At 65.2% G+C, this 57,671-nt stretch carries 45 protein-coding genes (2 of these 45 cut by a window edge); 16 read left to right on the plus strand and 29 right to left on the minus strand.

The features are described from left to right. The 3 genes in view from nrfD to QY325_11185 are tightly spaced (at most 18 nt apart) and all read right to left on the minus strand, a layout consistent with a single transcriptional unit that may run on beyond the window. On the minus strand, positions 1-1,382 hold the 5' portion of the coding sequence (gene nrfD / locus QY325_11175) for a polysulfide reductase NrfD (protein WKZ65323.1). Its footprint begins 7 nt before the window's first position; the window shows 1,382 of its 1,389 coding nt (coding positions 1-1,382); it begins with the start codon at positions 1,380-1,382; its stop codon lies off the left edge, out of view. 18 nt (positions 1,383-1,400) lie between these two features. Then, positions 1,401-4,610: a TAT-variant-translocated molybdopterin oxidoreductase gene (locus tag QY325_11180; GenBank protein WKZ65324.1), complete on the minus strand. Its 3,210-nt coding sequence runs from the start codon at positions 4,608-4,610 to the stop codon at positions 1,401-1,403. Positions 4,611-4,624: 14 nt separating this feature from the next. Next, a complete protein-coding gene (locus QY325_11185; protein WKZ65325.1) occupies positions 4,625-5,968 on the minus strand; it encodes a c-type cytochrome in 1,344 nt (447 codons plus the stop codon). A 240-nt stretch (positions 5,969-6,208) separates the two neighbouring features. On the opposite strand from QY325_11185, the gene QY325_11190 reads away from it, so the two are divergent. Further along, complete coding sequence (locus QY325_11190; protein ID WKZ65326.1) at positions 6,209-6,667, plus strand: SPOR domain-containing protein; 459 nt, start codon at positions 6,209-6,211, stop codon at positions 6,665-6,667. 81 nt (positions 6,668-6,748) lie between these two features. Here the strand turns inward: QY325_11190 and infB are convergent, their stop codons facing one another. From infB to QY325_11210, 4 genes are all read right to left on the minus strand, one after another. Continuing rightward, positions 6,749-9,451 carry a translation initiation factor IF-2 gene (gene infB / locus QY325_11195; GenBank protein ID WKZ65327.1) on the minus strand — a complete coding sequence of 901 codons (2,703 nt, stop codon included), beginning with the start codon at positions 9,449-9,451 and terminating at the stop codon, positions 6,749-6,751. Between the two features lie 34 nt (positions 9,452-9,485). Next, positions 9,486-10,724 carry a transcription termination factor NusA gene (gene nusA, locus QY325_11200; GenBank protein ID WKZ65328.1) on the minus strand — a complete coding sequence of 413 codons (1,239 nt, stop codon included), beginning with the start codon at positions 10,722-10,724 and terminating at the stop codon, positions 9,486-9,488. Positions 10,725-10,732: 8 nt separating this feature from the next. Next, positions 10,733-11,197: a hypothetical protein gene (locus QY325_11205; protein ID WKZ65329.1), complete on the minus strand. Its 465-nt coding sequence runs from the start codon at positions 11,195-11,197 to the stop codon at positions 10,733-10,735. Between the two features lie 122 nt (positions 11,198-11,319). Continuing rightward, positions 11,320-12,972, minus strand: a complete 1,653-nt coding sequence (locus tag QY325_11210) for a hypothetical protein (protein WKZ65330.1) — start codon at positions 12,970-12,972, stop codon at positions 11,320-11,322. Between the two features lie 167 nt (positions 12,973-13,139). Here QY325_11210 and QY325_11215 point away from each other — a divergent pair, with 167 nt between their 5' ends. From QY325_11215 to QY325_11230, 4 genes are read left to right on the plus strand one after another with little or no spacing between them, the layout of a single operon-like run. Next, entirely contained in the window at positions 13,140-15,077 is a 1,938-nt protein-coding gene (locus QY325_11215; GenBank protein WKZ65331.1) for a hypothetical protein, read from the plus strand. After that, positions 15,074-15,862, plus strand: a complete 789-nt coding sequence (locus QY325_11220; protein WKZ65332.1) for an MOSC domain-containing protein — start codon at positions 15,074-15,076, stop codon at positions 15,860-15,862. Before QY325_11215 ends, QY325_11220 begins: the two co-directional genes overlap by 4 nt. After that, positions 15,859-16,644 carry a queuosine precursor transporter gene (locus tag QY325_11225; GenBank protein ID WKZ65333.1) on the plus strand — a complete coding sequence of 262 codons (786 nt, stop codon included), beginning with the start codon at positions 15,859-15,861 and terminating at the stop codon, positions 16,642-16,644. The genes QY325_11220 and QY325_11225 overlap by 4 nt, the downstream gene beginning before the upstream one ends. Beyond that, positions 16,641-17,165 (plus strand): GNAT family protein, encoded by a 525-nt coding sequence (locus QY325_11230; GenBank protein ID WKZ65334.1) that lies wholly within the window; start codon positions 16,641-16,643, stop codon positions 17,163-17,165. Before QY325_11225 ends, QY325_11230 begins: the two co-directional genes overlap by 4 nt. A 1-nt stretch (position 17,166) precedes the next feature. Here the strand turns inward: QY325_11230 and QY325_11235 are convergent, their stop codons facing one another. Continuing rightward, positions 17,167-18,159 carry a c-type cytochrome gene (locus QY325_11235; GenBank protein ID WKZ65335.1) on the minus strand — a complete coding sequence of 331 codons (993 nt, stop codon included), beginning with the start codon at positions 18,157-18,159 and terminating at the stop codon, positions 17,167-17,169. Positions 18,160-18,231: 72 nt separating this feature from the next. Here QY325_11235 and QY325_11240 point away from each other — a divergent pair, with 72 nt between their 5' ends. The 4 genes from QY325_11240 to QY325_11255 all read left to right on the plus strand — a co-directional run bounded on the left by QY325_11240 (position 18,232) and on the right by QY325_11255 (position 24,339). Continuing rightward, complete coding sequence (locus QY325_11240) at positions 18,232-18,411, plus strand: hypothetical protein (protein WKZ65336.1); 180 nt, start codon at positions 18,232-18,234, stop codon at positions 18,409-18,411. Between the two features lie 624 nt (positions 18,412-19,035). After that, entirely contained in the window at positions 19,036-21,198 is a 2,163-nt protein-coding gene (locus QY325_11245; GenBank protein WKZ65337.1) for a hypothetical protein, read from the plus strand. A gap of 3 nt (positions 21,199-21,201) precedes the next feature. Continuing rightward, complete coding sequence (locus QY325_11250; GenBank protein WKZ65338.1) at positions 21,202-22,611, plus strand: T9SS type A sorting domain-containing protein; 1,410 nt, start codon at positions 21,202-21,204, stop codon at positions 22,609-22,611. Positions 22,612-22,629: 18 nt separating this feature from the next. After that, the gene (locus QY325_11255; protein ID WKZ65339.1) at positions 22,630-24,339 is read left to right on the plus strand and encodes an NADH-ubiquinone oxidoreductase-F iron-sulfur binding region domain-containing protein; all 1,710 of its coding nucleotides are present in this window, start codon (positions 22,630-22,632) and stop codon (positions 24,337-24,339) included. 16 nt (positions 24,340-24,355) lie between these two features. Here QY325_11255 and QY325_11260 read toward each other — a convergent pair whose 3' ends face one another. The 4 genes from QY325_11260 to QY325_11275 form a co-directional block, all read right to left on the minus strand. Further along, positions 24,356-25,321 carry a T9SS type A sorting domain-containing protein gene (locus QY325_11260; GenBank protein WKZ65340.1) on the minus strand — a complete coding sequence of 322 codons (966 nt, stop codon included), beginning with the start codon at positions 25,319-25,321 and terminating at the stop codon, positions 24,356-24,358. Positions 25,322-25,385: 64 nt separating this feature from the next. Then, positions 25,386-26,633: a 2-oxoglutarate dehydrogenase complex dihydrolipoyllysine-residue succinyltransferase gene (gene odhB / locus QY325_11265; protein ID WKZ65341.1), complete on the minus strand. Its 1,248-nt coding sequence runs from the start codon at positions 26,631-26,633 to the stop codon at positions 25,386-25,388. 32 nt (positions 26,634-26,665) lie between these two features. Beyond that, positions 26,666-29,452 (minus strand): 2-oxoglutarate dehydrogenase E1 component, encoded by a 2,787-nt coding sequence (locus QY325_11270; GenBank protein ID WKZ65342.1) that lies wholly within the window; start codon positions 29,450-29,452, stop codon positions 26,666-26,668. 110 nt (positions 29,453-29,562) lie between these two features. Next, the gene (locus tag QY325_11275; protein WKZ65343.1) at positions 29,563-29,892 is read right to left on the minus strand and encodes a hypothetical protein; all 330 of its coding nucleotides are present in this window, start codon (positions 29,890-29,892) and stop codon (positions 29,563-29,565) included. 127 nt (positions 29,893-30,019) lie between these two features. Between QY325_11275 and QY325_11280 the strand changes: the two genes are divergently transcribed. From QY325_11280 to QY325_11290, 3 genes are all read left to right on the plus strand, one after another. Then, positions 30,020-30,895: a hypothetical protein gene (locus tag QY325_11280; protein WKZ65344.1), complete on the plus strand. Its 876-nt coding sequence runs from the start codon at positions 30,020-30,022 to the stop codon at positions 30,893-30,895. Positions 30,896-31,067: 172 nt separating this feature from the next. Then, on the plus strand, positions 31,068-33,128 hold the full coding sequence (locus QY325_11285; protein WKZ65345.1) for a hypothetical protein: 2,061 nt from the start codon (positions 31,068-31,070) through the stop codon (positions 33,126-33,128). A gap of 64 nt (positions 33,129-33,192) precedes the next feature. Beyond that, entirely contained in the window at positions 33,193-34,098 is a 906-nt protein-coding gene (locus tag QY325_11290) for a TIGR01777 family oxidoreductase (GenBank protein ID WKZ65346.1), read from the plus strand. A gap of 3 nt (positions 34,099-34,101) precedes the next feature. On the opposite strand, the gene QY325_11295 is transcribed toward QY325_11290, so the two are convergent. From QY325_11295 to QY325_11310, 4 genes are all read right to left on the minus strand, one after another. After that, entirely contained in the window at positions 34,102-35,049 is a 948-nt protein-coding gene (locus QY325_11295; protein WKZ65347.1) for a polyprenyl synthetase family protein, read from the minus strand. Between the two features lie 9 nt (positions 35,050-35,058). Continuing rightward, on the minus strand, positions 35,059-35,922 hold the full coding sequence (rfbA, locus tag QY325_11300; GenBank protein WKZ65348.1) for a glucose-1-phosphate thymidylyltransferase RfbA: 864 nt from the start codon (positions 35,920-35,922) through the stop codon (positions 35,059-35,061). 1 nt (position 35,923) lies between these two features. Continuing rightward, positions 35,924-38,428, minus strand: coding sequence for an MMPL family transporter (locus QY325_11305; GenBank protein ID WKZ65349.1), 2,505 nt, complete (start codon positions 38,426-38,428; stop codon positions 35,924-35,926). Between the two features lie 66 nt (positions 38,429-38,494). Next, the gene (locus tag QY325_11310; GenBank protein WKZ65350.1) at positions 38,495-40,909 is read right to left on the minus strand and encodes a DUF5686 family protein; all 2,415 of its coding nucleotides are present in this window, start codon (positions 40,907-40,909) and stop codon (positions 38,495-38,497) included. 101 nt (positions 40,910-41,010) lie between these two features. Here QY325_11310 and QY325_11315 point away from each other — a divergent pair, with 101 nt between their 5' ends. After that, a complete protein-coding gene (locus tag QY325_11315) occupies positions 41,011-42,033 on the plus strand; it encodes an SPASM domain-containing protein (GenBank protein ID WKZ65351.1) in 1,023 nt (340 codons plus the stop codon). Between the two features lie 42 nt (positions 42,034-42,075). Here the strand turns inward: QY325_11315 and frr are convergent, their stop codons facing one another. Continuing rightward, positions 42,076-42,636 carry a ribosome recycling factor gene (frr, locus tag QY325_11320; protein ID WKZ65352.1) on the minus strand — a complete coding sequence of 187 codons (561 nt, stop codon included), beginning with the start codon at positions 42,634-42,636 and terminating at the stop codon, positions 42,076-42,078. Positions 42,637-42,716: 80 nt separating this feature from the next. On the opposite strand from frr, the gene QY325_11325 reads away from it, so the two are divergent. Then, positions 42,717-43,466: an FkbM family methyltransferase gene (locus QY325_11325; GenBank protein WKZ65353.1), complete on the plus strand. Its 750-nt coding sequence runs from the start codon at positions 42,717-42,719 to the stop codon at positions 43,464-43,466. Between the two features lie 162 nt (positions 43,467-43,628). Here QY325_11325 and pyrH read toward each other — a convergent pair whose 3' ends face one another. From pyrH to kbl, 8 genes are all read right to left on the minus strand, one after another. Then, complete coding sequence (pyrH, locus tag QY325_11330; GenBank protein WKZ65354.1) at positions 43,629-44,339, minus strand: UMP kinase; 711 nt, start codon at positions 44,337-44,339, stop codon at positions 43,629-43,631. Between the two features lie 73 nt (positions 44,340-44,412). Further along, entirely contained in the window at positions 44,413-45,243 is an 831-nt protein-coding gene (gene tsf, locus QY325_11335) for a translation elongation factor Ts (protein WKZ67977.1), read from the minus strand. 35 nt (positions 45,244-45,278) lie between these two features. Next, entirely contained in the window at positions 45,279-46,061 is a 783-nt protein-coding gene (gene rpsB, locus QY325_11340) for a 30S ribosomal protein S2 (GenBank protein ID WKZ65355.1), read from the minus strand. Positions 46,062-46,175: 114 nt separating this feature from the next. Then, positions 46,176-46,562 carry a 30S ribosomal protein S9 gene (rpsI, locus tag QY325_11345; GenBank protein ID WKZ65356.1) on the minus strand — a complete coding sequence of 129 codons (387 nt, stop codon included), beginning with the start codon at positions 46,560-46,562 and terminating at the stop codon, positions 46,176-46,178. Between the two features lies 1 nt (position 46,563). Further along, on the minus strand, positions 46,564-47,019 hold the full coding sequence (gene rplM / locus QY325_11350; protein WKZ65357.1) for a 50S ribosomal protein L13: 456 nt from the start codon (positions 47,017-47,019) through the stop codon (positions 46,564-46,566). 161 nt (positions 47,020-47,180) lie between these two features. Further along, positions 47,181-48,179 (minus strand): CsgG/HfaB family protein, encoded by a 999-nt coding sequence (locus QY325_11355; GenBank protein ID WKZ65358.1) that lies wholly within the window; start codon positions 48,177-48,179, stop codon positions 47,181-47,183. Between the two features lie 96 nt (positions 48,180-48,275). Continuing rightward, the gene (locus QY325_11360; GenBank protein WKZ65359.1) at positions 48,276-48,902 is read right to left on the minus strand and encodes a hypothetical protein; all 627 of its coding nucleotides are present in this window, start codon (positions 48,900-48,902) and stop codon (positions 48,276-48,278) included. A gap of 139 nt (positions 48,903-49,041) precedes the next feature. Next, complete coding sequence (kbl, locus tag QY325_11365; GenBank protein WKZ65360.1) at positions 49,042-50,235, minus strand: glycine C-acetyltransferase; 1,194 nt, start codon at positions 50,233-50,235, stop codon at positions 49,042-49,044. A 122-nt stretch (positions 50,236-50,357) separates the two neighbouring features. On the opposite strand from kbl, the gene QY325_11370 reads away from it, so the two are divergent. Next, a complete protein-coding gene (locus QY325_11370; protein ID WKZ65361.1) occupies positions 50,358-51,269 on the plus strand; it encodes a hypothetical protein in 912 nt (303 codons plus the stop codon). Between the two features lie 153 nt (positions 51,270-51,422). Here the strand turns inward: QY325_11370 and gatC are convergent, their stop codons facing one another. Continuing rightward, positions 51,423-51,719 carry an Asp-tRNA(Asn)/Glu-tRNA(Gln) amidotransferase subunit GatC gene (gatC, locus tag QY325_11375; protein ID WKZ65362.1) on the minus strand — a complete coding sequence of 99 codons (297 nt, stop codon included), beginning with the start codon at positions 51,717-51,719 and terminating at the stop codon, positions 51,423-51,425. Further along, on the minus strand, positions 51,716-52,549 hold the full coding sequence (locus tag QY325_11380) for a lysophospholipid acyltransferase family protein (protein ID WKZ65363.1): 834 nt from the start codon (positions 52,547-52,549) through the stop codon (positions 51,716-51,718). Before QY325_11380 ends, gatC begins: the two co-directional genes overlap by 4 nt. A gap of 77 nt (positions 52,550-52,626) precedes the next feature. On the opposite strand from QY325_11380, the gene trpS reads away from it, so the two are divergent. After that, the gene (gene trpS, locus QY325_11385; GenBank protein ID WKZ65364.1) at positions 52,627-53,595 is read left to right on the plus strand and encodes a tryptophan--tRNA ligase; all 969 of its coding nucleotides are present in this window, start codon (positions 52,627-52,629) and stop codon (positions 53,593-53,595) included. Here trpS and QY325_11390 read toward each other — a convergent pair. Then, positions 53,589-54,905 carry an amidohydrolase family protein gene (locus QY325_11390; GenBank protein ID WKZ65365.1) on the minus strand — a complete coding sequence of 439 codons (1,317 nt, stop codon included), beginning with the start codon at positions 54,903-54,905 and terminating at the stop codon, positions 53,589-53,591. The genes trpS and QY325_11390 overlap by 7 nt on opposite strands. Then, on the minus strand, positions 54,892-57,671 hold the 3' portion of the coding sequence (locus QY325_11395; protein WKZ65366.1) for an amidohydrolase family protein. Its footprint extends 271 nt past the window's final position; 2,780 of the gene's 3,051 nt are visible here — the last part of the coding sequence; its start codon lies beyond the right edge, outside the window; it ends in the stop codon at positions 54,892-54,894. Before QY325_11395 ends, QY325_11390 begins: the two co-directional genes overlap by 14 nt.

Raw genomic sequence — 57,671 nt, forward strand, 5'->3', positions numbered from 1 at the left:
TGGTGGTGTTGGGCGGCCTGCTGCTTGTAGCTCTCGCCGCTGACCTTCAGGATGGACTTCACCTCGTTCAGCGCCAGCACGGGGAAGTAGCGCGCAAAGAGCAGGTAGAGCGTGGAGAAGATGCCGATGGTGCCCAGGAACACGCCCACGTCCACCCAGGTGGGGTGGAACATGGTCCACGCGCTGGGCATGTAGTCGCGGTGCAGCGAGGTGACGATGATCACGAAGCGCTCGAACCACATGCCGATGTTCACGATGATGCTCATGAAGAAGGTGAAGGCCAGATTGGTGCGCAGCTTCTTGAACCAGAAGAGCTGCGGGCTGATCACGTTGCAGCTCATCATGGCCCAGTAGCTCCACCAGTAGGGGCCCGTGGCGCGGTTGATGAAGGCGTAGCTCTCGTACTCCACGCCGCTGTACCAGCTGATGAAGAGCTCCGTGATGTACGCCACGCCCACGATGGAGCCGGTGACGATGATCACGATGTTCATGTACTCGATGTGCTTCTTCGTGATGTAGGCCTCCAGGTGCATCACCTTGCGCATGATCAGCAGCAGGGTCTGCACCATGGCGAAGCCGCTGAACACGGCGCCGCTCACGAAGTAGGGCGGGAAGATGGTGGTGTGCCAGCCGGGAATCACCGAGGTGGCGAAGTCGAAGCTCACCACCGAGTGCACCGAGAACACCAGCGGGGTGGCGATGCCGGCGAGCACAAGGCTCACTTCCTCGAAGCGGGTCCAGGCCTTGGCGTTGCCCGTCCAGCCGAAGCTGAGGATGCCGTACACCTTCTTCATCATCGGCTTGCTCACCTTGTCGCGGATGGTGGCGAAGTCAGGGATGAGGCCGATGTACCAGAAGACGAGCGATACGCTGAAGTAGGTGCTGATCGCGAACACGTCCCACAGGAGTGGCGAGTTGAAGTTCACCCACAGGCTGCCGAACTGGTTGGGCAGGGGCAGCACCCAGTAGCTCATCCAGATCCTTCCCATGTGGATGCCGGGGAAGGTGGCGGCCATGATCACGGCGAAGATGGTCATGGCCTCAGCCGAGCGGTTGATGGCCATGCGCCACTTCTGACGGAAGAGCAGCAGCACGGCGCTGATGAGGGTTCCGGCGTGGCCGATGCCCACCCACCACACGAAGTTGGTGATGTCCCAGGCCCAGTCCACCGTCTTGTTCAGGCCCCAGACGCCGATCCCCTTGCTGATGAGGTACAGGATGCAGCCGGTGCCGTAGGCGGCCACCAGGCTGGCGAGCGTCATGAGCACATACCAGCCGCGGGGGGCTTTGTTCTCGATGGGCCCCACGATATCGTTGGTGATATCGGCGTAGGTCTTGTGACCCAGGATGAGCGGTTCACGGATCGCTGCTTCGGAGTGCATGGTTCCTGGTCGTTTCGCTTAGGCGTGATGAGCGGCCTCTTCCGAGTTGCGCACCTTCACGAGGTAGTTCACATTGGGCTTCACGCCGACCTCCTCGAGCATGTGGTAGCTGCGGTCGCTGTCGGCCTTCCCGCGCACCATGCTCCGCTTGTCGTTGAGGTCGCCGAACACGATGGCTCCGGTGCCGCAGGCAGCGCTGCAGGCCGTCTCGATGTCGCCGTCCTTCACGGGACGGCCCTCCTTCTTGGCCTTGAGCTTGCCGGCCTGGATGCTCTGCACGCACAGGCTGCACTTCTCGATCACCCCGCGGGCGCGCACGGTCACGTCCGGGTTCAGCACCATGCGGCCCAGGTCGTCCCATGCGGGATTCACCTCGGCGAACTGCTCGGTGACATAGTTGAACCAGTTGAAGCGCCGCACCTTGTAAGGGCAGTTGTTGGCGCAGTAGCGTGTGCCGATGCACCGATTGTAGGCCATCTGGTTGAGGCCCTCATTGCTGTGCGTGGTGGCGGCCACCGGGCACACGGTTTCGCACGGCGCGTGGTTGCAGTGCTGGCACATCACCGGCATGAAGAACACGCTCGGGCGCTCGCTGGGCTCCTCCATCCTGGTGTAGAGGGAGATCTTGCTCTCGCCCGCCTCACGGCCCTCCGCCCACTTGGTATCGCTGCTGTAGTAGCGGTCCAGTCGCAGCCAGTGCATCTCGCGGCTGCGGCGCACCTCGTCCTTGCCCACCACCGGGATGTTGTTCTCGCTGTTGCAGGCGGTGATGCAGGCCCCGCAGCCGATGCAGCTGTTGAGGTCGATGCTCAGGCCCCAGCGGTGGCCCACGCCCTCCACGGGATGCTCATCCCAGAGGTCGAACTCGGCAACCGGCTTGCGGTCGCGCGCGTCAATCGTCCCGTCGCCGTTCACATCCTCGTGCACGGCCAGGGTGTGGGCGTGGTTGAAGGCGTCCTTGTCACCGGCCTTGTACACCGCGAGGGAGGTCTCCTTCACGATGCTGTGGCGGTCCATGTGCGTGAGGTGTGTCTGCGTGATGGCGATCGGGTAGGTCTCGCCCGTGGCACTCACCTCCACGCTCACCGCATCATAGCTCACCGTACCGTTCCGCAGGGATGTGAACGGGTAGGCATTGCGCCCCACCGGCGACAGCACGCCCTCGTGATCGGTGGTCACCGCGGCCTTGCCCACCTTCTCGCCATTGGCGCCGCGGCCGTAGCCGAGCGCGATGGCGATGGTGCCGGGCTTCTGGCCGGGGCTGGGCACCACCGGCAGCTTCACCTCGGCAGCGCCCAACTTCACGCTCACCACGCCGGCGGGCGATTGCTCGCCGAGATAGTCCGGGAGGCCGAGGTTGCGCACATCGGCGAAGCTCATGCAGACATAGTTGTCCCACGTCACCTTGGCCAAGGGGTCGGGCATTTCCTGCAGCCAGGGGTTGTTGGCATGCTGGCCGTCGCCGATGGCTTCGGTGGTATAGAGGCTGAGCTCCCACTGACCGGCCCCGGAAGCGGCCTGCTTGGCGGCGGCGCCGGCGGCGGCGATGTCGCCCATGAATGCGACCGGAGTGGCCGGCAGCGCTGGCGACGACAGCACGCCATCATGGAGGCTCTGATGCCAGACCGCGGTGAAATCCATGCCAGCGCCATGCACCGCGAGGTTCGCCTGCCAGGTCTGGCGGATGAAGTCGTTCCATTTGGCCGGGCTGCCGCTCCAGCGCACCAGGTTGCCCGGCCAGCTGCGGGTGTCGAACAGCCGTGCGATGGCGGGCTGCGCCAGGGCATACTGCCCCACCTTCGGCATGAAATCGTTCCAGCTCTCCAGGTAGTGGTTGTCCGGCAGGATCCAACCGCAGAGGCTGGCGGTCTCATCCGCGTAGCGGCTGAAACTCACGGTCAGCGCCACCTTCTCCAGGGCCGCCTTGAACTCGGCGGCATTGGGCAGGCTGTAAGCCGGATTGACGCCGGCCATGAGGACCGCGCCCACCGTGCCGGCATTCATATCCTTCACCAACTGGGCCACCGCTGCATCATCGCCCTGGAAGAACCAGGTATGGTTATCGAGGTCGATGGTGCTGCCGTAGCTCCCGAGCAGGTTGTTGATGCCGTTCACCAGCACCTGCACACCTTCATCGTTGCTGCCGCAGACCACCAGCGCCTTGCCGCGCGCGGCCCACAGGGCATCGGCGGCGTGCTTGAGCTCATCGATCTGCAGCCCGCCGCCCACGGTGGCGGCCCCGGCCTTGCCGGCGATGGCATCATGCAGGGCGACCACGGCCAGCGGAAGCTCGCTCACCTTCACCGGGATGCGGACGTCGGCGTTCGCGCCGGTGATGCTCATGCGCGCCTCCACCTGCCAGTGGCGGTTCATGGCGCCATCGGGGTTGCGGCGACTGGCGTACTGCCAGGCGTATTCGGTGGTGCTGCCCCAGCTGCTGAGGAAATCGGCGTCCACGCTCACCACCACATCGGCCTTGGTGAAGTCGTAGCTGGGGAACACCCGCTTACCGAAGCTCTTGAGATTGGCATTCGTGACACCGCTGTAGCTGATGGTGTCGTATTGCACATGCTCCACCGTCGCATGCTTGGCCTTGAGCGCGGCCACGGCCGCCTTGGTGCTGGGACTGATGATGGTGTTGGTGAGCACCACGATGCGCTTGCCCGCCGCGCTGGCGGCGGTGAGCCCCGCATCAATCGCCTTGTCGGCATCGGCCCAGGTCGTCCCCTGGAGCTTGCCCTCCACGCGCTGGCGCGGACCTTTCAGGCGCTCGCCGTCATAGAGCGAGAGCACCGAGCTGTTGATCCGTGCATTCACCACGCCCTTGTCAAGCCCGGGATTCCGGTTGATGCCGAAGCGGGGGTTGCCTTTGATGTGGATGGGGCGGCCCTCGCGGGTCTTCACCAGGATGCTGGCGAAGTCCTGGCCGTCGTAGAACGTGCTGGCATACCAGTTGGCCACGCCCGGGGTGATGTCCTCGGGCTTGTTCACGTAAGGGATGCTCTTGATCACCGGGGTCTCGCAGGCCGCCAAGGAGGCGGCGCCCAAGGAGAAGCCCAGGAACTTGAGGAAGTCGCGGCGGCCGGTGCTGGCGCCTTGGAACCGGGCGTCGCCCAGCACCTGGTCGATGGCGAGGTCCTGCGGGAACTCATTGGCCCGGGCCTTGATCGCTTCGGGGTCCTGACGCAGGTCCGCCGCGTCCATCCAGTATCGCTTCGTGCTCGACATTGTCCGCGCGTGTCTTAGTAGTGGCACTTGGCGCACTCCCAGCCGCCAAGCTCCTTCACCGTGATCTTGCCGTCCTCGAGGTACTGCTTCAGCTCGCGATGGCCCAGCTTCTCGTCCTCGTGCAGGCGGGCCATCACCTCGTCGTAGTAGCCGTTGCCGGCCATCTTCACCTCCCGTTCGTTGTGGCATTGGATGCACCAGCCCATGGTGAGCGGCGCCCACTGCTCGGCCACGTCCATCTTCTCATCGATGGGCCCGTGGCACTCCTGGCACTCCAGCTTGCCCACGGCCACGTGCTGGGCGTGGTTGAAGTAGGCGTGGTCGGGCAGGTTGTGCACCTTCACCCAGCGCACGGGCTCCTCCTTCCCGGTGTATTCGCCCTTGTCGGGGTCCCAGCCCACTGCCGCGTAGATCTTGGCGATCTCCTTGGTGCCGGCCTCGCTGCGCCCCTGCGCTACCGCCGTGTGGCAATTCATGCACACGTTGGCGCTGGGTATGCCGGCGTGCTTGCTCTTCTCGGCGCTGCTGTGGCAATACTGGCAATTGATACCGAGATTGCCCTTGTCCACCTTCCCGGCGTGCAGGGTGTGGTTGAAGAGAATGGGCTGCTCGGGCTTGTAGTGCTCCACCTCATCGCCGCCGTATACACCCACCACCCACAGGGCATCCCAGGCCTGCAGCACCAGCCACACCGTGACGAACAGGCCGACGAAGCTCATGAATACCTTGTGCTCCCAGGCCCACGCGCGGAAGCGCTGCATGCGCGTGGTCTCCGGCAGCGGACCCCTGCCCTCGGCCTCGTTCACGGCGTTGGCCAGGCTGCGCTTGACGCCGCTCAGCGAAAGGCCCACTACGAGGAAGAGCAGGGCCAGCACCAGCAGCCATACCCAGTTGTTCTCGCCTCTCTCTGGCGCAGCGCCGCCTCCGGCCGCGGTTTCACCGCCGGGGGGCGTGGGTGGCTTGGGGGCCTGGTAGTTGTCTGCGTAGTAGAGAATCGCGTCGATCTCGGCATCCGTCAGCGCCTGTGCCGGCATGGGCACCTTCTTCCAGTCTTCGAAGAGCTTGGTGGCGTAAGCGTTACCCGTCTTCAGGTAGGCGGCGCTGTTCTTGATCCAGGCGTAGATGTCGCCTTGGCCCTCCCAGCGCGCACGGGCGCCTTGAATGGCCGGACCGGTCATCTTGGCGTCCACCTTGTGGCAGCTGGCGCAATTCCCCTTGAAGAGCTTCTCCCCTTGGGCATACAGCGCGGCGTCGGCCGGCTGCGCGTGGGCGGCGGTGAAGCTGAGTGAAAGGAAGAGCGCGAAAGCTGTACGGATGGACCCGATGGAACGTCGTGAAATACAGGCTGGAAGCGGCATTCCGAGGGGTTTAAGCGGGAAGAGGTCCCTGAAGTCCGGCGGCAAAAATAAACGGGGAACCTTACGGCAGGGGACAAGTGGTGCAAGGCGTCAGGGACGTGTCTTTATTTAGAGTCAGTCTAAACAACGGGCACTGGGCAAAGCGCCGGTCCGTCATGGCCGAGCGCTCACGCCCCGAGCGCCCCAGCGGTGAGTCGCGGCATACTTTTGGGCGGACGAGAACGCATGCATCCTTCACTCTTGCTGATCGCCATCGTGGCCCTACCGATATCGGCGATGGCCCAATCGGAATCGGGGCCCGGGTATTTCCGGCCCTATCAGGAAGGTGCGACCGCTGTGGACACCCCGGTCACCGCGCATCAAGGAATCGAGGGCATGGTGGTGGTGAAGGCCGACCCCAAGGTGGAGCGGCTCATGGAGCAGTTCGCGGCGCAGAAGCATCCGCAGCCGGGTTACCGGGTCCAGGTCTTCCTGGGCGACCGCAAGACCGCCGAGGAGACCAAGCGCTTGTTCCTCCAGAAGAATCCTGACACGCCGGCCTACCTGAGCTGGCTGGCACCCAACTGGCGCCTGCGGGTGGGCGACCTGCGCACGCGCCTGGAAGCGGAGCGCCTGCTGCGCGACCTGAGGGCCGCCTATCCGGGAAGCTACATCGTGCCCGACGAGATCGAGATGCCGGCGCTCCCGCCAGGGCATTGAGGTGCGTGCCCAAGAGGCCATGGCCGGAATGCGGAAGGCCGGGGAGACCCCGGCCTTCATGGCATGCCTGGCTTCGCGGGCTCACTCGCCCAGCGTCCGCTTCACCTCCTCGATGGTGAAGGCCTCCACCACGTCGCCGACCTTGATATCGTTGAAGTTCTTGATGGAGAGGCCGCACTCGTAGCCGTGGGTCACCTCCTTCACCTCGTCCTTGAAGCGCTTGAGGGCATCGAGGTCGCCGGTGTACACCACGATGCCGTCGCGGATGAGGCGCACCTTGTTCTTGCGCTCGATCTTGCCGTCGAGCACATAGCAGCCGGCCACGGTGCCCACCTTGCTGATCTTGAAGGTCTCGCGCACCTCGGCGGTGCCCACCACCTTCTCCACCTCCTTCGGAGCGAGCATGCCCTCCATGGCCTGCCGGATCTCCTCGATGGCGTTGTAGATGATGGAGTACATGCGGATGTCGATCTCCTCGGTCTCGGCCAGCTTGCGCGCGCCCGGTGTGGGCCGCACCTGGAAGCCGACGATGATCGCGTTGGAGGCGGTGGCCAGCAGCACGTCGCTCTCGGCGATGGGGCCCACGGCCTTGTGGATCACGTTCACCTTGATCTGCTCGGTGCTGAGCTTGAGCAGGGAGTCCGTGAGGGCCTCCACGGAGCCGTCCACATCGCCCTTGACGATGAGGTTGAGCTCCTTGAAGTCACCGATGGCGAGGCGTCGGCCGATCTCATCGAGCGTGATGTGCTTATGGGTGCGGATGCCCTGCTCGCGCTGCAGCTGCTGCCGGCGCGTGGCGATTGTGCGGGCGTCGCGCTCGTCCTCGAAGACCTGGAAGGTGTCGCCGGCGTTGGGCGCGCCATCGAGGCCGAGGATGGAGACGGGCGTTGACGGCGGCGCCTCCTGGACCTGCTGCCCCCGCTCGTTGAACATGTTCCTGACCCGGCCGCTGAATTGCCCGGCGAGGATGATGTCGCCCTTGCGCAGTGTGCCGGCGTCGACGAGGAGGGTGGTCACATAGCCGCGGCCCTGCTCCAGCGTGCTCTCGATCACCACGCCGTGGGCGCGCTTGCCGGGGTCGGCCTTCAGGTCGAGCAGCTCGGCCTCCAACAGCACCTTCTCGAGCAGCTGCTCCACACCGGTGCCCTTCTTGGCACTGATCTCCTGCGTCTGGAACTTGCCGCCCCACTCCTCCACCAGGATGTTCATCTGGCTCAGCTCCTCGCGGATCTTGTCCGCGTTGGCCTGGGGCTTGTCGATCTTGTTGAAGGCGAAGACCATGGGTACGCCGGCGGCCTGCGCGTGGTTGATGGCCTCGCGGGTCTGCGGCATCACGCTGTCGTCCGCCGCGATCACGATGATGGCGATATCGGTGATCTGCGCACCGCGGGCGCGCATGGCGGTGAAGGCCTCGTGGCCCGGGGTATCGAGGAAGGTGATCTGCTTCCCGCTCGTCAGCTTCACGCTGTAGGCGCCGATGTGCTGGGTGATGCCACCGGCCTCGCCGGCCACCACATTGGCGTTGCGCACGTAATCGAGCAGCGAGGTCTTTCCGTGGTCCACGTGGCCCATCACGGTGACGATGGGCGGGCGCGCGGTGATGCGCTCGGTGACATCCTCCTCCAAGGGGATATCCTGCTGCACATCGGCGCCGACGAACTCCACCTTGAAGCCGTACTCCTCGGCGATCACGGCGAGGGTCTCGGCGTCGAGGCGCTGGTTGATGCTCACCATCATGCCCAGCGAGAAGCAGGCCTTGATGATGTCCGTGACGGGCACGTTCATCATGCTGGCGAGTTCGCTGGCGGTGACGAACTCGGTCACCTTCAACGTCTGGCCGGCCAGCTCGCGCGCGGCCTGCTCCTCCTCGAAGCGCTGGAAGCGGGCATCGCGCTTCTCGCGGCGCAGCTTGGCTCCCTTGCTCTTGCCTCCGGTGAGGCGCGCGAGGGTCTCGCTCACCTTCTTCTTCACGGCGTTCTCGTCCAGCTCTCCAGGGCGGGCGGCGGCGGTGCGCTGCTCGGCCTGCACGGCGCGGTCCACATTCACAGGGCCGGGCTTCACCAGGCGCTTGCGCTTGCCGCGCTCGGCATCGGGCCGCTCGGCGGGCTTGCGCTCCTTCTCCACGGGCAGCTCGATCTTGCCCAGCTGCTTCACGCCGGCGAGCTTCTGCACGGACACGCGGATGGTCTCGGGCTCGGCGGGCGCCGTGGGCGCCGCAGGAGCGGCAGGAGCTTCGGGCGTAGGGGCGGCCGCTGCGGGAGCGGGAGGCGCTTCAGCGGCAGGCTCAGATGCCGGTTCGGCCTTCTTGGCCGCTCCCCGCTTGGGCGCATCCAGGTCGATCTTGCCGAGGGTCTTAGGGCCGGCAGCCTTCTCCACCTTGGCCTTGATCACATCGGGCTCGGCCTCGGGGACCGGCGCTGCGGCTGCGGGCTTGGTTGGCTCGGCCGGCGGCGGGGGGGGCGGGGGCGGCACATTGTGGATGAGCACCTCGGGCTCCTCCTTGGCCTTGGCCTTGGGTTCGGGCTTGGCCGCTCCGGCGGCCAGGGTGATGGTCTCGCGCTCCTGGCGCTGCTGCACGGCCTGCTGCGCCTTGGCCTTGATCTCCTTGTCCGCGCCGAATTCGGCCAGCAGCAGGTCGTACAGCCCCGCCTCGATCTTCGAGTTGGGGTTGCTCTCCACCTGGTGGCCCTTCTTGGCGAGGAAGTCCACGACGGTGCTCACGGCCAGGTTGAACTCCTTGGCCACCTTGCTCAATCGTATGCTCTTCTCCGTCGCTTCGCTCATGCGGTTGTATTAACGCTGCTGGTCCGTTCCGTCCTCAGGCCTCGAGTTCGGCCTTGAGGATGCGCAGCACCTCGTTGATGGTCTCCTCCTCCAGGTCGGTGCGCTTCACCAGCTCATCGGCCGGGATGTCCAGCACGCTGCGCGCGGTATCGCAACCGATGTTCTTCAGCTCATCGATGATCCACTGATCGATCTCATCGGCGAACTCGTCCAGGCTCACATCGTCGCTCACCTCGTCGGTGTCGCGGTACACGTCGATGTCGTAGCCCGTGAGGCGGCCGGCCAGCTTGATGTTGTGGCCGCCCTTGCCGATGGCGAGCGCCACCTGGTCGGGCTTCATGTACACCTCGGCGCGCTTGTGCTCGGCGTCGAGCTTGATGTCGCCGATCTTGGCAGGGCTGAGCGCGCGCTGGATGAGCAGCTGCTCGTTGGCCGTCCAGTTGATCACATCGATGTTCTCGTTGCGCAGCTCGCGCACGATCCCGTGGATGCGGCTGCCCTTCATCCCCACGCACGCGCCCACCGGATCGATGCGGTCGTCGTAGCTCTCCACCGCCACCTTGGCGCGCTCGCCCGGCTCGCGTACGATGCGCTTGATGGTGATGAGGCCGTCGGCCACCTCGGGCACCTCCTGCTCGAACAGCTTGGCCAGGAACTCCGGCGCTGTGCGGCTCAGGATCACCTTCGGGCTGTTGTTGACCATCTCGACTTTCCACACGACGGCGCGCACGGTATCGCCCTTCTTGAAGAAGTCGGTCTTGATCTGCTGGTCCTTGGGCATGATCAGCTCATTGCCCTCGTCGTCGAGGATGAGCGTCTCGCGCTTCCACACCTGGTATACCTCGCCGGTGATGATCTCGCCCACCCGCTCCTTGTACTTGTTGTAGAGGTGGTCCTTCTCCAGCTCCATGATGCGGCCCTGGAGGTTCTGCTTGAGCGCAAGGATGTTCCTGCGGCCGAAGTCCTCGATCTTCACCTCCTGGGTCACCTCCTCGCCCACCTCGAAGTCGGGATCGATCTTGCGCGCCTCGCTGAGCTCGATGTCGAGGTTGTCGTCCTCGCTGAAGCCATCCTCCACGATCACGCGGTTCAGGTAGATCTCCAGGTCGCCCTTGTCGGGGTTGATGATGATGTCCACCTTGGCTTCCTCCCCGAAGCGCTTCTTCACCACTCCGCGGAAGACGTCCTCCATGATGCCCATCATGGTGACGCGGTCGATGTTCTTGAGGTCCTTGAATTCGCCGAAGGACTCGATGAGGTTCACGGTGGCCATGGCCCGATCTAATTGAACGTGATGGTTGCTTTGGTGCTCTTGATGTCGGTGAGGTGCACGGTGGTGACCTCCTCGTCCAGCTTGGGCAGGCGCCCCTTCACCTTGCTGGGGTGCTGGATGCGCAGGCCCACGGTGGCCTCCGCGATGGCGGCGAGCTGCCCGTGCAGCGTGCGGCCGTCGTTGAGGGTGATGTCGACGATGCGGCCCATATGCTTGTGGTACTGGCGCATCACCTTGAAAGGGCGGCCCATGCCGGGGCTGCTGAACTGCATTTCGTAGTCGTCGGCCTCCGGACCGAGCTCCTCGCGCACGGCTTTATTGAGGGCGGCCAGCTCGTTGAGGGTGATGGCGCGGTCGTCGTCGACCTCCACCACCAGCTTGTTGCCGGGGCGCAGCTCCACAGCCACCAGGAAGTGCGTGGTGCCCTCCAAGTGCTTCTCTACCGTCCGCTTCACGTCCGCCTCGGTGATCATTTCCGGCTGATGCTCAATGGTCTGCAACAAAAAAGAGGGGCGGCCCCCTCTTCCTCATCCGCCATCTGTCGGCGCAAATGTAGGGTTTGCCAGCGAAATCCCGGCATCCGGAGGGACCGGCATCACCGCCTCCCTCCAGGCACCCCGCCCCCCCGCGGCGCTTGGGACGGGGCTGCCGGCGCGCTCTTCTTGACCTGCCCCTCCTCATACTCCATGCTCTTGGTCACCTTGCCGTTGCGGTCGTAGAAGTTCATGGTGCCATGCAGGCGGCCGTTGCGGTAGTGCATATCCTGCACCACGCGGCCACGCTGGTCGTACACTTTGCAGGGTCCGTGCGGGTCGCCATTGATGAGCTCCTGCTCGCGCATCTTCACGCCGGCATCGTCGAAGTAGACCCACTTGCCGGTAGGCGCCCCCATGCTGTACTGCCCCTCGCTAATGGGCGTGCCGTTCACGCTGTAGGCGACCCACCGGCCGCTCTTCTTGCCTTGGTCGTAGCTGCCCTCCTCGCGCACCCGGCCGCCGGGCACTTTGCCCTCACCGGGGTCGAAATAGAGCTTCCACGCGCCGTGCTTCAGGTCGTCCTTGAACCAACCCTCATAGTCCGGGCTTCCGTCCGGGAAGAAGCCCTTCCACAGGCCGTTCATCCGGCCCTGCGTGAAGCCGCCCTCGGTCTTCAGCCTTCCATTCTCGAACCAGCTCTGCCATTGGCCATCCTCCTGCCCCATCAGGTAGGGACCCTCTTGGAGCTTCTGCCCATTCTCGTAGCGCGTGGTCCAGATGCCGGACTTCAGGCCATCGGCGAAGGCGCCCTTCTTCCAGAACTGGCCCCCTTCGTAGTAATACACCCATTCGCCCTGCTCCTTATCGGCCTTGAACGCACCCGTGCTCTGCAATTGGCCGTTGGTGTGCCAGTGCTTCCATACGCCCTCGCGCAGGCCCTCCTTGAACGGGCCGCTCATCTCCGGCCGGCCTTTCTCGTTGTACCAGGTCCAGAGGCTGTCCTTCTGGTCGGCCTTGTGCCAGCCGGTCACATCCACGGATCCGTCGGCGCGGTACACGGTATAGGCCCCATGCAGCTTGCCCGCCACGTAAGCGGCCTCCTTCTCCGGCTTGCCGTTGCTGCCGAACCATTTCCACAGGCCGTTGCGCTGCCCGCCGGTGCACGGGCCCTGGGACTTGATGTTGCCGGCGGGCCAGTACTCGGTCTGCTCACCGTCGGGAACGCCGGCCCGGTAGTGCTTCAGCTCGCTCACGGTGCCGCTGGGGAAGTAGGCGCGCGTGAAGCCATCGCCCTTCGTCACAGTCTGCTCCCCGTCGCGGTCCCAGGCATCGGTGACGATGGCGATGCCCGTGCTCCAGCGCTCCTTGAGCATCGGCTTGCCATCGGGGTAGAAGTACTCCCAGGCCCCCTCCTTCACGCCCTTGCGGTAGGCGCCGCGCTCCATGACCTGCCCGCTGGCGTAGTAGCTGGTGATGGTGCTGTCCTGCACGCCCCGGCGCATGAAGCCATCATGCTGCAGCTGCTGGCCGCCAGGGTAGTAGATGCGCACGTGCCCATCGCGTTCGCCAGACTTGAACTCGCTCTGCTCGATCAAGCGACCCTCGCGGTCGTAGAAGCGCCACTCGCCCCACTCGCGCCCGTTCACCATGAGGCCTTCACTGCGTTTGATGGTCTTCTTCGCGTCCCAATGGTCCACGAAGGGTTCGGCGCCCTGCCCGTGGGCGGCGAGGACCGCGAGCAGGAGAACCGATAGCAGCAGCAGGCGTGGCATGCGGCGAAGTTAGAGCCCCCCGGAGGCGAGGCAGGGGACTCGTGGAACGATGTTCCAACACCATGCAGGTGATGCATGAGCCGTCAGCGCGGCAGGCGTCCCATTCCGGTGCGCGATCAGCGCTGATGCGCAAGCGGCCATCGGCTACCTTGCACCGCTACTGCAGGATGCGGAGGACGACCCTGGTGATCGGAGCTGCGCTCGCGTTGGTCCTCGTGCTCTCGGGCTGGGACGCGGCCATGCGTCCCGTGCATGGGCCGCACGGTGCGCTGGAACTCGCGCTCTTCCGCACGGCCGACAGCCTTCCGGTGAGGATCAGCACCTACTTCACCTCGGCCGGGCGCTGTGCCGGCTGCCACGGGCGCGACCTGCTGGGCGTGGCCAGCGTGGATGCGCAGGGGCGCGATGTGAACGTGGTGGATGACTGGCGCAGCACCCTGATGGCCAACAGCGCCCGCGACCCCTTCTTCCTTGCCAAGGCCCGGCACGAGTCACTGGTGAACCCTGCGCATGCGGAAGCCATCGAGAACAAATGCCTCAGCTGCCACGCGCCGCTTGGGATGCACGAGGAGCGCCTACTGGGCCATGCACCCTTCGCCCTGGCGCACCTCGACACCAGCATCCTGGGCCAGGACGGCGTGAGCTGCCTGAGCTGCCACATGCAGAGCGAGGCGACCGCAGGCACCTACTTCAGCGGGGAGCTCGAATTCGATTCGGCACGCGTATACGGCCCCTACAGCGACGACCAGATCAACCCGGCCATCATGGAGTCGTTCGTGCGCTTCAGGCCGGGCTTCGGCGCGCACATCGTGAACAGCAAGGTCTGCGCGGGTTGCCATACGCTGATCACCGAGACCATCGACCTGGATGGCAACCTCACGGGCGACCGCTTCGTGGAGCAGGCCACCTATCATGAGTGGCTCAACAGCGTATACAGCGCCAACGGCACGCAGTGCAACACCTGCCACATGCCACGCATCAACGACGGCATCCTGCTGGCGGCCGAGTACCCCTTCCTCAATGCGCAGTCGCCCTTCGGGCTCCACCACCTGGTGGGCGGCAACGAGCACATGGTGCGGCTGCTGAAGCAGAACAAGGAAGCCCTCGGCATCCCGGCCACCGATGTGCAGTTCGACAGTACCCTGGCCCGCACGCGACGCATGCTGGCCCACCACACCCTCGATGCGCACCTCAGCCTGATCGACCGCACGGCGGACAGCGCCTTCTTCGAGGTGCGCCTGGAGAACAAGGCCGGGCACCGCTTCCCCAGCGGCTACCCCTCGCGCCGCGCCTTCATCGAATTCACGGTGCTCACCACCGAGGGCGACACGGTCTTCAAGAGCGGGCTGCTGAACGGCGCCGACGAGGTGGAAGGCCATGATGCGGGGTACGAGCCGCACCACGATGTCATCGTCAGCGGTGACCAGGTGCAGATCTACGAACTGGTGATGGGTGACGTGAACGGCGATGTCACCACGGTGCTCGAGCGCGCCAAGGACCCGATCAAGGACAACCGCCTGGCACCCGTGGGCTTCACGAGCAGCCACTCGGCGTACGACACCACACGCGTGGCCGGCGTACCCGCCAGCGACCTCGACTTCAACCGCAACGCCTTCGGGGAGGAGGGCACCGGCGCCGATGCGGTGCGCTACCATGTGCCGCTCAACGGCGCCACCGAGGGCCTGCGCGCCTTCGCCCGCGTGTGGTACCAGCCCGTGCCGCCAGCCTGGAATGCGGAAATGTTCAGCCACGGCCATCCAGACATCGACACCTTCCGCGACATGCTGGAAGCGAGTGACCGCTCCCCCTCGCTGGTGGCGGCGGATTCGCTCTTCCTAGGACCGGCGGGCCTGGCCGATCGCCCGGCGGAACTCGTGCGCGCGCACCCGGTGCCCTCGAGCGACGGCTGGGTGAGCATCGGTGCCAAGTCCGGCGTGCAGCTGGAATTGCTGGATGTGCTGGATGCACGCGGCGCACGCATCCAGGCCTTGCGGGAACGGGATGGTTCCCTTCTTCGTGTCCGGCTGCCGGAGGCGCGGGGCACCTACCTGCTGCTGCTGCGCGTGAATGGCGCCGAGGCGATCACCCGCGTGGTCCGCGAATGAGCCTCACGCTGGCCTCGATCCACATCCACCCGATCAAGTCGCTCGGTGGCTTCACGGTGCGCGAGGCACGCCTCACCGACCGCGGACTGGAGCACGACCGCCGCTGGATGCTCGCCGACCTGGCGGGTCGCTTCCTCACCCAGCGCGAACTGCCGTCGATGGCCTGCCTCCATTGCGCGCCGCAGGGCGACGGGTTCCGTGTGACGGACCTGCGCGATGGCGCCCACCTGGACCTGCCCTGGGCGCTGGAGCAAGCGGCCACCGTGCGCGGCGAGGTCTGGAGCGACCGCGTCCGCCTTGCGTCCTCACCGGCGGCGTGGGATGCCTGGTTCAGCGAGCGGCTGGGGCGCAGCGCACGGCTCCTGCATATGCCTGCGGAAAGCCATCGGCGAATCGATGGACGCTATGCGGAGGGGCTCACCTCCCTCAGCGACGGCTTCCCCTATCTCCTCCTCTCCCAAGCCTCCCTGGATGAGCTGAACGCACGGCTGGCAACACCGGTGCCGATGGACCGCTTCAGGCCCAACCTGGTGATCGCCGGCGGCAACCCCTGCCAGGAGGACGGCTGGAGCGAGCTGCGCATCGGCACGGCGCGCTTCCGCGTTGTGAAGGCGTGCATGCGCTGCGCCATCACCACCACCGACCAGCGCACCGGCACGCGCAGTCATGAGCCGCTGCGCACCCTTGCCGCCTACCGCGCCCGAGCGAACAAGGTGCCCTTCGGCATGTATGCCGTGGGCGATGCGGAGGGTGTGGTGCGGGTGGGCGATCTTGCGGTCCCGTGATCCACTCCATCCTGGCCGACAAGGCCACGCGCCTCTACCTCGTGCTCGGCGGCTTCTTCGCGGCCAATGCGCTGCTGGCGGAGATGATCGGCGTGAAGCTCTTCCAACTGGAGGGCGTCTTCGGCCTGGAGAAGTCCGATTTCGCCCTGCTCGGCGAGGAGGGGCTCAGCTTCGTGCTCAGTGTGGGCGTGCTGCCCTGGCCCATCGTCTTCATCCTCACCGATGTGGTGAACGACTACTATGGGGTGCGCGGCGTGCGCTTCCTCACCCTGCTTACCGCAGGGCTCATCGCCTTCGCCTTCGTGGTGATGGGATTGGCCATCGGCATGCCCCCCGCCGACTTCTGGGTGGGCATGAACGCCGCGCAGGGCGTGCCCGACATGCAGGCTGCGTTCGCGGGCATCTTCGGCCAGGGCATGAACATCATCGTGGGCTCGCTCAGCGCCTTCGTCGTGGGACAGCTCGTGGATGCCTTCAGCTTCCGCGCCATCAAACGACTGACTGGCGACCGCCGCATATGGCTGCGGGCAACCGGCAGCACGCTCATCAGCCAGCTCATCGACAGCGTGGTGGTCACCTACATGGCTTTCTGGGTGCTGCGGAGCGATTTCTCATTCGCGCGCTGCACCGCGCTGGTGATGACGGCCTACGCCTATAAGCTGCTGGTGGCCATCGTGAGCACGCCGCTGGTCTACCTGGTCCACGCCGGGGTTGAGCGCTACCTTGGCGCCGAACGGGCGGCTGCCATGCGTGCAGCGGCCCTGAGCAAGGCGGCAGGATGAGCGATTCCGTCATCATCGAACCCATCACGAAGGACGATCACCACGGCCTCTTCCATCTGGTGGATTCCGACCGCAAGCGGCTGCTCCCATACTTCCCGGTGACCTGCGCCCATTGCAGCGACCCGCGCAGTACGCGATCCTACATCAAGGACATGCTGGCCCTGTCGAAACGCCGCGAGTTCTTCTGCTTCGCCCTCCGCGACTACGAGGGCGGCGCCCCCATCGGACTGGTCTTCCTGAAGGAATTCGACTGGACGGTGCCGAAGTGCGAGACGGCCTATTTCATCAGCTCGGTGTACGAGGGCAAGGGCATCACGACCATGGGCCTGCTCTGGGCGGTGGACTACGCCTTCACAGAGCTCGGCATGGAGAAGGTCTTCGCCCGTGTGGACCCCGTGAACGTGGGCAGCTGCAAGGTGCTGGAGCATTGCGGCTTCGAGCGCGAAGGCCTGCTGCGCCGCGACTACCGGACAGCGGACGGCCGCCTGCTGGATCTGGTGATGTACAGCGTGCTGCGCTGAGCTAGGACCCGCTGCCCGGCGGCGTCCACTTCTCCGGCCTGCCGGCCACCGGCGGCAGCTTGCTCAGGTAATCGAAGATGGCACCGAGGTCCTCCTCGGTCATGGTAGCGTACATGGTCCACGGCATCACCGTCTGGAAATCACCGGCCTGCCAGTCGACCCGCGGCGGCACATAACCGCTGTCCGCGTACTGCTTGAACCGGGCGATGAATGTGGCCCTGTCCCAGCCGCCGATGCCATCTGTGGGATGCGGCGTGATGTTGGCCGATCGGAGCACGGCTCCGTTGGGCATGGTGAAGGCGAAGCCCCCCGCGAAGGGCGCGCCTACCCTTTCCCCCTTCTCCGTCCGCGTGTGGCATTCGATGCAGGCGGCGGCGTTCACCATGTACTCGCCATAGGCAGGGTCTGTGGGCTCCGGGCGACTCATCGGGTGGGGTGCCTCAGGCACCGTGCGCATGATCAGGTTCACTGGGAAGTCGATCACGCTCGCCGGGTATGGCGGCGTCTCGATCGGCTCCAGCGATCGCAGGTAGGCGATGATGCTGTGCACGTCCTCGGTGGCCAGTCGGTTGTAGTTCGGGTAGGGCATCACCGGGAAGAACGGATGCCCATCCTTGCTCACCCCGCTGGTGATGGCCCGGTAGAGCTCGCCATCGGTCCAGTCCTTGAGCGCGAAGGGCGTGATGTTCCGGGCGTAGAACTCGCCGGGGAACTGCATGGTGCGATCGAACCGGTCACCGCCTGCACCCTGCGTCCCCGGCTTGGGCGGCGCCGACAGGAGGTCCCAGTCGCGCTGCGCATGACAGTCCATGCACACGCATACGCTGTTGGCCAGGTACCGGCCGCGCTCGATCCGCTCCGGGGTCAGCTCCACGCTGAGCTCCGCCGGCGCCTCCACATCGGGAAGGGCCTGCGTGATGTAGGCATAGCCGGCGAGCGCCGAGAGGGCCACGATGAGGAGCACGATGCCGAGGGCTTTCATGATGCGTTTCATCGCGAAGGGGGTTGCAATCAAAAGCAAACTAACCAGAATGCCCGGATCGGCAAACCGGCCGACCTTTGAACCATGGCCAAGCGCAAGCGACCGGCTCGCCAGGAACTCGACGCCATCGAGCGCGCGGCCAAGCGCGAGGCGCAGAAGGCCGCGGGCGCACTGGATGGCCGCTACCGGCCGCGCGTAGTGAAGAGCCGCAAGGCCTACACGCGCAAGCCCAAGCACCGGGGCGGCGAAAGCAACGGCGCCTGAACGCCGGACGTCACCCACGGGCCATCATCCGGCCCCGCCACCAGCGTCAGGCCCCTTGCACCAGAAAGACGGAGCGGGCGCCCAGAGCCATTGGGAAAGGCCCCCTGAGAAATCGATGCGCCAAAGGCACCAGCCGCAGCCACGAGGTGAAGTGGGCATTGCTTCCGACGCGCCCAGCGCTAATTTCAACCCGCGAGCTAGGGATACTGAGCTGCATTCGATAACCCAACAAACGTTTTCGTCATGAAGCATGCGTTCGTCGTCCTGGTGCTTGCCCTTGGCTTCACCCCCCCCCCCATTTGCGGGCACAGATACTCCCTGACCTATACGGGGAGGATTGCAAAGGCTCGATCGGCTATTGGGCCAACGAGGGCCAGATCCACGACCAATCGTACCAGCGCGTGCCATTCGTGCGCTATTACTCGCAAGGCGGTTACCCGCAAGCGTACCTGCAAGAGAAGAGCACCTTCAGCCTGGTGGTGAAGGAGCCCACGCTGCCGCCGAGCGATCAGGTGTTCAGCCATCGGATCGATGTGCGGCCCTACCAATGCAGCGATGTGGACCCCGTTGGGAACACGCCGAAGACGCACTACCAGAACTTCTACCTGCCCTGGACGGCACCTAATGGCGACACAGGTCTATGGCTACGATCGCGTGGTTTACGAAGACATCTATCCGGAGATCGACATGGTCTTTTACAGCGGCAGCGCGGGCCAGAAGCTGGCCTTCTACTGCTGGCCGGGCAGCGACCCCACCAAACTCGCGCTCCAGTTCTTCGGACAGGACAGCCTGAAGGTGCAACCCGATGGCGACCTCAAGGTCTGGCTCAGCGGCCGCTGGGTGAAGCTGCGCGAGGCCGCGGCTTACCAGGTAGGCCAAGGCGGCGATGTGATCCCGCTGAACTGGGCGGCCACCTACGAGGAGATGAACGGCGATGATGTGGTGAACTTCGTGTTCGACACCTACGACCCTAGCCTGCCCATCGTGCTGCAGATTGGGGCGCTGCCCTTGGCCATGAACACCGATACCGAAGGACTCTGCTGGAGCAGCTACTTCGGGGGGAGTGGTTATGACGAGATCTGGGCCAGCACCACCGATGTGAATGGCAACTACTACGTGACTGGGAAAGCCGTGAGTGACTTCTTGAGCTTCCAGAATGCCTTAGGCACCGATTTGCTCGGAGTGCCGAACGCTGTAACGCTCGCCAAGTTCCGGCCCAATTACGAGTTGGATTGGATGGTTTTCTACGGCGGCACCGACAACAACTTCGGCTTAGGCACGCAAGCGGGTTTTGCCGTGGTCACTCGTCAGACCGGCGGCCAAACCACGGACATATTCATTGGTGGGGTCACTGAGTCGAACGACCTCTATCAGCAGCCGCTTGCGGGTGCATACAATCAACCGACCGGCACCACCGTCAACGGCAAAGGTTTCCTTGCACGATTCTCGCCAGAGGGCTTCATCGAATGGAGCACATACTTCGGCAACGACGGCGGTGAAATGGTCACTGGTCTCGATGTGGATGCCGCTGGACAGTTGTGCGTGGTGGGTTCGTGCGACAGCACATTCCCGCTGCAAACGCTTTCGGGGGCATACAACGGTGCGTACGGAGGAGGCCCACGGGATGTGATGTTGGCGCGTTTCAACGCCAATTGCTCCTTGCAATGGTGTACATCCATTGGAGGTAGCGGGTCGGACGAAGGCGCTGATATCGTCCGCCATGCCAACGGCTTTTACGTGAGTGGCAGCACGTTCAGCAGTGACTTCCCGGTAATCGGTGGCGGCGCTAACCATAACGCAGATCGGGATGTGGTGCTCATGGACTTCAACACCCAGGCCGATACCGTGTGGAGCAGCCATCACGGCGGGAGCGGCATGGATCGTCCGGGCCGCAACAGCCTGGCGCGAGACGAAGCCAATAACCTGATCGTGGTGGGTGAGACCCAGAGCGCCGATATGGATACGGTGAGTGCTGGCTACTTCTATATGCCCACCAACACGGGCACGGCAGGCTTCATTGCGCGCTACGCCAATGGCAGCCATGTGCTGAATTGGAGCACCTACGTGAGCGGCGCTGGCTACAATGCGCTGGAAAGCGCAAGCTTCTCCAGCGGCAAACTGACCGTGGCGGGCGCCACAGGCGACCCCGGCCTTCCCATCGTGCCCAACGCTGCCTACTACAATCAGGGCACCATCAGCTCGAGCTTCGGTGTTCCGACAATCTCCGGCGTGGAGGGGGTCCTCATGGTCTACAACGCCACCACCGAGCTCAGCTACAGCACCTTCTTCGGTGGTGTGGAAGGCCCGTCTGGAGATCAGATCTTCACCACCGCCTTCAGCAACGGCAATCTCTTCCTGGCCGGTCGCACCTCTAAGCCCATTCAGAACCTGAACGCCTACTTCCCGCATGACGATGCTGGTGGCCCACCGGCCTATTTCGACGAGAGCTTCGATCCGGCCCCCCTGAACTACTCGGACGGTTTCGTCGCGGCCATTTGCCTGGAGATGAACGTAGGCACACTAGAAGATGCTCCTCTAGCCAGCACCACCTTCGAACTGCGCCTCATCGGATATGGCACTTGGTCCGTGCTGGGCTTGCCGATAGGCGCGCAGCGTCTGGAGGTCTTCGATAGCAAGGGCGCAACGGTCCACCAGACCATGCTTGTTATCGATGCCGAAGGCCAGGGAACCTTGCACCTGCGAGACCTGGCCCCAGGCATCTATACGTGCCGGGCCAGCAGCCCAAGCACGTTGCGCTCAGCGAAGCTATTCATACAAACACGCTGAGCCATGCGCTCCATGCTTGACTTGAGCGTCGTGCTCAGCGTTGCCGCGTTGATCTTGACAGCATCACCGGCATCCGCCCAAGGCAATTGGGTGGATGCTGATATGCCGGGCCGCACCCCGGGCAGCTTGCGATTGCGCGTGGACCCAGAGTTGGGCCTCATGTGCATCGGCAACATCACGGAGACGAACAACTTCGCGGCACCGATAATTCCCTGCTACCAAAATGGCGCTTGGAGTATTCTCCGCGGATTCCGAGGCACTGTGACGGATGCGCTCCGCTTCAGTGACACCTTGTTCGTTTGCGGATATTTCTATGCGGTGGTCGAAAGCGATGGCGACTCAATTCCGGTCAACAACCTCGCGGCGTACTATGATAATGGCTGGCATGCCATTGAAGGCTTCGAGTACGGCAACGGTGCAATACGCCGGCTGAAGGTGCTTGATAACGAGTTGTACGCCCTCGGACCTTTCCTCGAGGCCGATGGGCAGTTGTGCCACGGCGTGGCCAAGCGCGTGGGTAGGCAATGGGTGCCGGTAGGGCTGCTGCCGCTTACTTTCCCGTTCAATGCGCCGGATATCAGGGACGCCATCATCTACCAAGGCAGTCTCTACGTGTGCGGAACTCTTGACCTCGCACCCAACAGCGCTGATGGCATTGCACGGTTCAATGGTCAGGATTGGGAAGCTCCAGGTGGCGGGTTATTGGGTGGCGGCCACGGCATTGCCATGGCCGTTTACCAGGACGAGTTGTATTTGGGCGGCAGCTTCAGTCTGGGCCCGGGCAATGCCGGCCACGCAATCCAGAAATGGAACGGATCCACATGGAGCGCGGTTGGGGGGCATTTGCGCGATGCGAACAATACCACATCAGGAGCGGCGTCCTGCTATTCTCTCTTCGAGCACGAAGGCAAGCTGCTTGCCGCTGGTGGCTTCCAGTATGCTGGCGGCGTGCCTGCTCAGACTTTCGGCTACTGGGATGGCACGCACTGGTGCGGCACCGGCGATGTCATTAGCAATGGGTCCCACAGCATCGCGCTCTACAATGACACCATCTTCCTCGCCAGTGGAAGATGGGTGAACGGCGACAGCACCAATACCGTGGTGAAATGGGTGAGCGGAGCAATGCAGGGCAGCGTGTGCAGCGAGCCGGTGGGGATGGAGGAAGCCAGCCATCCTTCCGAGTTCATCATCTCGCCTAATCCAGCATCCAGCTCGCTCACCTTGAACTGGAGCGGCACCACTGCGCTGCGATATCTCATCACGGATGGGCTGGGCAGAACCGTGCGAACGGGCCAATTGCCGCCACGGTCCATGGGAGCGATCAATGTCGGTGATCTTGCAGCAGGGCTCTACCACATTCGGGAGGCTGACCAAGACAATGGCATGCGAACTGCGCGGTTTCTGAAGGAGTAGCCCGCATACCTTCGGCGCATGTCGAAGAACATCTCCTCCCTCTCCGGCCGCGACGGCAAGGAGCTCGAAGATCCCCTCTGGGAGCGCCTGCAGCAGGCCGCATCGGCCACCGGCACGCCCGAGGACCGCGCGCTCTCCCAGATCGCCGACGACTTCCTCATCGGCGAGGCCATCACCTACGGCACCAGCTCGTTCTATGACTTCCTGAAGAAGGGGAATCAGGGCAAGAAGGCCTACGTGTGCAACGGCAGCGCCTGCCTGGTGGCCGGCACGCAGGACAAAGTGCATCACGAACTGGCGAAGCACTTCAAGCCGGAGGAGATCGGTCACATGTGCTGCTTGGGCCGCTGCCACGAGAACGGCGCCTTCAACGTGGGCGGGCTGAATTACAGCGGCGATGCCATTGATCGGCTGGCCGAGATCATGGTTGGAACCGGTGCAGTGTCGACCCACCGGGTCGACCACACCGGTTTCAAGCACATGGACGCCTACCACGTGGGCACCAGCATGGCCGCGCCCATCCTCACCGCGCCGATGCCTCCGCTGAGCGAGTTCTACGCCGTTTGGGAGCAGGTGCTGAGGAGCGACAGCGCCGACGTATTGAACGAGATCAAGACGGCCACCATCCGCGGGCGCGGCGGCGCGGGCTTCCCCATGGGCTTCAAGCTGGAGGCCTGCCGCAACGCGCAAGACCTTACTTGCAACGGCAGGCCGCGCAAGTACATCGTGTGCAACGCGGATGAAGGCGATCCCGCTGCGTTCAGCGACCGCTACCTGCTGGAGCAGCGCCCGCACCGCGTGCTGCTAGGCATGATGATCGCCGGCTATTGCGTGGGGGCCGATACGGGCGTGCTCTACATCCGCGCCGAGTACCCCGAAGCGGTGGAGATCGTGAAGCAGGCCGTGCGCGACCTGGAGGCGCGGGGCTGGATCGGACAGGACATCAAGAGCAGCGGCTTCAATTGGCGCTTCAAGGTGATCAAGGCCGCCGGTGCCTACGTGTGCGGCGAGGAGACGGCGCTGCTCAACAGCATCGAAGGGAAGCGCGGCGAGGTGCGCACCCGGCCGCCCTACCCCGCGCAGCAAGGGCTCTTCAACCGCCCCACGGTGGTGAACAACGTGGAGACCCTGGCCTGCGTGCCCTGGGTGATCCAGCACGGCGGCGCGGCCTTTGCGAAGCTGGGCAGCGAGAAGAGCAACGGCAGCAAGCTCGTGTGCCTCGATAGCGGCTTCATGCGCCCGGGCCTCTATGAGGTGGAGTGCGGCACCCCGCTATCGAAGGTGATCGATGACCTCGGCCGCGGATTCGCGCGGCCCACCAAGGCCCTGCACATCGGCGGGCCGCTCGGCGGCATCGTGCCCTTGCACAAGATCAACGCGCTCAGCATCGACTTCGAGAGCTTCCAGCGCGAGGGCTTCCTGCTGGGCCATGCCAGCGTGCTCAGCATCCCGCAGGACTTCCCCATGGTGAAGTACCTCGAGCACCTCTTCGCGTTCACGGCGATGGAAAGCTGCGGCAAGTGCTTCCCGTGCCGCATCGGCAGCACGCGCGGCCAGGAGCTGATTGCGGGCGCGCAGGCCGGCAAGAAGATCGACCGGGCGCTCTTCAACGACCTCATCGAGACCATGGAGATCGGCTCGCTCTGCGCGCTGGGCGGCGGACTCCCCTTGGGGGTGCGGAATGCGATGCAGTATTTCCGGGAGGAGCTGGACGGCTACTTCCGCTGAAGCCCCTTGGATACCCTCACTGAATCACCAGCCGGGCCGTGCGGACCAGCCCATCCAGGCTACTGAGGCGGACCTGGTAGACGCCGGTGGGCAGTGGGCCGGCATCCGCATCCGTGTGCAGTACCGGCGCGCGGCTCACCACCATGCCGGATGCAGCGATCACCTCCAAAGAGCCGCCCACGGCATCAGCCGGCACACGGAAACGTCCGTCCGTCGATGGATTCGGCACTGGCGCCCATCCCTCGTCGCGCCCGAGGCGCACCGGCACAACCTGAGAGAACTGCACCGTTCCGTCCAGGTCGGTCTGCCGCAGGCGGTAGTAGGAAACACCCGGCAACGGACGCTCATCCACCGCGGCATAATGCATCATCGATTGACTGGATCCCGCAGCAGCCACCCTTGCCGCCTCCTCGAAGGCTTGGGCATCCGGCGAGCGCTCAACGGCGAAATGGCCGCTGTTGCGCTCGCTCGCGGTGGCCCATTCCAGCCGCACCTGCATCCCATCCGTCTCCGCCGAGAAGGCGATGAGCTCAACGGGCAGGGGCGAGAAGCCGCAGGGCACCGTCTGCGCCGGGATTCCCGGCCCATTGATATCGACCTCCACGGCGAAGCAGCCCAGGTCGTTCGGGGTGACCGTGGCGCAGTTGGTCATGGCCGTCCAGGAATTGGAGGTGACCACAGTGCCGCTTCCGCCCTCATTGGGCAGGTCGAAGTAGATGCCGGCGCCGCCGCAGGCCACTCGTCCCTGCAAGGTCCATAGGCTGGCGGGCGCGTTGCTGCCCGAGAATGCGATGTCATAGCGCATCCGCACCCTGTAATTGTATCCCCACGGGCAATCGTCCGTGGACGGCTCCACGGCTTCGGGATAGACCCGCATGTTCACCGAATAGCCGCTGCTGCTGGCAACCGTGCATTGGGCGCGAGCCGCACACGCCGGGACCATCGACAGCGCCGCGCAGGCAATCTTGAGAAAATGCTTCATGGGTGGGCCTTCAACGGCCCGCCCGCGCATGGGTTACGGCATCGTCCGGGATGCCTGGCGGCAATCACAGCCCCAGCAGCACCTCCCCCGGCTCCTTGTTCCCGAATACCATCTTGTCCGGGTTCTCGATCATCTGCTTCACGGCCATCAGGAAGCTCACGCTCTCCTTGCCGTCGATGATGCGGTGGTCATAGCTCAGCGCCACGTACATGATGGGGCGGATGACGACCTGCCCGTTCACGGCCACGGGGCGCTCCACGATGTTGTGCATGCCCAGGATGGCGCTCTGCGGCGGGTTGATGATGGGCGTGCTGAGCATGCTGCCGAACACGCCGCCGTTGGTGATGGTGAAGGTGCCGCCGGTCATCTCGTCGATGCTCAGCTTGCCATCGCGCGCCTTCACGGCCAGCGCCTTGATGCCCGCCTCGATCTCCGCGAGGCTCATCTTCTCCGCATTGCGCAGCACCGGCACCATGAGGCCCTTGGGCGAGCTCACCGCGATGCCGATGTCGGCGTAATCGAAGGTGACGATCTCGTCGCCGTTGATCTGGCCGTTCACCGCCGGGAAGAGGCGCAGCGCCTCGGTCACGGCCTTGGTGAAGAAGCTCATGAAGCCCAGGTTCACGCCGTGCGCTTCCTTGAACCTGTCCTTGTACCTGTCGCGCAGGGCCATCACCGCGCTCATGTCCACCTCGTTGAAGGTGGTGAGCATGGCGGTCTGGTTCTTCACGCTCACCAGGCGCTCGGCCACCTTCTTGCGGAGGGTGGTCATCTTCTGGCGGCTCTCGTTGCGCGTTCCGCCCCAACCGTTCAGGGCGATCGCATCGGCCTTCACGCCGCCGGCCACGTAAGCCGCCACGTCACTCTTGGTGATGCGGCCGTTGGGTCCGCTGCCCTTCACGTTCTCCGCGCTCAATCCTTTCTCCTCCAGCATCGCCTTCGCGACGGGAGTCGCACTTGCTGAAGAAGCTTGTGGTGCGATGGCCGCGGGCTGCGGGCTGCGGGCCTCGGGCTTGGAGGCGTGCGTGTCCGCAGCCCGTGGCCCGGAGCCCGGGGCCTTGGGTTCGGGCTTCACGCTCGTATCGATCGTCACCACCACATCACCCACTTTCACTTCGGCATCTGCCTCAGCCAACAGCTTCACCTTCCCGGCCTCCTCGGCGATCACCTCCAGGGTGGCCTTGTCGCTGTCGATCTCGCCCAGCACCTGGTCCTTGTTCACCACGTCGCCATCCTTCACGTTCCAACGCGCGATGCGCACTTCGCTGATGCTCTCTCCGGGCGAGGGGACTTTGATCTCGACGATGGCCATGGACTCGGTTGTCAGTTGTTCGTTCTCGTTCCTCAGGCTTTTGCGGGCGCGGCCTTCTTCGGCTTGGCGGCGATGGGCGCAAAGGCCCTGGAGATGATCTCGGCCTGCTGCTTGGCGCTGCGCTTGCTGCTGCCGGTGGCGGGGGCGCCGCTGGCCGGCCGAGCGATGACCTCCCAAGGCACTTCCGAGAAGTTGAGGGCCATGTACGACCATGCGCCCATGTTCTTCGGTTCCTCCTGCACCCATAGGTAGCGCTCGGCCTTCGCGTACTTCTTGATCACGGCGCGCATCTGCTCGGCCGGCAGCGGGTGCAGCTGCTCGATGCGCACGAGCGCGGTGTCCGTGATGCCCTTGTCCTCGCGGTGGGCAGCCAGCTCGTAGTGGATCTTGCCTTGCGTGAAGATCACCGTGCGCACCTCCTTCGCATCGGCGGCGGCATCGTCGATCAGCTCCTGGAAGCCGCCCTTCGTCAGGTCCTCCAGCTTGCTCACGCACTTCGGGTGACGCAGCAGGCTCTTGGGGCTGAAGACCACCAGCGGCTTGCGGAAGCTCCACTTCAGCTGGCGGCGCAGCACGTGGAAGAAGTTGGCAGGCGTGGTGCAGTTCACCACCACCATGTTCTCGTCGGCGCAGGCCTGCAGGAAACGCTCGATGCGCGCGCTGCTGTGCTCGGCACCCTGGCCCTCGTAGCCGTGCGGCAGCAGGAGCACCACGCCGTTCTGCGTGTTCCATTTCTCCTCGGCGCAGCACAGGTACTGGTCGAGCACGATCTGTGCGCCGTTCACGAAATCGCCGAACTGCGCCTCCCAGATGGTGAGCGCGTTGGGCGATGCCAGCGCGTAGCCGAACTCGAAGCCGAGCACGGCGTACTCGCTCAGGAGTGAATTGTAGATCTGCAGCAGGGCCTGCCCCTCGCGGATGTGCTTCAGGTGGATGTACTCCTCCTCGCTGTCCTCCACCTTCACCACGGCGTGGCGATGGCTGAAGGTGCCGCGCTCCACGTCCTGGCCGGTCATGCGCACGGGATGGCCTTCGAGCAGAAGCGATCCGTAGGCGAGCAGCTCGCCCATGCTCCAGTCGATCACGCCGGCCTCCATCATCTTCCTGCGGTCGGCGAGGATCTTCTCCAGCTTGCTGAAGAACTTCTTGCCGTCGGGGTGCAGCACGCTGAGCTTCTCGCCGATGAGCTGCAGCGTCTCCATGGGCACGCCGGTGTCGGGCGAGCGCAGGAAATCCTTCGCACCGGCGCGCGTGAAGCCCTTCCAGCGCTCCTCGAGGAAGTTGGTGATCCTGCCCACGCGCACCTGCTTCGCTTCATCGAGCCGCGCATTGAGCATGGCGGTGAAGGAGGCCTCCATCTCGGCGGCGAGCTCCTCGGCCTCGTGCACGCCGCTGCTCTTGAGCTTCTCCACGTAGATGGCGCGGGGGTCGGGGTGCACTGCGATCGCCTTGTAGAGCACCGGCTGCGTGAACTTGGGCTCATCGCCCTCGTTGTGGCCGTGCTTGCGGTAGCAGAGGATGTCCACCCAGATGTCGGTGCCGTACTTCTGGCGGTAGTCCATCGCCAGCTTCATGGTGTAGGCCACGGCCTCAGCGTCGTCGCCGTTCACGTGGAAGATCGGGCACTGCGTCACCTTGGCCACATCGGTGCAATAGGTGCTGGTGCGCGCATCGATGTAGTTGGTGGTGAAGCCCACCTGGTTGTTCACCACGATGTGGATGGTGCCGCCGACCTCATAGGCCTTGAGGCCCGCCATCTGCACCACCTCGTACACCACACCCTGGCCGGCCACGGCGGCATCGCCATGGATGAGGATGGGTGCGGTCTTGCCTTTCTGGAACCTGTCGTCGTGCTCGATGATGGCGCGCGAGATGCCCTGCATGATGGGTCCCACGGTCTCCAGATGGCTGGGGTTGGGCGCCAGGGTCAGGCGCACCTCCTTGCCGGTGTTGGTCTCCAGCACGCTGCTGTAGCCCATGTGGTACTTCACATCGCCCTCCACCAGCTCGTCCTCGTAGTCCTTGCCCTCGAACTCGGAGAAGATCTGATCGTAGCTCTTGCGCAGGGTGTTGGCCAGCACGTTGAGACGGCCGCGGTGCGCCATGCCGATGACGAACTCGGTGATGCCCTGCTCGGCGCCCTGCTCGATCACGGTGTCGAGCGCGGGGATCAGGGCCTCGGCGCCCTCGATGCTGAAGCGCTTCTGGCCGATGAACTTCTTGCCGAGGAAGCGCTCGAACACGACGGCCTCGTTGAGCTTCTCCAGGATCTCCTTCTTCTCCTCGATGTTGAAGTCGGGCGTATTGCGCACGCCCTCCATGCGCTGCTGCAGCCACTTCACCTTCTCCGGGTTGCGGATGAACATGAACTCGGCGCCTACGCTCTGGCAATAGGTCTGCTTCAGCACATCGATGATGTCGCGGAGCCGGGCTGGGCCGATGCCTACCTCGTTGCCGGCGCTGAACACCGTGTCCAGGTCGGCCCCATTGAGCCCGAAATGCTCGATGTCGAGCGTGGGGGCATAAGTGCGCCGCTCGCGAACCGGGTTGGTGCGGGTGAAGAGATGGCCGCGCTCCCGGTAGGCATTGATGAGCTCAATGACGCGGAACTCCTTCTCGAAGCGGTCGTTGCCGCCCGGCGGCGGCTGGGCCGGTGCGCCCCCCTCGATGCTTCCGCCATCCAAGGCCCGGGCGAACTCGAAGCCCTCGAAGAAGCGGGCCCAGCCCGTCTCCACACTCGCGGGGTCCTTCAGGTACTGCTGGTAGAGGTCGTCGAGCCAGGCGCTATCGACGTTGCTCAGGTAGGAAAGCTTGTCCATGGAAGCGGCGCAAAGGTAGCTGGGATTCGGGCAGTGGATGGGGTGCACGGCCGGCCGGATGCGGAGGTGGCCGGGACCTTGGAACGGCCTGCCGCGGAAGGGGTTACCCATCAGAACCGCCCGGCGAAGCGCAACCGGGTGAGCACCTTCTGGAGCGCCCGCAGCACGCACTCACCCGCCAGCGCATGCAATCCGCCATGGGCCACTGTCCGGCGGAGGTGGGGCTCCGGGATATCCACCCGGTACATCGCCGCTTGCAGCGCGGCGGTGCCTTTCCCTTGCAGGGCTTCCAGCTGCGGCTGAATCGCCTCCCGCAGGGCCTCGAAAGCCTGCTCCCCCACGGCCGGCTCCTGCAGCTGTTCCTCATCCAGCGCAAGGTCCTTCCGCAGCTGCAGCACGGTCTGGTGCAGGACCTCCGCACGATCGAGGTGCCTTGCCAAGCCTTCACTTCCGGGTTTCGACAGGTGCATGTTCACGCGAGGTCCCAGCGCCTCAAAGGTGGGCAGAGGCTGGCACTATTTTCGCCCGGCGCGGGCCGAATCATCCACCGCCATCCCCCGACCAACCATGCGCGCATACCTGCTCTACGCCCTGCTTTCCGCCCCCATCGGCCTCATGGCCCAATACGGCAGCTTCGATGCCGCTGCCGTGAAGGCCTCCAAGGCGACCACCCTCACCGTTGTGCTCGACCCCGGGGATTCACCCTTCAACCGGACCATCATGGAAGCGGTGAAGGGCAATTGGACGCTGCACGCCTCCTTGGACTTCATCACGGCAGCCGACCTGGGTGCCCAGCCCATGACCCCGGAGAAGACCTATCTGATGAAGACCACCAAGGTGGACCCCGTGAAGTTCGAGGGCACCTTCCTGTCGGTGGTGAAGGGCTGGAAGCAGCGCAAAGGCGAATCGTTCCAGTTCAAGGAGTATGCCTTCACCGGCGTGCCCGCGGAGCAGGAGCTGGCCTTCATCATGATCGATCAGAAGGCGCTGGGCGAGGGGCGGAATGCGGCGATGCTGACGGTGTACGTCAAGCACCTGCAGGATTACCTGAAGCAGGTGGAGGCCGGGCGCATCATCGACAAGGCCACGGCCGACCGGCTCTACGCCAGCCGGACGCGGCTCATCCGCGACACCGAGCTGCACATCGCGCAGGAACACCTGGACAAGAGCCTGCCCGATCTGAACAAGGTTCAGGAGAGCTATACCGCTCCGGTGCAGATCGGGAGCCTCGCACAGGTCATGGAGCGCGTTTCGGCCCAGGATAGTGGCAGCACCGTCACGGACGTGCTGCTCACAGGCGAATACAAGACGAAGCACTGCTTCAAGCGCATCTTCAACGCCGGTACCGGCGAGCTGATGTACCTGGGTGATGATGCGGCCTTGGCCGGCAAGAAAGAGGGCATCATCGCGCAGGACCTGCTGAACGTGATGCGCGCCCGATGACAGACAGGCCCCCGCCAGGCGGGAGGCCGACGGACGAACCGAGTTGCCCCGACGGCGGGCCGCATCCGCAGGGTTTGGGCGCGAACGGGCGCAAGCATGAGCGTTGAACCGCCCTCCAGGCGGGAAGAGCGGGAGCCGTGCCTACATTGGCGATTCACAATCCCTTCTCCAAATGCGTTTCGCTTACCTGACCGTGGCCCTGGCCCTCGCTCCCTCGCTGATGGCTGAACACCTGCCCGGCGGCAGCATCACCACGCGCTGCATCGGCAATAACCAGCACGAGGTGACCTTGACGCTCTGGCGCGAATGCTCGGGCGCGCCCATGATCGCGCAGAACCTCGCCTTCACCAACAATTGCGGGGTGAGCTTCAGCATCAACAACGTCCCGCTGATCGCTACGGAGGAGGTCTCCCCCATCTGCCCCGACCAGCAGGACCAGACCACCTGCGAGGGCGGCACGCTCATCGGCATCGAGCAGTACACCTACCGCACCACGCTCTTCCTGAGCCCCTGCAACTTCTGGACGATCGGGTGGAACACCTGCTGCCGGAACGAATCGGTGAACCTCGAGGGCGCCCAAGGCATCTACATCGAAGCGCTGGTGAACAACATCGGCGGTGCCTGCAACAGCTCCCCGGTCTTCTCCGACCAGACCCCACCCTTCGTTTGCGTGGATCAGCCCGTGAGCTATGACCCGGGCGTGGTGAACTCCGCCGGGCAGCAGCTCAAGTTCCGTCTCATCGGCGCCCGCCGCTACACCGGGACAGTGGACCCGGTGCTCTACCAGGCCCCCTACACCGGAGCGGAGCCCTTCACGGGCATGGTCATCGACAGCCTCACCGGCAACATCGCCTTCACCCCCACTCTCCAGGGCTACATCGTGTGCGTGATCCAGGTGGAGGTCCGCAATGCAGCCGGCCAGTGGGTCGGCACGATCATGCGCGACTTCCCCTTCATCGCCCAAGCCTGCGGCAATACGGTGCCCAGCGCGGATAGCGGAGTCACGGGCGGCGCATCGGGGAACGCCGCGCCAACAGGCCCTTACACCGTAACCACTTGCGGCGGTGCGTTCTGTTTCGAGGCCACCGTGGCGGATGGGGACCCGGGGCAGGCGCTCACCCTGGGCAGCAACGTGGACCAGGTCCTCCCCGGCTCGAGCTTCACGGTGACCGGTACCAACCCGGCCGTGGCGGCCATCTGCTGGAACAGCGCTGGCGCAGCACCGGGCAATTACGTGTTCACCATCACCGCGCTCGATGATGCCTGCCCCGTGCGCGGCGCTCAAACCTACACGTACACCCTTACCGTAGGCACCGCCGATGCCACCGCTGGCCCTGATGCAACGGCGACGCTCTGCCCCGGCAGCGGCATCGACCTCACCAGCCTGATGACCGGTGATGCCGGCGGCACTTGGAGCGCCGGGCCCCTCGTCACCGAACCGGGCGTCTACACATATACCATCACCAGTGCGTGCGGGGAGGACGAGGCCGTCTTCACCATCGAGCCGGGCGAAGCCGCCGATGCCGGACCGGATGCATCGACCACCATCTGCGCAGGCGGAACGGTGGACCTGGATGGGCTGGTGCTAGGGCAGAACGGCGGCGTGTGGAGCAGCGGAGCACCGATCACCTCCCAGGCCGGCACCTACACGTACACCGTGACCAATGCGTGCGGCTCCGATGAGGCCTCCTTCTTCGTCAGTGTCGCTGCGCCACCCGACCCGGGCATCGACAACACCGTGGATGTCTGCCCCATCGCCAGTGCATTCACCATGCTCGATTCCCTGCTCGGCACGCCTGATCCAGGAGGCGCTTGGTTCAGCCCGGACAACAGCAGCCATGGGCCCGTCTTCGACCCCTCCATCGACCCGGCAGGGGTGTATTGCTATCGCGTGCCCGGAACAGCGCCCTGCCCCGACACCGAGGCCTGCCTCACCATCGCGTTGCTGCCCCCGACGGACCCCTATTGCATCTGGCTCGGCAGCCCGGAGCTTGCGCCGGAACAGCTGATCGCTCCCAACCCCAGCGCCGGGCAGCTGCGCTTGAGCGGTCTTCATGCCATCCATGCCGAAGTGATCGACGCCAGCGGGCGCATCGTATTCCGTACGGCCTTGGCTTCAGCGCCGGAGCAGTGGGTCGACCTTCCGACCACCCTATCCCAAGGCGGATACCTGCTTAAAGCGACCCGGCGCGATGGCACCGCATTGATCCAGCGCTTCAATCTGGTGCGTTGATCGGACGACCCATCAAATGTCAACAGGCGCCGAGCTGATCGGCGCCTGTTGTTGTTTAGCGATCATGGCGATCGTTCTGATCACGGGCGGCAGCGGACTCATCGGCCGTCGGCTCAGTCGCAGCCTCGTCCAAGGCGGACACGCGGTGCGCTGGCTGAGCCGCTATGCCGGTGAGCGCGAGGGCATCCGCGCCTTTGCATGGGACCTGCGCTCCGGCACCATCGACCGTGACGCATTGGAGGGCGTGGACCATGTGGTACACCTGGCCGGGGCCGGGATCGCAGACCGGCGTTGGACGGCAGCGCGCATCCGGGAGCTCATCGACAGCCGCAGCACGAGCGCGCGGCTGCTGCTCACCGGCTTCATCTCAACGGGGCAGCTGCCCCGGACGATGGTGAGTGCAGCGGGCATCGGGTATTACGGTGCCATCACCTCCGACGGGCCGCTCACCGAAGAGGCGCCCCCGGGCAAGGACACCATCGCCCGCATCAGCCTGGAGTGGGAGCGCAGCGTGGACGAATGGTCATCGCATTGCCGGGTGGTGAAGCTCCGCACGCCCGTGGTGCTCGCCCGGGAAGGAGGTGCGCTGCCCAAGCTGGCGCTGCCTGTGCGCCTGGGTCTCGGCGCTGCGCTCGGCAGCGGAAGGCAATGGATGCCCTGGGTGCACATCGACGACCTGGTGGATGCCTACACCGCTGCCATCGCCGACGAGCGGATGCGCGGGGCCTATCATGCTGTGGGCGGCAATGCCACCAATGCCGAGCTGATGCGCACCCTCGCCCGAGTGCTCCACCGGCCCTTCTTCCTCCCCAACGTTCCCGCGCCGCTGCTCCGCCTGGCGTTGGGCCGCATGGCCGATGTGCTGCTGGAGGGAGCCCCTATTGACGGGAGCCGCCTGGTCGCGGCCGGGCATGGTCCCCGCCGCACCGTGCTTGAGGACGCCTTGTACGACCTGCTGCGGCCCTCTTGAGCGTCAGGCGCTACGGCCCATGAGCCCCAAGGCGAGCGCACGCAGGGGTGCCTTCCGCGGCTCCGGCACCCCCAGGGCATCAAGCTGCGCCATTGCCTGCTCCTCCAGCGACCGGATGAGCGCATCCGAGGCATCCCGCACACCTAGTCTCACCAGTGCATCGATCATCGCGCCGATGTCGCGGGCGACGCTGGCCTGCTGCATGGCCTCGGTGAGGGCTCCGGTGCCCTGCTCAAGCTCCAGGCCGCGGATCAGCAGCCAAGTCTTCTTGCCAGCGCGGAGGTCGCCCCCGCGCTGCTTGCCCGTCACCCGCGGATCGCCGAAGGCATCGATATGGTCGTCGCGCAGCTGGAAGGCCAGGCCGAGCTTCTCGCCGAAGCGCCCGAGGGCGGCCTGTTGGCCTTCCTGCCCGCCGGCCTTGATGGCCCCCAGCTCGAAGGCGCAGGCCAGAAGCACCGCGGTCTTGCGCCGGATCATGGCCATGTATTCTTCGGCCCCCACGCCACCGCGGTGCTCGAAGGCCATGTCCATGTCCTGGCCCTCGCACACCTCCAGCGCATAGCGGTTGAAGACCTGGAGCACGCGCGGATCGGCGCCCATGCACTGGTAGGCCTTCACGAGCATCGCATCGCCGCTGAGGATGGCGGTGTTCTCATTCCATCGCACATGCACCGTGGGCTGCCCGCGCCGGGTGGGCGAGCGGTCCATGATGTCATCGTGCATGAGCGTGAAATTGTGAAAGAGCTCCACCCCCAGCGCCACATCCAGTGCGGATTTCGGATCCCCGCCGAGCGCTTCACAGGCCATGAGGGTCGCCACCGGCCGAACGCGCTTGGCGGGCAGCCGCATGAGGTAGGCCATGGGCTCATAGAGCGCTGCCGGCGGCAGGGCGCCGCACCAGTCGTTGATGCGGGCCTCCACGGCCGCACGGTGCTCTTCCAGGGTGCGCATGCGCTGGGGTCAGCTCTTGAGGAGCGACATCAGGTACTGGCCGTAGCCGCTCTTCACCAAGGGACGCGCGAGGGCCTCCAGTTGTTCAGCATTGATCCATCCCTTCTTCCAGGCCACCTCCTCGATGCAGCCGATGCGCAGGCCCTGCCGCTCTTCGATCACCTGCACGAACTGGCCCGCTTGCATGAGCGAGGCGAAGGTGCCGGTATCCAACCAGGCCGTGCCGCGGTCGAGCAGCTCCACCCGCAGCCGCCCGCGGCGCAGGTACTCCTTGTTCACGTCGGTGATCTCGTACTCGCCGCGTGCGCTCGGCTTCAGGTCGCGCGCGATGTCGAGCACATCGTTGTCGTAGAAGTACAGGCCTGGAACGGCGTAGTTGCTCTTCGGCTTGGCGGGCTTCTCCTCGATGCTCAGCACCCTGCCTTCGGCATCGAAGTCGACCACGCCGTACCGCTCAGGATCGCTCACGTGGTAAGCGAAAACCAGCCCGCCATCGGGTGAGGTGTGCTCGCTGAGCATGCGTCCCATGCCCCGTCCGTAGAAGATGTTGTCGCCGAGGATGAGCGCCGCGGAGTCGCGGCCAACGTGCTCGCGGCCGATGACGAAGGCCTGCGCCAGGCCGTTGGGCTGCGGCTGCTCGGCATAGGTGAAGCTGCAGCCCAGCGCGGAGCCGTCGCCGAGCAGCTTGCGGAAGCTCGGGAGGTCGTGCGGCGTGCTGATGATGAGGATCTCCCGGATGCCCGCAGCCATGAGGGTGCTCAGCGGGTAGTAGATCATCGGTTTGTCGTACACCGGCATGAGCTGCTTGCTCACGGCGAGGGTCAGGGGGTGCAGACGCGTGCCGGAGCCGCCGGCGAGGATGATGCCTTTCATGCTACGATGATACGCCGGGCCTGCCGGACTCGGTTTCGTTGGCGGTTCCGCGCCCCGCCGACTCGAGCGGGAGCTCGGCCAGCTCGATGTCGCCTTCCTCGTCAAGGATGTCCAGGAGGGGCTCGCGGAAACTCTTGAGGGTCACGTACTGCTCGAAGCTGAGCAGCAGGGAGGGCAGCACGATGAGGTTTGTGCACATGGCTACCAGCAGGGTGAACGAGACGAGCAGCCCCAGCGCCTGCGTCCCTCCGAATTCGGAGAAGCTGAAGAGCGAGAAGCCGCTGAAGAGCACGATGCTGGTGTACATCATGCTCACCCCCGCCTCATGAAGGGCGGCGAGCACGGCCTCGCGGATCGAACGGCCGCCGAGCTTCAGCTCCATGCGGTAGCGCGAGAGGTAGTGGATGGCATCGTCCACGGCGATGCCGAAGGCCACAGAGAAGACCAGGATGGTGCTGGGCTTGATGGGTATGCCCAGGTAGCCCATGAGCCCGGCGGTGGCCACGAGCGGCACCAGGTTGGGCACCAAGGAGATCACCACCATGCGCAAGGACCCGAGCATCAGCGCCATGAGCACCGCGATGACGGCCACGGCCATCACCAAGGAGATGGCGAGGTTCTTCACCATGTACTTGCTCCCCTCCAGGAAGACCACGCTGGTGCCGGTGATGGCCACGCGGTAATCGGCCATCAGCAGGCTGTCGCGCCGTACCTCGATGCGGTCGCCGACACGGACCGAGTCGATCCGCTCGCGGTAGCTTGAGCCGCTAAAGATGCTGTCCACCTGGGCACGGACCCGGTCGAGCAAGGGATCCATCCTTGCCGTGCCGATGTCGGCGACCTGCATGGTGATGCGGGTGGAGCGCCTGTCCTCATCGAGGAAGCCGCGTGCCGGGCCGCCCGGCGTGGCGGCGTTCTCCAGGTATGGAAGGATGAAGGTCCGCTCGGTGCCCCGGATGAGGTCGTAGCGCGCCGGATCCCCGCCATAGAACGACTGCTTGATGAACTTCACCGCATCGGCCACAGACAGCGACCGGGAGAGCTCCGGGAAGGCAGCCAGCGAGTCCTGGAGGCGGGCGATGCGGCGGAGGTTCGCATCCTTCAGCACCTGGCCCTTCCCCTTGGTCTCCACCATCACCTCCAAGGGCATCACACCTTTGAACCGCTGCTCGAGGAAACGGAGGTCGTCCATGATGGCATGCTCCTGTGGCAGGTCGTCGACGATGCGGCTCTCGTTGCGCAGGCGGGTGACCCCGAGGAGGCCGATGCCGACGAGCGTCGCCGTGATCATGTACACCAGGCGGCGGTGATGGAGCACGATGCGCTCGAGCCATCGCGTGGCGCCATCCACCCAGCGGCGATCGAGGTGGGCCAGGTGGCGCTCCTTCGGCTCGCCCTGGAGGCTGAACAGGATGGGCACCAGCAGCAGGCTGAGGGCGAAGACGGCCATGATGTTGAGCGAGGCCACCACCCCGAACTGCCGCAGCGTGTCGCTGTAGGTGGGGATGAAGGTGGCGAAGCCCACGGCCGTTGTGGTATTCGTCATGAAGGAGGCGCGGCCCACCTTATAGACCACTCGGCTCAGCGCCTTCACCCGGTTGCGGTGGGAGGCGTACTCCTGGTGGTACTTGTTGATGAGGAAGATGCAGTTGGGGATGCCGATCACCACCACCAAGGGAGGGATGATGGCCATGACGATGGTGACGCGGTAGCCGAGCAGCCCGATGGAGCCCAAGGCCCAGACCACGGCCACCGTCACCACGGTGAGGCAGATGAGCATCACCCGCCAGCTGCGGAAGAAGAGCAGCAGCAGTGCCGACACCACGGCCAGCATCAGGCCGGTGAAGAGGCCGAGTTCCGCTTTGGTGAGGCCCGTGACCACGGTGCGGATGTAAGGGAGGCCGCTGCGCCGCACGCGGAATCCGCGCTGCTCGAACGCAGCGACGCGCGCATCGATGAGGTCCACCATGTCGCCGCGCTGCTCACTGTTGAAGCGCGCTGCGTTCACGAAGACCATCATCAGGCTGGTGTGCGTGCTGTCGTCGTAGAGCAGTCCCCGGTAGAAGGGAAGGTCCCGCACCCGGCTCTTGAGGCTGTCGACCTGCGACTGGCGCTCCGGCATCCGTGGCGACATCGCCTGCAGGCGGAACCGCTTCAGGCTGTCGTCGCGCACCAGGTCGAACAGATGCGCCTCGGAGAAGACGGAATCCACGCCGGGCTGTGCCTTCAGGTCCACGCCCAGCTGCCACCAGGCCTGGAAGTGCTCCAGTTCATAGAGGCGCCTGTCCTCCACGGCCAGCACGATGACATTGCCGTCCTCGCTGAAGCGGCTGAGCAGGCGCTCGTACTGCACATAGGCGCTGTCGCTCCGCGGGAGCAGCCCGCTGAAGCGATAGCTCATCCGCACGTTCTGCATGTTCCAGGCCATGAAGACCGTGATGAGCCCCAGCACCACGAGGATGCCGTTGCGGTTCCGGAGGATGCGACTGGAGAGCCAGTGCCACATGCGCGTACCGCGCCCAGCGAGGCCGGGTGGGCGGGCGACAAAGGAACGACTTCCGGGGCGGCGGGGTCAGAGCACCAGCCCCAGCGAGAGCTTCACCGCCAGATTGTCCAACGGCTCCGGCAGGCTGTTCGGCCCCAGGCGGCAGAATGCCGCGACGCCGAACCCCGTGAACCCCGAGCGCAGCACTTGGTCCACCTGCAACCCCGCTTCGTAGTACCCTTGCTCGAGGGGCGTGAACGGAAGGCCGCGGTGGCGCTCCGGCCGGGCCAGTCCGCCCCAGGCCGCATTGGCCACCACAATCGGCACCGGCCGCCATTTCCGGCCCTTGTAAAGCAGGTTGCCGAAGCTGTGGCGGAGGTGCACCGCGGCATAGCGGTCGGCCAGGAACTCATTGGGCCGCATGGTCTCGAAGGTGTTGCGCCCGGCGAGCGGCAGGCGCGGCAGGTTGGTCCCCCGCAGGTTGTACAGCCAGGAGTAGGGGGCGTCATCCTGCGCCAGGCCGGCCATCAGCCGGAAACCCAGCTCGCCGGCCATGCGCAGCTTGATGGACTTCTCCACCATGGCATCCAGGCGCCAGAAGGACCGGTCCCCCTCCCAAAGGCCCCGCGCGGCCTGCATGGCCCGCACATGGAGCACCGGCCAGCGCGAGGGCAGGGCAATCTGCCGTCCCGGCAGCTGCGCCACCTGCTCGCGGAATGCGAAGCGGGCGCCCAAGGTGTAGGCGCCTACCAGGAAGCGGTCGCTGAGCAGCGTGACGCTCTCCCCTGCCGGTTCCGCCAACTGATACCCCAAGAGATTCTCACGGTCGATCCGCTCAGTGCCCACCCAGATGCGCAACGCGCTGCTGATGCGCCAGGCCAGTTCCGCTCCGAAGCGCTCCTGCAGGTCCATCCGGTCCACGTAGAGCCACCGGTAGCCTTCCGGGTCCAGGAGCGCGGAGCGCGCACCCGGGAAGGCGACACCGCCGCTCTCGGTCACATCCAGATCGCAGTAGAGCCGGAGCTCCCCGCCGCGGCCCGGGCGCGGCTTCAGCGTCAGGTCCGCTCCGTGCTTGAAGGTCTCGTCCTGGAACCCATAGGCGAGATAGCCGCCCAGCGATGCATGCCGCGTCAACCGGTCATTGGTGGCAGCGCCCAGCCCCAGCCTGAAGCCTTCGTACCCGTTGTAGCGCATCAGCTGATCGAGGCGCAGATCGATGGGGCCAACGGGCAGGCGTCCGGTGGCAAGCCGCTCGAACCACTTCACGCGCTGCTCGATGCCCTCCGCACGGCTGAGGCTGTCGATGGCATGGTAGGTGCGCCGCTCCTTCGGGGCGAGGGTATCCGCGCGGACCGATTCCCAGAAGGCATCATCGCGCTGCACCGCCATGCGTTCCATCACCAGCTCGGCCCCCCGCACCTCCTTGCGCGCAATGGGTGCATCCACCTCGATGTCCCGCAGGTAGGTGCGCCCGATGCCTTGCACGGCGAAGCTGCTCATCTTCACCTGGTCGAGGTAGAGGAAGGTGTTGAGCTGGACGGGGAACCAGGTGTCACCGAACCGCTGGAAGCGCTGCTGCAGCTTGATGCCGGTGCCACCGCTGCGTTCCACGGGCTCGGCGATGACATTCTGCAGGGCGTAGCCGTCAGTGCTGACCCAGAGCACGCCCTTGAGCGCCTCGAAGGTGCGGCCGCTGCGGGGCCGGTACGAGATCACGAACACGCTATCGCGCCCCTGGAGTAGCGTATCCTCCAGCATGAACAGGTAGCGATCGGTGCTATTGGGGCTGATGGGGCTCAGGTAGGCCTTCTCGTTGATGCGGATCTGCGGCGCGTAGATGGAGAAGGTCTTGGTGCTGGCTGCCAGGGCGAGCAGCGAGGGATCCTGGAGGCCGCTCACCCGCATCGCCAGGACCTCCTCCTTCTCATCGGCCGGTGGGATGAAGGCCTTGCGCGTGGCGCTCTCGATGAGCAGCAGGTGCTGCTTGCCGAAGAAATCCACCGCTTCCCGGTCATTGCTATCGAGCGCGGCCAGCCGCTCCGGATCCGCCAGCAGGGCGCTATCCACCGCGCCGGTGAGGACGGTCTTCGAGTAACTCGTATACCGGTGCGCACGATGGCGCAGGCCATCGTTGATGCGGCGGTTGGCATGCACGCGCTCGATGATCCGGTGGGCGGGATTCTCTCCCGGCACCACCACGGCCTCCGCCAACGCGATCGCCATGCGCTCCATGCGGACAATGCCCGCATCCTCGCCGTCCACCTCCATGGCCAGTGGCGCATAGCCCACGTAGCTGAACCGCAGCGCGACGGGAAGGCCGCTCACCGGAACCACGAAACGGCCATCGATATCGGTAGTGGCCCCGTCCCCCATCGCCGGAAGCACGTGCACGAAGGCCAACGGCTCCGAGGTCCGGCTGTCGACCACGCGCCCATGGACGGTGAACTGGGCCCAAGCCGGTGCCAGCAGGCCGGCGGCGATGAAGGCGAACGCTGCACGCATGTCGTTAGGACACCACAGGTGACGCATGGGGGCCGGTGAAAGTAACTGCGGCACTGCACGCCCGCCGGACCCTCGGGGTGCCAAGGACCTACCTTGCCGCCGTGCTCGCCCCCCTCCGCGATGGCCTCGAATGGTCGCGCAAGGCCACGCCCCGGCGCCTGCGCAATGCCGCCGCATTGTGGAGCAGCTTCCAACGGGCCAAACGCACCAAGGAGCCGCGCATCGGTGGACTGCCCTTCAGCATCAGCTTCGAGCCCACCACCGCCTGCAACCTGCGCTGCCCCGAGTGCCCCAGCGGGCTCCGCAGCTTCACACGCCCCACCGGCAACCTGAAGCAGGACCTCTTCGCCCGCGTGATGGACGAGCTGGGCGACGACCTGTGGGCGCTCACCTTCTACTTCCAAGGCGAGCCCTACATCAACCCCAACTTCCTGGACATGGTGACGCTGGCCAGCCGCAAAGGCCTTTACACCAACACCAGCACCAACGCGCACTTCCTCACCGAGGAGAAGGCCGAGGCCACCGTGCGCAGCGGCCTTTCGCGCCTCATCATCTCGCTGGATGGCACCGACCAGCACACCTACTCCGCTTACCGCCGCGAAGGCGACCTGGCCAAGGTGATCGAAGGCGCCGAGCGCATCGTGAAGTGGAAACGGAAGCTGAAGAGCCTCACGCCCCATGTGGTGTTCCAGTTCCTGGTGGTGAAGCCCAACGAGCACCAGATCCCCGAGGCACGCGCCCTGGCGAAGAAGCTCGGCGTGGACGACCTGTGGGTGAAGACCGCCCAGGTGTACGACCCCAAGGACGACCACCCGCTGATCCCCACGCAGGACAAGTACGCCCGCTACCGCCGCAACGCCTCAGGCGTGTGGGAGGTGAAGAACAAGCTGGCTGACAACTGCTGGAAGATGTGGCACAGCTGCGTGATCACCTGGGATGGCCGGGTGGTGCCCTGCTGCTTCGACAAGGACGCCCACCACGTGCTTGGCGACCTACGCACGCACAGCTTCCGCGAGCTGTGGCACAGCGAGGCCTACATCGATTTCCGGCGGCAGTTGCTCACCGCGCGCAGCAGCATCGAGATGTGCCGGAATTGCAGTGAAGGAAGCCCGGTGTGGGCCTAGTTTCATGCGCACATGTGCTCATGGGCACATGCGCACATGACCTTAGACCTTCATGATGTCCTTCTCCTTCGCATCGATCAGGGCCTCCACCTTCTTGTTGTAGATGCCGGTGAGCTTCTCCACCTCGGCCTCCAGGCCCTTTGCGGTGTCCTCCGGCAGTCCGTCCTTCTTGGCGGCCTTGATGGCCTCCATGGCCTTCTGGCGGCTGCTGCGGATGCCCACCTTGGCGTGCTCGCCCTCGGCGTGGGCGGCCTTCACCAGGCCCTTTCGGCGCTCCTCGGTGAGCATGGGCACGTGGATGATCACGCTCTCGCCATTGTTGCTGGGGTTGAAGCCCAGGTTGGCACCGATGATGGCCTTCTCGATGGCGTCGATCATCTTCTTCTCCCAAGGCTTCACGAAGAGCGTGCGGGCATCGCCGGTGTTGATGGCGGCCACCTGCGAAAGGGGCACCATGCTGCCGTAGTAGTCCACGCGCACCGTCTCCAGCATGCCGGGGTTGGCGGCACCGGCGCGCACCTTGGTCAGTTCGGTCTCCAAGTGGTCCACGGCCTTGCGCATGTGTTCCTCGCAGGTCTTCAGGGTGGCGGCGGTGTCGAACATGGGTTTCCGGTGTTGTGGCCGCGAAAATAGCCAGCGCGGAACGTCCGCACGGGCGGCAGCCGCCGGCTACTTTCGCCGCCATGCGGTTCGGCAAGGCCCTCCGGCACCTGGTGGAGCATATGCAGCGCCTGGGTCTGATCACCGGCCTGCGCGTGCTCTGGCTGAAGCGGCAGCCGCCCGGGAGCTTGGCGACGCTGCACGTGCGCAGCCTTGCCGGCCCGGTCACCGTGCGTACGGGCGGCAGCGACCTGGCGATCCTCGATGAGGTGGTGCTCGATGGCGGCTATGACTTCCCGATGGACCCCGCCCCGGCCATCATCCTTGATATCGGCGCCAACATCGGGCTGGCCAGCCTGTGGTTCAAACAGCGGTATCCGCAGGCGCGCATCGTGGCCGTGGAACCCGACCCCGAGAGCTTCGCCCTGCTGCAGCGCAACACGGCGGCCGTGCCCGGTATCGCCTGCATCCAGGCCGCGGTGTGCGCCACCGATGGCGTTATCGGCCTTGAGCGCGGCGGCCTCAACCCCTCGGCATTCCATGTGCGCGCGCTACAGCCAGGTGAGCACGGCGTGGAAGCCATCAGCATGCCCAGCTTGCTGGAGCGCCTTGGCCTGGCGCAGGTCGACCTGCTCAAGCTCGACATCGAGGGCGCCGAGAAGGAGCTCTTCGAGGCCCCGGACCTCGCATGGATGGAACGGGTACGAACGCTCGCCGTGGAGCTGCACGACCGGCTGAAGCCGGGGTGCGGACATGCCTTCCTGAGCGCTGCGGTCCGCAGCCGGCGCAACTACGAGGTGCACGAATACCTCGTGATCGCCACCCGGGCCTAGAAGCCATCTCAACCGCATCCTTCACGCTGCGTCCGGGCCCATTGGCGGCCATCCTTCCCGGCTCACCCCCAGCAGGGCTCCAGCCCTGCGCGGGATTCGCGCCCTGCCTGGCCCCACGGGGACTCAGGCGCGCTACCGAGAGCCGTTCAAGATGGCTGGCTGCTAGAACTCCACCAGGGTGCCTACGGGCTCGCCGGCGATGAGGCGCGCTAGGTTGCCGGGCTTGTTCATGTCGAAGACGATGATGGGCAGCTTGTTCTCGTTGCAGAGCGTGAAGGCCGTCAGGTCCATCACGTTCAGCCCCTTCTCGTAGACCTCGGTGAAGGAGATGCGGTCGTACTTGGTGGCGGTCCGGTCCTTCTCCGGGTCGGCGGTGTAGATGCCGTCCACGCGCGTCCCTTTCAGGATCACGTCGGCCTCGATCTCAATGGCGCGCAGGGAGGCTGCGGTATCGGTGGTGAAATAGGGGTTGCCGGTGCCGGCGCCGAAGATCACCGTACGACCCTTCTCCAGGTGGCGCACGGCCCGGCGGCGGATGAAGGGCTCGGCGATCTGCTCCATCTTGATGGCGGTCATGAGCCGGGTCTTGTGGCCCTTGGCCTCCAGTGCGCTCTGCAGTGCCAGGCTGTTGATCACCGTGGCCAGCATGCCCATGTGGTCGCCCTGCACGCGATCGATGCCGCCCCCGGCCTGCATGCCGCGGTAGATGTTCCCGCCGCCGATCACCACGGCCACCTCAACGCCCTTGTCGGCGATGGCGATGATCTCATCGGCATACTGCCCCAGCCGCAGCGGGTCGATGCCGTAGTCCTGTTGACCCATGAGGCTCTCGCCGGAGAGCTTCAGGAGGATGCGCTTGTACTTGTTCGCCATGGTCGCTGGAGCGGCCCAAAGAAAAGAAAAGAGGGAGGCACCGGGCCTCCCTCTGCGATGCATCGCTTCCGGCTCAGATGGTGAGCGAGTGGCGCTTGAAGCCGGTGACCTTGAGGTCCTTGTCGGCGGCCTTCACGTACTGCTCCACGCTGAGCTTGTTGTCCTTGATGAACTCCTGGGCGAGCAGGGTGCTCTCCTTGAAGAACTTGTTCAGACGGCCCATGGCGATCTTCTCGGCCATGTCAGCGGGCTTGCCTTCCTGGATGGCCAGCTCCTTGCCGATCTCGATCTCCTTGTCGATCACGCTCTGGGGGGTGCTCTCCTTGTCGAGCGCGATGGGGGCCATGGCGGCCACCTGCATGGCCACATCCTTGGCCACGGTCTCGAACCCGGCCTTGCTCAGGCCGACGAGGCTCGCCACCTTGTTGCCCGGGTGGTTGTAGGCGAACACGAAGCCGGCATCCAGGGCGTGGCAGGCGCTCACGTCGATCTTCTCCCCGATCACCCCGGTCTGCTCGATGAGCTTCTCAGCGATGGTGAGGCCGTTGCTATCGTAGGCGGCGGCCTTCAGCGCCTCCACGGTGTCCGTGCCCTTCTCCAGCGCGATGGCGGCGATGCGGTCGGCCATGGCAGCGAAGTCGGCGTTCTTGGCCACGAAGTCGGTCTCGCAGTTGGTGCACACCAGCACGCCGCGGGTGCCGTCGGCGGCGGTCTTCGCGATCACGAGGCCTTCGGTGGCGTCGCGGTCGGCGCGCTTGGCGGCCACTTTCTGGCCCTGCTTGCGCAGCAGGTCGATGGCGGCATCGAAGTCCCCGTTCGCCTCGGTGAGGGCCTTCTTGCAGTCCATCATGCCCGCGCCGGTCATCTGGCGCAGCTTGTTCACATCAGCGGCGGTGATAGCCATGGTGCTCATCGTTGCTTGGTTTGCGACCGCTCGGATCAGGCGTTCTCATCGGTGGCGGGAGCGGCCTCATCGGCAGCTGCCACCTCCGTGCCTTCCTCCTCGGCGTTCTCGTCTACGGCGGTCTTGTCGTTCTTGCGCTCCTCCAGGCCCTCGTTGATCGCGGCGATCATGGTGTCCACGATGAGCTCGATGCTCTTGGTGGCGTCGTCGTTAGCCGGGATGGGGAAGTCCACCAGGGTGGGATCGCTGTTGGTGTCCACCATCGCGAAGGTGGGGATGTTGAGCTTGCGGGCCTCGGCCACAGCGATGTGCTCCTTCACGATGTCCACGATGAACAGCGCGCTGGGCAGGCGGGTGAGGTCGGCGATGGAGCCCAGGTTCTTCTCCATCTTCTCGCGCTGACGGCTCACCTGGAGCCGCTCGCGCTTGCTCATGTTCTCGAAGGTGCCATCGGTCTTCATGCGATCGATGGTGGCCATCTTCTTGATGGTGCGGCGGATGGTGCCGAAGTTGGTGAGCATGCCACCGCTCCAACGCTCGGTGACGAAGGGCATGCCGGTGGCCTTCACCTTCTCGGCCACGATGTCCTTCGCCTGCTTCTTGGTGGCCACGAAGAGCACCTTCTTACCGCCGCGGGCGATGCTCTTCATCGCGTTGGCGGCCTCTTCCAGCTTGGCGCTGGTCTTGTTCAGGTCGATGATGTGGATGCCCTTCTTCTCCCCGAAGATGTACGGGGCCATATTGGGGTTCCACTTCCGGCGCAGGTGGCCGAAATGCACGCCGGCGTCGAGCAGGCGTTCGAATTCTACACGTGCCATTTCCTTGTTGAGTTCACGTTCCTTGTTCCCGTTATCACAGGCATCCCGCCGGTAGCCATCCGCCCATGGGTGGATGAGTCCGCCGGGATTGGATCCTGAACAAGCGCAGGGACCTTAACGCTTGCTGAATTGGAAGCGCTTGCGCGCCTTCTTGCGTCCGAACTTCTTCCGCTCAACCGCACGGGGGTCGCGCGTCATGAGCTCCTCGGCCTTGAGCTTGGGCTTGTGCTCGGGATCGAGCTTCACCAGCGCACGGGCGATGCCCAGGCGCACGGCGTCCACCTGGCCGGTGATGCCGCCGCCGTCCACCGTCACGACGGCGTCGTACTTGCCCACGGTGTCGGTGAGCTTGAAGGGCTGCTGCAGCTTGAACTGCTGCAGGAGGATGGGGAAGTACTCCTTGCTGTCGCGGCCGTTCACCGTGATGTTGCCCTTGCCCTCGGAGAGGATCACGCGGGCGACGGAGGTCTTGCGGCGACCGAGGCTGTTGGTGGTTGCCATCTTACTTGATCGTATTCAGGTCGAAGGTGCGTGGCTTCTGGGCTTCGTGCTTGTGCTGCGTGCCCGCCACGACGTGGAGGTTGTTGAAGAGGCGCCGGCCCAGGCGGTTCTTGGGGAGCATGCCGCGCACGGCGATCTCCAGCAGGGCCTCCGGCTTGCGGGCCTTCAGGTCCTTGGCCTTCTCGCGGGTCTGGCCGCCGGGGTAGAGGCTGTAGCGCTGGTACTCCTTGTCGGCCATCTTGTTGCCGGTGAGGCGCACCTTGTCGGCGTTGATCACCACCACATGGTCACCGCAGTTCACATGCGGGGTGAAGGTGGGCTTGTGCTTGCCGCGCACGAGCATCGCCACTTTGCTGGCGAGTCGGCCAAGTACTTCGTTCTCAGCGTCTACCAGCAGCCACTCGGGCTGCACGGTGGCCTTGTTGGCCATGCTGGTGGTGTGGGTCGTCGATGCCACTGGACTGCGTGTTGAAAGGGTGCTTTCCGGAAAACGGGCTGCGAAGATAGCGGCTTTTCCCTGAAACGAACAATCCCCTGTTCGCAGAGCGGCTGTTGCCCCCTGGGAAGCAGAGCGCCCCGCCGGGCGGGCGGGGCGTCTCCGGTTGCCCGGCGCTTCGCTCAGGGCTGCTTCCTGGCCTCGGCAGCGCACTGCTCCTTGGCCATTTCGTAGCCGTCCTTGTAGTCCTCGTAATCCATCTTGGATGCGCCGTCGGCCAGGCTGATGGACTTGAAAAGAGCCATGGCAGCCGCGCAATCCCCCTTGGCCAGCAGCAGGAGACCGTAGTTGTACTTCGCCCGCAGCTGCGCCACCGGCTTCAATGCGGCATCCTCGGCCATCCCCTTGAACATCTCCACCGCTGCGTCCACCTCATCGAGCTCGAAGTGCTTGATGGCGGGGTCGAGCCGCTTGTTGAAGCCGGGGTCCGTCTTCAGCTTGATGGTCTCCATCAGCACGTACGGCGCCACCCATTGCCGGAACTTCTCCTGGAACTTGATGAGCGCCTCGCGCTGCAGCTCGCCCTTGTTGATGTCAGCAGCGCCGATGTAGCCCACGCCGGAGTTCTTCGCTTCGATGGTGACATAGTCGTTGAACGAGCCCTTGGTCTCGCCCGTCGTCAGGTCCAGCAGCGTGAAGTTGACCGACAGGATATAGGTGCCCTCCTTGTTGTTGTAGGCGATCCCTCCGCCATACCGGTTCAGCGGTATCCGGCCGGAGGAGCTGGCCTGGAAGAAGTCATCCTGCTGCACACGGCCGGTGAGCATGATGCCGGAGCCCCCGATGAGCTTCCCGATCTCGGTGACCGTGGTTTCGTCGAAGTTGCCGGAGAGCTGCTTCTTCTGGTCCTTCAGCACCTTTTCCAGCTGGTTGCGGTCATAGATCCTGGGGCCGTTCTTCAGTTCGTTCATCACCTGGGCCACGGCCTCGGAGATGTCCCGCGAGCGGTCCGTGATGGCCTGGTCGGGAGCGGCGAAATCACCGATGACGATGGCTTTGTGCTCCGACCAGTCGCGCTTCGGCTGGCGGTTGAACTTCACGTCCACGGTGCGGGCTTGCGCCGAGGCTGCGGCGGGCATGAGGAGCGCGGCGGCGACTATGAGGGTCAGCAGGGGCTTCATGGGCGGGCGGGTTATTAGTGGAGTGCCAGCTCCCAAGGATGGCGCAAGGCGCAGCCATCAGCAGGCGGCGGTGTCCGGTGATCGGCAGGCCTGCGCTCAGAAGCGCGCAGCGAGGCCGAGGTTCAGGTACGCGATCCCATAGCCGAACTCAAGGTAGGCGCCGATCTTCTCGGTGAAATAGTACCGGGCCCCGAGGTAGGTGGAGAAGGTGGCGAAGCTGATGCTCCCGCTGTAGCCGTAGTCATAGTCGGTGGTCACGCCGTTGACCGTGCGCGTGGATCGGTTGCGATAGCTGCCGATGTTGTACCCCAGCATCAGGCCCCCGTAGACATCCAGCTCATCCAATCCGTGCCACTCGTTGTAGTGCCAGCTGCCGCGCAGGCCGATGATGGTGTTCGACCAGCGCTGGTCGTAGTTGTAGGAGGTGTTCGCCCAAGGATAGTTCTGGGTGGCCTCGTACCGGACGCTCTTGTTGGCCAGGAAGGCCCCTACGCCCAGCACCCCAGGGCCCAGGGGCGTTACGCCGCGCTCGTAGCTGAAGGCCAGGGTCGGCGACACTGAGTAGCCCGAAGCGCCGCTGGTGACGTAGGAGTAGCGGTATCCGCCGAGCCCGATGCCCAGGTTGATGGCATTGGTGCCGACATCGAAGGATTGCGCGGACGCCGCTGGGGCCAGCACCGCAGCAGCCAGCACGAGCGTCAATGAGCAGGGTAGGTGTTTCATGAGTGAATGGTTTGGCCGCGCAAGATGCGAAACGCCGATGAAAGCGGGCAAAATTGCCGACCAAGGCACTCATGGCCTCGACCGAGGCAACCGGGGGTCGGCAACAGCGCTCCCCGCCTGATTCGACTCATGCCCTCCATCACCGGATCACCCCCAGCTCCCTGCCCACCTTGCCGAAGGCCGCCAGGGCCCTGTCGATATGGGCATCGGTGTGGGCCGCGCTGAGCTGCACGCGGATGCGGGCCGTATCCTTGGGCACCACGGGGTAGAAGAAGCCGATCACATAGATGCCCTCCTCCAGCAGCTTATCCGCCATCACCTGGCTGAGCTTGGCATCGCCGAGCATCACGGGTACGATGGCGGCGCCGGCGCCCCGGGTCTTGAAGCCCAGGGCCTCGATGCCCGTGCGGAAGCGGTCCACATTGCGCTCCAGGCGGTCACGCAGCTCGGTGGTGCTGCTGAGCAGGTCGATCACGGCGATGCTGGCGCCCACGATGGCAGGGGCCAGGGAGTTGCTGAAGAGGTAGGGTCGGGAACGCTGGCGCAGCATCTCGATGATCTCCTTGCGGCCGGTGGTGTAGCCGCCCATGGCGCCGCCGAGCGCCTTGCCCAGCGTGCCGGTGATGATGTCCACACGGCCCATCACGCCGCAATGCTCCACGCTGCCTCGTCCGGTCCTGCCGATGAAGCCGGCGGCATGGCACTCATCCACCATGACCAGTGCCTCGTATCGATCGGCCAGGTCGCAGATGCCCTTGAGGTCGGCCACGATGCCGTCCATGCTGAAGACCCCATCGGTGACGATGATGATGTGGCGCGCGCCATCCGCCCGGGCCGCCTTCAGCTGCACCTCCAGGTCGGCCATGTCATTATTGGCGTAGCGGTAGCGCTTCGCTTTGCAGAGCCGTACGCCATCGATGATGCTCGCGTGGTTGAGGACATCGCTGATGATCGCGTCCTCCTCACCGAGCAAGGGCTCGAACACGCCGCCGTTGGCATCGAAGCAGGCGGCGTAAAGGATGGTGTCCTCGGTGCCATGGAATGTAGCCAGCCTGGCCTCCAGCTCCTTGTGGATATCCTGCGTGCCGCAGATGAAGCGCACGCTGCTCATGCCGTAGCCATGTGTGTCCAGGGTGGCATGGGCGGCCCTCACCACGTCGGGGTGCGAACTGAGGCCGAGGTAGTTGTTGGCGCAGAAGTTCAGCACCTGCTTGCCATTCACGGTGATCTCCGCGCCCTGCTCACTGGTGATGATGCGCTCGCGCTTGAAGAGGCCCGCGTCATCAATGGCTTTGAGTTCGCGCTGCAGGTGGTGCTGGAGCTTGCCGTACATGGTCGTGCTGGATTGGTCGGCGAAAGTAGATGGCGGGGGGCGCCGGCCCATGCCTTCGAAATCACGGCATGGACTTGACGAAAATCATATTCGTCTTAATTTGCGGGCCCCTCAACGAAACAATGCGCTCATTCGTCGCCAGATTCCCGGTTCTCTCGTTCGTGGCACTGGCCCTCAGCTACCAGTTCGCGGTAGTGGGCTTCACCTGGTGGCGCCTCGATGGCGGCCACGACCTGGATGGAGATGAAACAGCGCACATGGTGTTCCGTCTTCGCGCGTTCGGCCCGCTGGTGATCGCCGTGCTGCTCACCATGCTCCTCGAAGGGCGCGAGGGCCTTCGCCATCTGTTCGGGTCCTTCTTCAACTGGAAGGTGGGCGCCCAATGGTATGCCCTCGCCTTCAGCTGGAAGTTCGTATTCACCTATGTCGGCGTGATCGCGCTGTTCCTCCTGGGCATCCGCGATTGGCCCGGCTGGGGCGCCGGCAAAGGGCCCACCGGCCTGATGCATGCCGCAGAGGCCATGGTCGGCAACCTGCCCTTCATCATCGGCATCGCCCTGGTGGAGGAGACCGCTTGGATGAAGTACTGCGTGACGCGGCTGCAGGAGCGGTACTCCGCCTTCCTTTCCTGCCTGCTCGTGGGCATGTGCTGGGGCCTCTGGTACCTGCCGATGCTGCTGGTGGGCGAAGGCGTGCCTGATGGCTACCCCTGGCCCGTGTTCCTGCTGAGCATGACCTGCCTGACCATCCTGCTGGGCTGGACCTACAATATGACGCACAGCGGCACGGTGCTCCTGATCATGCAGATCGTGAGCAACTGCGCGTTCTTCCTGATCCCCGTGCTCCCGGCCTGGCACCATGGCGATGCCACCTACGTCACGAGCTTCGTTGCCGTGAACTTCCTGAGTGCCATCACCATCGTAGCGGTCTTCGGGTGGCGGGAGCTCGGCACCCGGCCGCGCGCGCGCTGGAGCGATGGCCTGAAGCGGAACGCTGAGGAGGAGGAGTCCGTGAGCCAACCGGTCACTGCGTGAACGGGGCTCGGCCCTTCATCCATCTGCCGAGGTGCTACCGATGCCGGGCGCATCGAAGGCGCAGACCATGCCTTGATGGCATGCGGCGCTAGGGGTCCTCAAACCAGGGGATCCTGTGGCATCCCCGACCGAAGGGCAGCGCTGAGCGCTCCGTCAGCCCTTATCCACCACGCGCGGCACCTTGAAGTAGTCGCTATCCTTCACGGGCGCATTCATCAGGGCTTCCTGCTTGGTGATCGAGACCTGCGCCACGTCTTCGCGCAGCACGTCGGCCTCCTCGGTCATGAAGATCAGCGGCTCCACGCCCTTCGTGTCCACGGCATTGAGCCGCTCCACGAATGATAGCACGCGCTCCATGTCAGCGAGCATGGCCTTCCGAGCCGCGGGGTCGCTGTAGTCGAGCCGGGCCAGCTCTGCGATCCGGTCCAAGGTGGCGTCGTCGATCCTCATGGGTGCGAAGTTGGCGATTGCCCGACGTCGTCTGCAAGCAGGGGGCCTTCGATGACTTCGTAGACCCGCCGTCGCAGCGCCGGCAGGTCGGCCTCCGTGAGGCCCTGCGTGGGGATGGGGTCGTGCACGACCGCCCGGGCGACTCCGGGCCTGGCGCGCGCAAGCAGCTCGAGCGGCTCGCCGAAGAGGCGCCAGTGGTCCAGGAAGGTGACGGGCACGATGGGGACCTGCTTCTCGATCGCCAGCTTGAAGGCTCCGTCCTTGAAGGGCTTCATCCGAGGGGTGCAATCGGGGATGGTACCCTCGGGGAAGAGGGCGATGCTGGTGCCACGGTCGATGGCCTGCGCCGCGCGCCGGAAGGCCTTGGCGGCTTCGGTATGGCTGCCCCGATTCACGGCGATGTTCATGCCCTTGAAGAAGATGTTGAAGAGCGGCCATTTGAGCAGTTCATACTTGCCCATGAACAGGAAGTACCGCGGAATGACGTTGTACATCTGGATGATGTCCAGGTAGCTGCTGTGGTTGCAGCAGATCACATAGGGCGGTTCCGGCAAGGGCGCCCGGCGGACCAGTCGAACGGGGACACCGCTGGCCCACTGCAGGAACCAGGCCCAAGCCCGCTTGAGCCGGAAGGCCCTGGCATAGCGGTCGGGTTTCTTGAGCAGCACCCGGAACGGCAGGTAGAGCAGCACCAGGGAGCTGAAGAAGACGAAGCCGAACCACAGCTTGTAGGCCCAGCGCAGGGGCAGGAAGAGCCAACGCGCCACAGGGTTCCTGCGGCTCTCTCCATCGCGCACGCGCGGGCGCTCGGGTAAGGCTGCCGGAGTCATGGAAAGGCCGCGAAGGTAGAAGGCCCCACCTCGGCCGTGCCGGATAACTTCGCCGCCGGCCGCATCGACCAGCCCGCATGGCACGCATCCTCACCGGCATCCAGAGCACCGGCACGCCCCACCTGGGGAATGTGCTCGGCGCCATCCGACCCGCCATCGCCATGAGCACGGCGCCGGGCAACGATTCCTTCCTCTTCATCGCCGACCTGCACTCGCTCACCCAGATCAAGGATGCGGCCGTGCTCCGCAGCAACACTTACAGCGTGGCCGCCGCGTGGCTCGCATGCGGGCTGGATGCGCACCGCACGGTGTTCTACCGCCAGAGCGATGTGCCCGAGGTGACCGAGCTGGCCTGGTACCTCAGCTGCTTCTTCCCCTATTCGCGCCTGGCGCTGGCCCACAGCTTCAAGGACAAGGCCGACCGGCTAGAGGACGTGAACGGCGGGCTCTTCCTCTACCCCATGCTCATGGCCGCCGACATCCTGCTCTACGACGCGGAGCTGGTGCCCGTGGGCAAGGACCAGAAGCAGCACCTGGAGTTCACGCGCGATGTGGCCGAGCGCTTCAACCACCAGATGGGCGACACCTTCGTGCTGCCCGATGCGCGCATCGACGAGCAGGTGATGATCGTGCCCGGCACCGACGGCGAGAAGATGAGCAAGAGCCGCAACAACCTCATCCGCCTCTTCGCGCCGGAGAAGGAGCTGAAGCAGGAGGTGATGGGCATCGTTACGGACAGCGCGCCGCTCGAAGCGCCTAAGGACCCCGAGACGAACAACGTGTACAAGCTCTTCAGGCTCGTGGCGCCCTCCGATGCGGTGAATGCCATGGCGGAGAAGTTCCGCGCGGGCGGCTATGGCTACGGCCACGCCAAGAAGGAGCTGCTGGGCGCCCTGCTCGATGGCTTCCGCGCCGAGCGCGACACCTACGCCCGCCTGATGAACGACAAAGCCGAGCTCGATGCGCGACTGAAGGAAGGTGCGGACAAGGCGCGGGCCGTGGCGAGCGGGGTACTGAATAGGGTGCGCGAGAAGCTGGGTTACTGACCCCGCTGAAGCTTTTCGAGGTACTGGCGGTACAGCTGCTTCTGATGGTCGTCGAGCACGATGCGGCGGCCCTCGATGAAAGCCCAGCGCACATCGTTGCCGCGCATGTCCAGCGCATCGCCCGCGGAGACGATGACCGTGGCATCCTTGCCCACAGCAAGGCTGCCGCAGCGCTGGTCGATGCCGAGGATGGCGGCGGCATCGAGCGTGATGGCACGGAGCGCATCCTCGGAAGAGAGGCCGTAGGCACGCGCGGTGCCGGCGACGAAGGGCAGGTTACGGCCGCCCACGTGCTCGTGATCGCCGGAGTACCCCAGGCAGAACCGGACGCCGCGCTCCTTCAGCAGGGCAGGAAGCCGATAGGGCAGATCGATGTCATCGTCCGGCCTCAGGGGCAGGCTGTGCGTGCGCCGCAGGATCACATCCACCTGGTTGTCGCGCAGCAGATCGGCCACCCTCCAGGCGTCGTAGCCGCCGGCGATCACCATGCGCTTCACGCCCTCGGCCTTGGCGAATTGAACGGCCTCGGAAATCTCCCGCGCGGCATCGGCCCGCACGAAGAGCGTCCGGCGTCCGTCGAAGAGCCCGCGCATCGCCTCCATGCGCGAGTCGGCCACGGGCGGCGGGGACATTGCGGCATAGGCCCTTGCGCGGCGGAAGAAGTCGCGCAGATCCGCCAGCCGCAGCAGGCGCTCATCCTTCTTCTCGCTGTCCGTCTCGCCCGGCTCGGCCCACCATCCGTGGCGCTGGTATGCCGCGGGCCAGGTCATCCAAATGCCGTCGTCGGCCTTCACGATGGCGCCATCGTTGTCCCACGCATCGAGCTGCACCACGCTGCTCGTTCCGGCGATGGCGAGCCCGCGGGGTGCGCATTGCGCGAGCAGGACGCCGTTGGCGCGTACGGTAGGGGTCACGCGCGAATCGGCCTTGTAGGCGGAGCGCGCGCGGAGCTCGGGCTCGTACTGGCCGACGTCCTGCTTGTCCACGGTGGCGCGGGCCTGCTCGATCTCGATGAGGCCAAGGGGCGAATCGGGCAGGATGAAGCCCGGATACACATGCTGGCCCTTGGCATCGATCACGGTATCGTAGGCGGCCTTCACGCCATAGTCGAAGCCCACGTAATCGATCCGGCCGGCGCGGAAGCCCACGGCGCCATCGTCGATCGCGCGGCCGTCGCCGACATGCACTGTGCCGGCGGTGATGAGGATGCTCTTCGCCTGCGCCGGGGCGGGCGTGGGCACTTGAGCGCGGGCCACGGCCCCGCTGAGCAGCGCGGTGACGAGCACCACCCGGGGATCAATGCACCTCATGCTCCTCGATCAGGTATTCCTCGTCGCCGAGATCGTCGCAATGCCACAGCCGGGGCCGCTCGCGGCGGGGCTTCAGGGTGGGCGCCCCCTCGGCCTTTGCCTGCACCATGGCCCGGATGAGGCGGTCGCGCTCGGTGGCGACCCATGTACGCTGCCCGCGGTCCTGCGCCTCATCGTAGTACCGGATGCCGTCCACGTAGGTCTGCAGGGCACGGGAATCGATGCTGAGCGGGTCACCGCTCCAGAGGACGAGATCGGCATCCTTGCCGGGCTCGATGGACCCGATCCGGTGCTCGAGCCCGAGCATGCGCGCAGGATTCAGCGTCACCATCCTCCAGGCCTCCTCCGCGCTGAGGCCGCCGTACTTCACGGCCTTCGCCGCCTCCTGATTGAGCCTGCGGCTCATCTCCGCATCGTCGCTATTGATGCCGGTATTCACCGCATTGCGGTGCAGGAGCGCCGCATTGTGCGGAATGGCATCGTTCACCTCCAGCTTGTAGCCCCACCAATCGCTGAAGGTGCTGGCGCTGGCGCCATGGCGCCTCATTGCCGGGGCCACCTTGTACCCTTCGAGGATGTGCGTGAAGGTGTTCACCTTGAAGCGCATGCTGTCCGCCACATGCATGAGCATGGCGATCTCGCTCTGCACATAGCTGTGGCAGCTGATGTCGCGCTCCCCGAGCAGGATCTCCGCCAGCGCCTCCATCCGCAGGTCTCTCCGAGGAGGGAGCCTGCCCTCCCGGTCCTTGGCCCTCAGGCCCGCCCATGCGGCATGCTCCGCCTCATAGGCGCGCGCCTGGTGGAAGGCATCGTAGAACGCCTGCTCAACGCCCATGCGCGTCTGGGGGAAGCGCGTACCGCCGCCCCAATTGCTCTGTTTCACGTTCTCGCCCAGGGCGAACTTGATGCGGGGCCGCGCGCCCTTCAGGAGCAGGCTGTCCGCTGCATGGCCCCAGCGCAGCTTGATCACCGCGCTCTGCCCGCCGATGGGGTTGGCGCTGCCGTGCAGCTGCTGCACGGTGGTGACGCCGCCGGCAAGGTTCCGGTAGATGTTGACATCGTCCGGATTGATCGCATCGCCGATCCGCACCTCGCTGGTGATGTGGTGCGAGCCCTCGTTCACGCCGCGCGCAATGGCGATGTGCGAGTGCTCATCGACGATGCCGCAGGTGAGGTGCTTCCCTTGGGCATCCACCTCCACCACCTCCGGCTTGGCCTTGGGCGGGAAGAGCGCCTGCGGATCGATCCGCTCGCCCACCGCCATCACCTTCCCCTGATGGATGAGCACATCGGCCCTGCGCAGGATGCCGTTCGCGGTGTTCGTCCAGACCGTTGCGCCGCGGAAGAGCACGGTCTGCTGCTCGGGCGCCTTCGTCCAGCCGAAGCCGACAAGGGGGCGGCTGATCGGGCCGCGGGCCGGCGTCGGCTTCGTCGCTGCCGTATCGGGCTTGGCGCCCTTGGCGGGCATCGCATCGGCCTTACGCACCGCGCTCCAGGCGAACCAGGCCCCGCCAGGCTTCTGCCCTTGGCCCGCCCATACGCCGCCGCCGCCATGGACGGTGCCGTTGAGGCGGATCAGCGCATCGGGCTTGCCCTTCGGTGCGAAGCTGAGGCTGAGCACGCTCCCGTTGACCTCGAAGCGCGGCTTCACCTTCAGGCTATCGGGCTCATCGGGCCGGCGGATGCTCACCTCGGGCTTCGCCGGCTCACCGCCCACCTCCATGAGCCAGATGGCATCGCCGAGGTTGAGGTCGTAGGTGCCCGCCAGCCTGGGCTGCTCCGGATCGGCCAGCAGGTACCGCTTCCCCTCCACCCAGTTCTCGTGGATCGTATTGCGTTCGTGCAGCAGGTGGTGCGAGGTGATCAGGAAGGAGGCCCGCATACCGGGCCGCAGGGCGCCATAGCGGTCCTCCAAGCCATAGAGGCGCGCAGGCTCGACGGTGAGCTTCTCGATGGCGCGCGCGCTGTCAAGACCATGGGCCACCAGCTGGCGGAGATCCTTCCAAAGGTCCTTCAGGTCCTTCCGGCCATGTGCGGTGAGCGCAAAGGGGATGCCCATGCTGTCCACCAGCTGCGGGTTGCGCATGGCGAGCTCCCAATGCTTCAGCCGCGCATAGCTGACTTCCAGCGCGTCCAGTGGATCCTCCACATCGTAGGCCTGGGGCTGCGCGAAGGGGATGATCAGGGGCATGGCCGCAGCCTTCACCTCCTCCAGCCGGGCGTACTCATCGCCCGCTCCCTTGATGATGCCCGTGAGGCCCTGCTCCTTGAGCAAGGCGGACCAGCGCAGGATGTCATTGCGGTCCGTCGCCTCCACCACGATACGCGTGCCCAACTGCGCGGCCAACGCCTCCAGCACGGCGTCCGTGTGCCGACCGGCCGGCTGGGCGGCATGCCACCGGGCGTCGAGTATCGCCTGGCGCAGCAACGCGATGCTGCCCATGAGCGAGCTGGGGTAGGGATCGGGCGAGCTGCCCTTGCTGAAGCTTAGGTGCGCAGCCGTTCGCGGCTGCACCACGCTCTTCACCGGTGGCTCATCGTTGAGTGCGATGGCCGCGGAGGTGCCCCGGGCGATGCCATCCATGCGGTGGGCGACGACCAGGGCATACCCTTGGGCACGGAGCGCCGTCGCGCGGTCCCCGTCGGGCCTGTAGAGCGCATGGGCATCAGCGTCGGCGCGAAGGGCAGCGTTCCAATGCCGGGCGGCCCGGTGCTCGGCCTTCCGCTCCTCGGCCGTGCTGGCCGGAAGCCCCAGGTCGCTGTAGG

Source organism: Flavobacteriales bacterium (assembly GCA_030584065.1).
Taxonomy (GTDB): Bacteria; Bacteroidota; Bacteroidia; order Flavobacteriales_F; family PHOS-HE28; genus PHOS-HE28.

What these genes read in the sequence shown, in the direction of transcription:
- QY325_11180 (WKZ65324.1), bottom strand. Translation starts at nt 4,610, where the DNA reads ATGTCGAGCACGAAGCGATACTGGATGGACGCGGCGGACCTGCGTCAG.
- QY325_11185 (WKZ65325.1), bottom strand. Translation starts at nt 5,968, where the DNA reads ATGCCGCTTCCAGCCTGTATTTCACGACGTTCCATCGGGTCCATCCGT.
- infB (WKZ65327.1), bottom strand. Translation starts at nt 9,451, where the DNA reads ATGAGCGAAGCGACGGAGAAGAGCATACGATTGAGCAAGGTGGCCAAG.
- nusA (WKZ65328.1), bottom strand. Translation starts at nt 10,724, where the DNA reads ATGGCCACCGTGAACCTCATCGAGTCCTTCGGCGAATTCAAGGACCTC.
- QY325_11205 (WKZ65329.1), bottom strand. Translation starts at nt 11,197, where the DNA reads ATGATCACCGAGGCGGACGTGAAGCGGACGGTAGAGAAGCACTTGGAG.
- QY325_11210 (WKZ65330.1), bottom strand. Translation starts at nt 12,972, where the DNA reads ATGCCACGCCTGCTGCTGCTATCGGTTCTCCTGCTCGCGGTCCTCGCC.
- QY325_11215 (WKZ65331.1), top strand. Translation starts at nt 13,140, where the DNA reads ATGCGGAGGACGACCCTGGTGATCGGAGCTGCGCTCGCGTTGGTCCTC.
- QY325_11220 (WKZ65332.1), top strand. Translation starts at nt 15,074, where the DNA reads ATGAGCCTCACGCTGGCCTCGATCCACATCCACCCGATCAAGTCGCTC.
- QY325_11230 (WKZ65334.1), top strand. Translation starts at nt 16,641, where the DNA reads ATGAGCGATTCCGTCATCATCGAACCCATCACGAAGGACGATCACCAC.
- QY325_11235 (WKZ65335.1), bottom strand. Translation starts at nt 18,159, where the DNA reads ATGAAACGCATCATGAAAGCCCTCGGCATCGTGCTCCTCATCGTGGCC.
- QY325_11240 (WKZ65336.1), top strand. Translation starts at nt 18,232, where the DNA reads ATGGCCAAGCGCAAGCGACCGGCTCGCCAGGAACTCGACGCCATCGAG.
- QY325_11245 (WKZ65337.1), top strand. Translation starts at nt 19,036, where the DNA reads ATGGCGACACAGGTCTATGGCTACGATCGCGTGGTTTACGAAGACATC.
- QY325_11250 (WKZ65338.1), top strand. Translation starts at nt 21,202, where the DNA reads ATGCGCTCCATGCTTGACTTGAGCGTCGTGCTCAGCGTTGCCGCGTTG.
- QY325_11255 (WKZ65339.1), top strand. Translation starts at nt 22,630, where the DNA reads ATGTCGAAGAACATCTCCTCCCTCTCCGGCCGCGACGGCAAGGAGCTC.
- QY325_11260 (WKZ65340.1), bottom strand. Translation starts at nt 25,321, where the DNA reads ATGAAGCATTTTCTCAAGATTGCCTGCGCGGCGCTGTCGATGGTCCCG.
- odhB (WKZ65341.1), bottom strand. Translation starts at nt 26,633, where the DNA reads ATGGCCATCGTCGAGATCAAAGTCCCCTCGCCCGGAGAGAGCATCAGC.
- QY325_11270 (WKZ65342.1), bottom strand. Translation starts at nt 29,452, where the DNA reads ATGGACAAGCTTTCCTACCTGAGCAACGTCGATAGCGCCTGGCTCGAC.
- QY325_11280 (WKZ65344.1), top strand. Translation starts at nt 30,020, where the DNA reads ATGCGCGCATACCTGCTCTACGCCCTGCTTTCCGCCCCCATCGGCCTC.
- QY325_11285 (WKZ65345.1), top strand. Translation starts at nt 31,068, where the DNA reads ATGCGTTTCGCTTACCTGACCGTGGCCCTGGCCCTCGCTCCCTCGCTG.
- QY325_11290 (WKZ65346.1), top strand. Translation starts at nt 33,193, where the DNA reads ATGGCGATCGTTCTGATCACGGGCGGCAGCGGACTCATCGGCCGTCGG.
- QY325_11295 (WKZ65347.1), bottom strand. Translation starts at nt 35,049, where the DNA reads ATGCGCACCCTGGAAGAGCACCGTGCGGCCGTGGAGGCCCGCATCAAC.
- rfbA (WKZ65348.1), bottom strand. Translation starts at nt 35,922, where the DNA reads ATGAAAGGCATCATCCTCGCCGGCGGCTCCGGCACGCGTCTGCACCCC.
- QY325_11305 (WKZ65349.1), bottom strand. Translation starts at nt 38,428, where the DNA reads ATGTGGCACTGGCTCTCCAGTCGCATCCTCCGGAACCGCAACGGCATC.
- QY325_11310 (WKZ65350.1), bottom strand. Translation starts at nt 40,909, where the DNA reads ATGCGTGCAGCGTTCGCCTTCATCGCCGCCGGCCTGCTGGCACCGGCT.
- frr (WKZ65352.1), bottom strand. Translation starts at nt 42,636, where the DNA reads ATGTTCGACACCGCCGCCACCCTGAAGACCTGCGAGGAACACATGCGC.
- QY325_11325 (WKZ65353.1), top strand. Translation starts at nt 42,717, where the DNA reads ATGCGGTTCGGCAAGGCCCTCCGGCACCTGGTGGAGCATATGCAGCGC.
- pyrH (WKZ65354.1), bottom strand. Translation starts at nt 44,339, where the DNA reads ATGGCGAACAAGTACAAGCGCATCCTCCTGAAGCTCTCCGGCGAGAGC.
- tsf (WKZ67977.1), bottom strand. Translation starts at nt 45,243, where the DNA reads ATGGCTATCACCGCCGCTGATGTGAACAAGCTGCGCCAGATGACCGGC.
- rpsB (WKZ65355.1), bottom strand. Translation starts at nt 46,061, where the DNA reads ATGGCACGTGTAGAATTCGAACGCCTGCTCGACGCCGGCGTGCATTTC.
- rpsI (WKZ65356.1), bottom strand. Translation starts at nt 46,562, where the DNA reads ATGGCAACCACCAACAGCCTCGGTCGCCGCAAGACCTCCGTCGCCCGC.
- QY325_11355 (WKZ65358.1), bottom strand. Translation starts at nt 48,179, where the DNA reads ATGAAGCCCCTGCTGACCCTCATAGTCGCCGCCGCGCTCCTCATGCCC.
- QY325_11360 (WKZ65359.1), bottom strand. Translation starts at nt 48,902, where the DNA reads ATGAAACACCTACCCTGCTCATTGACGCTCGTGCTGGCTGCTGCGGTG.
- kbl (WKZ65360.1), bottom strand. Translation starts at nt 50,235, where the DNA reads ATGTACGGCAAGCTCCAGCACCACCTGCAGCGCGAACTCAAAGCCATT.
- QY325_11370 (WKZ65361.1), top strand. Translation starts at nt 50,358, where the DNA reads ATGCGCTCATTCGTCGCCAGATTCCCGGTTCTCTCGTTCGTGGCACTG.
- gatC (WKZ65362.1), bottom strand. Translation starts at nt 51,719, where the DNA reads ATGAGGATCGACGACGCCACCTTGGACCGGATCGCAGAGCTGGCCCGG.
- QY325_11380 (WKZ65363.1), bottom strand. Translation starts at nt 52,549, where the DNA reads ATGACTCCGGCAGCCTTACCCGAGCGCCCGCGCGTGCGCGATGGAGAG.
- trpS (WKZ65364.1), top strand. Translation starts at nt 52,627, where the DNA reads ATGGCACGCATCCTCACCGGCATCCAGAGCACCGGCACGCCCCACCTG.
- QY325_11390 (WKZ65365.1), bottom strand. Translation starts at nt 54,905, where the DNA reads ATGAGGTGCATTGATCCCCGGGTGGTGCTCGTCACCGCGCTGCTCAGC.